Origin of the sequence: Bacteroides sp. 41_26, from assembly GCF_949740115.1 — a bacterium.
Classification (GTDB): domain Bacteria; phylum Bacteroidota; class Bacteroidia; order Bacteroidales; family Bacteroidaceae; genus Bacteroides; species Bacteroides nordii.
Genome location: NZ_CATJGZ010000093.1, coordinates 1 through 57,671, shown reverse-complemented (window position 1 = coordinate 57,671; position 57,671 = coordinate 1). Strand labels below are relative to the sequence as shown.

The window sequence follows — 57,671 nt, the reverse complement described above, 5'->3', positions numbered from 1 at the left end:
CGGATACACCCAATAAACCAGAATGGCCTTCTGCTACACTGTACCCAGGAGAGAAATACAACAGTCAGTGTATTTATAAATTCTTAGTCCATCAATAGGTATATCAAATATATAAAACGGTGTCTCAAATATAACTGCTCCCAAAAGTTTTTTGTCTTACTTTTGGGGGCAGTTATTATATATAGTGTATTACAGCTTAGAAGAAAAATAGAATTTGCAAAATAAAGCCCCCCATTTTCTCAAATTCCCGTTATTTTGTCTTAAAAGAGCAGAGAAAAGACCGTGTATAGATTTGTAACTTCCTATATTTGTAAGCATATTCATTATTTATATTGTTTCAAAAGAAATACATGGAAAACATGAAAAAGAAATTGCACTACCCCCTTGCGGGCATTCTTTTTGGTATCTGTAGCATGCTATCTTCCAACTTGCAAGCAACGGAAATTAACCCTGACAAACCGTACTGGCAAGATGTACAAGTAGTATCTGTGAACAAGGAATATCCTCGCTCATCATTTATGACTTATGACAATCGCGCGGATGCACTTACCGGTAAATTCGAAAACAGTCGCTACTACCAATTGCTCAATGGTACATGGAAGTTCTTTTTTGTAGATTCCTATAAAGATTTACCAGCCAACATCACCTCACCGGAAACAAGTACCACTTCGTGGAATGATATACAAGTGCCCGGTAACTGGGAAGTACAGGGACATGGTGTAGCTATCTATACCAATCACGGATATGAGTTCAAAGCACGTAACCCGCAACCTCCATTGTTACCGGAGGCCAACCCGGTGGGTGTTTATCGCCGGGATATCGAAATCCCTGCCGATTGGAACGGACGGGATATCTACCTGCACATAGCCGGAGCAAAATCCGGAGTCTATGTTTACATCAACGGAAAGGAAGTAGGATATAGCGAAGATTCCAAAAACCCGGCAGAGTTTCTAATCAACAACTACGTGCATCCGGGCAAGAATGTACTTACTCTGAAAATATTCCGCTGGAGTACCGGTTCTTATTTGGAATGTCAGGACTTTTGGCGTATCAGTGGTATCGAACGCGATGTATTCCTGTATTCGCAACCCAAAGCGGCGCTCAAAGACTTCCGTATAAAATCAACTCTGGACGATACATATAAGAACGGTATCTTTGCATTAAGTACTGATCTGCGTAACCATCGCCCGGAAGGTAGCAACCTATCGGTAATATACGAACTACTGGATGCTAACGGAAAAGTGATCGCAACGGAAGAAAAAACAGCCTATGTACCTGAAGGCGAATTCCGCACTGTAAACTTTACCCGGACACTGCCGGATATACGTACCTGGACATCAGAGCAACCTAATCTGTACAAATTATTAATGACCGTAAAAGAGAACGGAAAAGTAAATGAAATTATTCCTTTTAATGTAGGCTTCCGCCGAATAGAAATAAGGCAGAGCGAACAACTTGCCGGAAATGGCAAGCCTTATACTTTGCTATATATCAACGGGCAACCTCTGAAACTGAAAGGAGTCAATATTCATGAGCACAATCCCAAAACAGGACATTATGTAACGGAAGAATTGATGCGTCGTGACTTCGAACTGATGAAGCAGAATAATCTGAATACAGTCCGCCTTTGCCACTATCCTCAAAGCCGCCGTTTTTATGAACTCTGTGACGAATATGGAATTTATGTATATGACGAAGCAAATATTGAAAGCCACGGTATGTATTATGACCTGCGCAAAGGAGGATCATTAGGCAACAACCCCGAATGGCTAAAACCCCATATGGACCGGACTATCAACATGTTCGAACGTAACAAAAACTATCCTTCACTTACTTTCTGGTCATTGGGTAACGAGGCGGGAAACGGTTACAACTTCTATCAGACGTATCTGTGGGTGAAAAATGCAGATAAGGAGCTGATGAATCGCCCGGTCAATTATGAACGTGCACAGTGGGAATGGAACTCTGATATGTATGTTCCACAATATCCGGGAGCAGAATGGCTGGCTAAGATAGGCAAACAAGGAAGTGACCGTCCGGTAGTTCCCTCCGAATATTCCCACGCTATGGGTAACTCCAACGGAAATTTATGGGATCAATGGAAAGAAATATATAAATACCCTAACTTACAAGGGGGATACATCTGGGACTGGGTAGATCAGGGTATTTTAGAAACTGATAAGAACGGACGGGAATACTGGACATATGGTGGCGATTATGGTGTGAATGCCCCGAGTGACGGTAACTTCTTGTGCAACGGACTTGTTAACCCTGACCGTGCTCCCCATCCTACTATGGCAGAGGTAAAATATGTTCATCAAAATGTAGGTTTTGAACCAATCGATTTAAACAGTGGTAAAATTCTGGTAAAGAATCGTTTCTACTTCACTAACCTGAAAAAGTACATGATATCCTATACTATATCTGCGAACGGAAAGATTGTAAAAGGCGGTAAAGTATCATTAGACATTGAACCGCAAGCCTCCAAAGAGCTGAGTATTCCAGTTAGCGGTCTGAAAGCCAAACCGGGAACGGAATATTTCGTTAACTTCGTAGTAACCACTACCCAACCGGAACCTCTTATTCCCGCAGGACACGACATCGCCTACGAACAATTCCGCCTCCCTATCGAGCCTCTGCCCCGGGAAGCATTTGCCACAAATGGTCCGGCACTGAAAACAGAAACTGAAGGCGAAAATCTAATAGTAAGTTCTTCTAAAGTTAATTTCGTCTTTGATAAAGCAACCGGGCTTGTCACTTCATATAAGATAAATGGCACAGAATACTTTAAAGACGGGTTTGGAATTCAGCCTAACTTCTGGCGGGCTCCAAATGATAATGATTATGGCAATGGTGCTCCTAAACGCCTCCAGATATGGAAACAATCAAGTAAGAACTTCAAGGTAGCGGATGCAAGCATAGCTATGGATAACAAAGTCGCTGTACTAACAGCCAACTATCTATTGGCCGCCGGTAATCTTTATATAGTAACCTATAAAATCTATCCTTCAGGGGTTGTCAAAGTTAATGCACGTTTCACTTCTGCCGATATGCAAGTTGCAGAGTCAGAAGTATCCGAAGCTACCCGTACAGCTACTTTCACTCCCGGCAACGATGCTGCACGTAAGGCAGCAGCCAAGTTGAATGTTCCCCGTATCGGTGTTCGTTTCCGTCTTCCGGCCGAAATGAATGTAGTTGAGTATTTCGGACGTGGACCGGAAGAAAACTATATAGACCGGAACGCAGGTACTCTCATCGGGCTCTACAAAACTACAGCCGACAAGATGTACTATAATTATGTTCGCCCACAAGAGAACGGTCATCATACAGATACCCGCTGGCTGTCTCTTAGCAAAAAGGGAGGTAAAGGACTAACGATTGTAGCCGATAGCATTATCGGATTCAACGCTTTACGCAATTCTATTGAAGACTTTGACTCAGAAGAAGCCCTTCCTCATCCACGTCAATGGAATAACTTCTCTCCGGAAGAAATTGCCAATCACGATGAAGAAGCAGCCCGGAATGTATTAAGAAGAATGCATCATGTGAATGACATTACTCCACGTGATTTCGTAGAAGTATGCGTAGATATGAAACAACAAGGAGTAGCAGGATACAATAGTTGGGGAGCCCGTCCGGAGCCCGGCTATATAATTCCTGCCAATCAGGAATACAACTGGGGATTTACACTGATCCCTGATAAATAATTTGCCAATGTGCTAATATGCCAATGTGCCAATGCCTTTCGGCGATACAGCGCAGCACATTGTTATATTGGCAAATTAGCACATTGACAAATTAGCACATTGCCACATTATTAAATTGGCACATTGGCACATTATCAAATTGGCACATTATTAAAAATTCATCAACTTTAAAAATAAAAATCATGAAAAATCTATTCGACATCGTTTCGCACTTCGAAACCAAAGGCACTATCAGCGAAATAAAACCGCTGGGTGCCGGACTTATTAACGACACATACAAAGTGAGTACTGCTGAAGCTGACGCACCGGACTATGTACTCCAACGTATCAACCATGCCATCTTCCAGAATGTGGAGATGCTGCAAAACAATATAGCAGCTGTAACCAGTCATATCCGCCGAAAACTGCAAGAACAGGGAGAAACAGATATCGATCGTAAAGTCCTGACTTTTGTAAAAGCTGACGGAGGTAAAACATATTGGTATGATGGTGAAAACTACTGGCGCATCATGGTTTTCATCCCTCGGGCAAAAACCTATGAAACAGTTAATCCGGAATATTCTTATTACGCCGGAGTGGCTTTCGGTGATTTCCAGGCAAAGTTAGCCGATATTCCGGAAACATTGGGAGAGACAATTCCCGATTTTCACAATATGGAGTTCCGGTTGAAACAGCTTCGTGATGCCGTAGCTGCCAATGCAGCCGGCAGATTGACTGAGATTCAATATTATATCGACGAAATAGAAAAGCGTGCCGATGAAATGTGCAAAGCAGAACGCATGTACCGTGAAGGAACCCTTCCTAAACGTGTATGCCACTGTGATACCAAAGTAAACAACATGATGTTTGATGAAGACGGAAAAGTACTCTGCGTCATCGACCTGGATACAGTAATGCCGAGTTTTATCTTCTCCGATTATGGAGATTTTCTACGCACAGGAGCCAATACCGGTGATGAAGATGATAAAGACCTGAATCGCGTGAACTTCAACATGGAAATTTTCAAAGCATTTACCAAAGGGTATCTGGAAGGAGCACATTCATTCCTGACTCCGGTAGAGATAGAAAATTTACCTTATGCAGCCGCTTTGTTCCCCTATATGCAATGTGTACGTTTCCTTGCCGATTACATCAACGGAGATACTTACTACAAAATCAAATATCCCGAACATAATCTGGTACGCACCAAAGCCCAATTCAAGCTATTGCAAAGCGTAGAGGAACACACTCCGGAAATGGTAGCATTTATTCGCGAATGCTTAAAAAGTTGAAAGTTGAAAATGGAAAGTTGAAAGTTACTATGCAGTGCAACTTATTGTTCACTGTCAATTGTCAATTATCAACTGTCAATTGAAAAACCTCCTTCTTTCCAAATATAAACAATAGGACGGCGGATAAACGGTTTCAGTTTTTCCGCTGTTTCTTTTTCCATGTATTCAGGAGTGGCCAATGTGAAAGTAAGCGTATGATCCGTTGCCGACAAATCGGCTTTCATAAGCAACATATCAGCCTGCAAACGAGCCTCGCTGTATTCATAAGATGAAGCCGAATCAGGAGTATTCAGAAAATCATCCATTACTGGTAGTCCCGTAATAAAATCAGACAAAGGAAGCTCTTTCCAGTCGGTGGTGTAGAACTGAATGCTGCTATCACATGCCGGAGCACAAGCAGTAGACACCGTACAGATAACCTGTGTAGAATCGTTAACAGCCAACAGTTTCATTTGCCAGGTACTTTGCGGAGACATCTGAATACGAATATAATCTTTGTTCAGCTCAGTCATCTCTGACTCACCCCCGAAACGATTCTCTACCTTTGCTTTCATTTTACTCTCCAGAAAATCAATAAAATCAGCACGATTCACTGCCGTAAGCAGTGGAGAAAGAGAATCAGGCATACTGACAAATACTGCCTTAGCCTCCTGCTGCGCCCGAAGCGGAGCAAACAAAAACAAACCCAAGCCTAAAAGAATCATTCCTAAACTGACTTCTTTTTTACCAAAGCCCCATCTTCTATCTATCTTTTTCATCCGTCACCATCTATTAAATTTAATTTTAAACCATCGCCTATCGTACCTCCCCGTGCGGGAAGCACCTATTTCGTTCCCAAATATAGGAAGAACATTCCAATCAGCACCAGGATAAGGTCAATTGCTTTACTTTTTAAATTCTTTTCACGGAAGAACAATGCTCCGAAAAGGAAAGACACAACAACACTACCACGGCGAACCATAGAAACAATAGAAATCATGGAATCTTCATAACTCAGTGCATAGAAATATACAAAATCGGCAGCACATAGAAAAACAGAAATCAAGATGATCGTCCAGTCCCAGCGGAAAGGCGTGGTAGTTTTACGCTTCGGCCACCAAAGCAATGCCAGAATAGGACACATGATAAACACTTGATATACATTGTACCACGACTGTACTAACATCGGATTGAGATGTTTCATCAGGTATTTGTCATACAAACCACTAATGGCACCCATCACAGCAGCCAGAACAATAAAAAAGATCCACTTATCGTGTTTAAAGTCAATACCTTCTTTTTTCCCGGACCGGCTCAGCATAAAAAAAGAGATAACAGCCATTAGCACTCCAATCCATTGATAGAGGTTCAGACGTTCTCCGAATATCAGCATCGCTCCTACCAATACCATCACCGGACGGGTGGCGTTAATAGGTCCCACAATGGTCAATGGCAAGTGTTTCATTCCGAAATAACCGAATATCCACGAAGAAAGAACAATAAACGACTTTATTACAATATACTTGTGCACATCCCAGCCGGCAACAGGAACTTCGAACATTGTCCCACCCAATACACCAGGAGTATATACAGACAAGAGTATAAAAGGCAAAAAGATCAGACTCGAGAAAATCGTATTCAAAAACAACACCGGAAGTACAGCATTGTCTTTGAGAGACTGCTTCTTGAACACATCATAAAATCCCAGTAAAGCAGCTGAGAGGAAGGCAAGTAATAACCACATGAATTTATTTACAATTAAACGGTTTACAATTTACGATTGAGGCAGCTTTTCTCATAAGAGGAAAAGGTCCTGAGGATATTCTACGTCAACAAGAAAGAGTGCATTACCGGGAGCAGAAGTACCCGCTTTGCAACGGTCTTGCTGTTCGATGATCTGGCAGAAACCTTCAACAGTAAGTTTACCACGACCCACTTCAAGCAGAGTACCTACTATCGCGCGCACCATGTTACGCAAAAAACGATCTGCCCGGATAGTAAATACCCAGGTGGTATCATCTTCCTGTGTCCATTCTGCATGCATAATCCTGCAAAGGTTAGTTTTCACATCCGTATGAAGTTTACTGAAGCTTGTGAAATCCGAATAGTCAAACAAGGTTGCAGCCGCTTTATTCATCAGCTCAAAATCCAATGCACCATAGACGCGGCAACGATACTGCCGATTGAAAGGATATTTGGTGGTAGTGACGTAATACTTATAGGTACGTGCCGTTGCATCAAAACGTGCATGTGCATCGTTCTTCACCCTGCAAACTTTGAAAACCGAAATATCCGGAGGTAACAAACGATTCAGTTTATCGGCAACAATCAGGGTATCGAGTTCTTCTTCATTATCAAAATGCGCCACCATCAATGAGGCATGTACACCTGCATCGGTTCTCCCGGCTCCTATCACTTCTACTTCTCTTCTAAGAAAAGTAGACAATGCTTTCATCAGACACTCCTGCACACTGCTTCCATTGGGTTGAATCTGCCAACCGTGGTAGTTGGTTCCGTCGTAAGCCAAATAAATGAAATATCTTTGCACGCTCTTATCCGGTTATTGGTTTTCGCGTGCAAAGGTAATTATTTTAATCGAGAATCAGGAATTATCCGTTGAATTCGCATAAGTAGAGGGTGTCGAACCAAATGTATCCACAAAGTGCTTACGGAAGGTAGGTATGTCATTATACCCTACCATCTCGGCCACTTCCTGAACAGCATACACCTTCTGTTTCAGCAGTCCAGCCGCTTTTTTCATACGTACCCCTCTTATCAGTTCTATAATCGTAAAATCGGTACTCTGCTTTACTTTTCGATATAACGTAGGTTGGCTCATATTCATATCCGATGCCAGTCGCTTTACATTAAAATCTGCTTCACGAATATTCTCTTCGATAATTTTCACTAACGAAGCAATAAACGGATCTTCCATCTTCATCTCCTCTGCCCCTTCGTCAGTTTCATTATTATTACCATTTTCCGGCAACACCAGCAGTTTGGTATACATCTGCTTCAGGTTTACACGCCCATTTATCAAATTCCGAACTTTAGCTTTCAATATGCTCGGAGTAAAAGGTTTCAAAATATAATCATCCGCACCCAATTCAAGCCCTTTGACAATGTCTTCATCTTCCACCTTTGCCGTCAACATGATAAACGGAATATGACAAGTATCCAATCCTTCTTTCACCTCCTTACAACATTCAAATCCATCCTTTATGGGCATCATCACATCACAAAGAATCAGATCCGGCTGCTCTTTGATAGCCATGTCCACACCTTCCTGTCCATTGGTAGCCATCATTATATTATAATCCTTCCCGAAAAGAACTTTCAGATAGAGGCGGATATCTTTATGATCTTCTACAATCAACAGATTCTTTTTCGCCCGTGTGACAGCAGGGGTTTCAACAGGTATATGTACTACAGTCTCTTCCGGTCTGGGCACTTCCCGAGGTTTTTCAGTCTCAACTACAGGTTTTACAGTCTCCACTACTTCCTCCGGTTCATCCTCTTCCACAAACAAAATATTCGGATCATTTTCCAGTACCTCTTTTCCAATAGGGATGTTTACAACAACCTCCGTCCCCTTCCCTTCTTCACTATTCAAGCTTATTGATCCGTGGTGAAACAGGATAACTTGTTCCATCACATCGTATCCCAGTTCAATCCCTGCCAGATCTGTCTGAAGCTCTTCATCCACTGTCTGCCTGACCTCCTTCACCTGGCTTTTTCCATTATCCGAAACAGTAATTGTACAATAAGCCACCCCATCGTTCACCGTCTCCTGCATTGATAAATGTACCGAGCCCGATAATCGTACATGGTTGAATGCATTAGAAAGCAAATTATGCAACACAAACCGGATTCTATTACTGTCCACCCAGATTTCAAGTTCTTTTTTGGTCTTCTTATCATAATGGAAGTCAATCTGATTCATACGTACCAGTTCGCTCACTGTAAATACTACTTTATCTATAATCTTATCAGCAGTATTACGAGATACTTCCAACTTTTCCGCCAAAGGTCGTTGAGTATAAATTGCCAGTAACTGATTACATGCATCCAGCATCCCAAGAGAGTTTCTGTATGCCACACGTACCTTCGACAGAAGCCTGGCCGATAAGTCGTTTTCCTGCGACATTTCCTTCAATGGTGCAATAATCAGTGAAAGTGGCGTACGCAGTTCCTGCACAAACAGAGTGAGCAACTGATTACGCATCGTTTCTATTTCTTGTTTTTGCTCTTGTTTCATCTTTGCAAGATTTAGTGTTTCTTTCAGCTCCATCTCACGAGCTCTGTGTATTTCACGTTTTTTCCCTTTACGTTCCATAAAATAATACACGGTGAAGAGTATTCCGAAAAACAGAGCCATATATCCCAAGTAGGCCCAACCTGTTTTCCACCAATGCGTATTCACACGAATAGACATTTCAATCATTTCACCTTCACTGGCATCCGGATAGATCAGTTTCACTTGCAGTGTATAGTCTCCTACAGGTAGACGTCTGTACGAAATACCATTTTCCAAGGTTCCTATTTTCCACGCCTCATCCGGCAATAACCGATAAGCTATTTTCCGTTGCATCATGCCAAACTGCAAATCAGAAAAATAAAAAGTGAAATCATTATTATCTGCATCAAATACAAACTTCTGCTGTAAATTGGGCGAAGTAGTCAACAATACCTGCCCGTTCCTTTTCTCTCCTACTGACACAGACTCACCATTCACCCATAATTCCGATACGACCAACCGGCTTTTGTTCCGGGTACTCTTAGCCATCAACGGGTCAAAGTAAATCAGTTCTCCTGAATTCCCCCACAATAATCGGCCATCCCGAAGACGACATACTTTATCACAATCTCCAAACAAAGCATAGTTGTAAAATGTAGTCCGGTCATTTCTTATTGTCATAATACCCGAATTACTTCCCAACCAGGTATTTCCATTCTGATCATCAACCATACAGAAAATGTGCCCGCTACTCAAACCATTCATCAGAGTAAATGCACTTTCTACCTTATCCTTTTCACGCCCATCTATACGAAGTATTTTATCGGAGTAAGAAGCAAATATCTGATTGTAACTATTAACATAGATAAAATTGACTGGTGCCACATTCAATCCGGCATCCCGTTCATAGTTTCCAAACAAAGTGATATCGGTTCCCTGTACATCGATACGCTTCAATCCAAGATTCGTACCCACCCATATATTTCCTTCTTTATCTTCTGCGATGGCACGTACATCTTTCACTTTCACGCCTTTATCTTCCAACTGCATCAGTCGGCTGGTATTCTCTTTGTTATCAAAAAGAATCAGTCCCTCTGCTGTTGCAATCCACAAACGATTTCTGGAATCCAGACAGAACTGACGTATAGAAGCCGCAAAATCAGTTGTACCTACAGGAGCCAGCTTATAAGATCTCACCTCTTCAGTTACCGGATCAATATACAAAACTCCGGCATGCTCATCCCCCAGCCATAAACATCCGTTTCTATCTTTGTAAATCCTGTAGTTCTCGTTTTCTTTTATTCCTTTTGTCCATAACACAAAAGAAGTATTCTCTGAAAGAACAGTGGAGGAACTTCTCCATACCTGTCCCTTATTAGTAGCTATCCACACGCAGCCTTTCATATCTTCTTCGATAGCTGTGACCTCTGCATTAAACCGCTGTTCCAGCCGATTACATGCATCCTTGGTAAAATCAACTTTTAGTGCCCCACCCCCAAAGGTACCTACCCACAGCATCTTCTGCGAATCATCCCACAGTAAGCTCGTCACTTTTTTTACTATCTTAAAATTATATGGTCGCTCCACATAATCCATTTTGCAAGTAGCTTTACTCAAATCCGCAGAATCAAATTCCAGGCGAAACAACCCAGTCCAGGCAGCTATATAATAAGTATTTTCATCGAGGCAGATAACATCTGTCACATATGTATCCTGTAATGGCGAATGCCCTCCTGCATCATGTATGATATGAGATGTTTGCCGTTTGAAATCATAGCATTCAATGTTTGTCCGCGATGAGCATATCCACAGATAATCTCCATAACAATGAAGTGCTGTTATTTTACCATATCCCGTTTTAGGTATCTCTGTCTTTCCGGAAATAACATCATAAATCGCCACCTTTGTATTGTCCACACAGGCAAAAAGAGTCTCGCTGCCAATTCCACACAGTTCTGAAATACTTCCGGACATAACAGGCTCAGCGGACAGACTAACCGTAATACACTCCTCTCCCTCCTTTTCTGAACGAACTACTTTTCCTACATAGAGCCCATTACTGGTTCCTATACAAATAAAATCTTTATTTACTATATATAAAGAGGTGATACTTTTCGTATCAAGTGACGAATTAAAGTTTACAGGCAGATAAATTTCTTTATTCGTATCAAAGCAAACAATCCCTCGCAAAAGACGAAGATAAAGTAAGCCGTCAGTATCTTCCGAAATAGAATATACAGCATCCAACACCGGTTGTGAAAGAGAATCATAACGAGAAGTCAAAGGGTAATTCAGTAATCGAAAACCATCATAACGACTGAGACCCATATCTGTAGCAAACCAGACAAATCCTCTCTTTCCATTATGGATATCATAAATAGTATTGTTATTCAACCCATTATTCATCGTAACAGGAAGCATGTTACCATAAAATGAGAAAGAATAAGAAAAGTACGGAGCCCCAAAAAGGCAGAGTATTAGCAATGAAAGTTTAATCAAATGCTGTTTCATCTGTGCCAAAATAGTGATAACTACATTATTATTTATTCGTATCAAGACACAAATATATCTATAATTTACCAAATACGAAACAAATGATAAATAAACTTATATTTATTACCCCTATCAAAACATTCAATCAAAGACACAAGATCACATTATCATAATAAGATCCCCTGCAGACTGAAGTCTGCAAGGGATTAGTTTGTTCTTGTTTTCGGTGTTCCTCAGCTATTTATGCAAAATAGTCAATTGTTTGTTTTAGTGCTCCCCACCTTATTATTTTTTTATCGTACAATAAATAATTACTTACTATATTTTAATAGTTGAAAACTATATGTTCCTTCTTCTGTCAGAAAGTTGTAATTGCCTTTGAATACTACCGGCACTTTCACCAACACATTACCTTCATCTTTTACTTTGAAATACAGGTAGCTTTCTGATTCAAATCCATAAGTATTACCATCACCACCCTTCACCGGAGAAAGTGACAAACCTTGTGCACGCCAATCGAATAAATTGGAAGAGAAAGAGTAATCAGTACCCCAGTAATATACCTTATTATTATCAAAGCTGAATTTTAGCTCAACGCTCAGTGCAAATCCTTCATTCACGCTGCTACGAGTAGAAGCCTGATAGTTGCCGGACATGATCACTTTTTCATAACCATTCTCTGAGGTACGTATACAATTGTGTTGAGTATTACTGTTCTGACGCAAAGCCTCAAGAACATTACGCATATCTTCTGTTGAAACTGATGGAATATTATCAGCACCTGTAATACTATATGTAACGTTTTCTACGCCATAAGCACTCCTTACTGATTCAAAAAGAGAAGTTTGTTCTACTATATCATTGTCTGCACTTGTGCAGGAAGTAAAACCAAATACTAATGCAATTACGATAAAAGAATAAATAGTCTTCATAATGGGTCCTCCATTTTTTTTATTACCAATGCTTGTTTGTTATCACCAAAGTTTGTTTTGTTTGTATTCCTCGTGGGGACCTTCATTTGTTTGTTTCTGATGCAAACATAAAGACTTTATTTGATTAAAAAAACTTTTCTGAAGAAAAAATGAATGATTTACCCATCTTTTTTGAATGATATACACCCCATGCAAGCACTTGAACAGAATATACAACTTATTAAACACCCACTACCTCTGAATTAAACACAAACGATAACAAAAACACCACCTATAAAAATATGAATTATATACCTATTAATAAGATTAAAACACACGCTATACAAAATCATCCCTCCGAAATGATATATCAATTGCAAGAATCACCTCCGAACAAAGATGAATATGCCAATTAATGGATAAAAGGAATCGGGCTACCTTTGCACTAAAACAAAACAAAACCTACCACGCATAATGGAAAATAAAAGAAAACTGTTTTTATTCGTTTATTTGTTCGCTTCCACCTTATTATATGGGCAGGTAGTGGGTATAAAAACAAATGTGTTAATGGACATCACCAAAACCATCAATCTCGGAGCCGAAATCGGCTTGAGTAAAAAATCTACCCTGGACCTGTATGCCAACTACAACCCCTGGGAAGCCAGTAACAACAAAATGTTCAAGATGCTTGCATTCCAACCGGAATACCGTTATTGGTTCTGCGACCGTTTTAACGGGCATTTTATCGGTATACACGCACACGGAGGCATTTATCAGGTAGCCGGTATTGATATGCCCTGGGGAATCTGGAAGGGTCTGAAAGATCACCGTTACAAAGGACATTTTTATGGAGCCGGTATTTCTTATGGCTACCAATGGATCATGAGTAAACACTGGAATATCGAAGCCAACATCGGTGTGGGTTATGCCCGTGTCAAATATGAGCAGTTCTCCTGTGTAGAGTGTGGCGGTAAACTTGGTGAAGGCTACAAGAATTATTTCGGCCCAACCAAAGCTTCGCTCAGCTTAATCTATTTATTTTAAACAAACGCTGCAAACGATATGAAAAAAATAATATACCTCTTATTATTAGTAATATTGCCGGGGTTGAGTACCCAGGCACAAACTGTGTACAAAGATCAGGTACGTGTTGAGAATCAATCCATCACCCGGAGTGACGACAATCGCCTTACGATTGCTATGGATATCATCATGCAGACAAACATGAAGATTTCATCCAACCGTTCTGCCACCCTCACCCCGATACTGGAAGCCAACGGTCACACAAAGACACTTTCTCCGATTGTAATTTACGGACGCCGTCGTGCGCTTGTCAACGAACGTGGTAATACAGTCCCTAAAGACGCTTTCGTTATTCTACGTCGTAAACGCAAAACAGAGCAACGGGTCAGTTACCTCGTACAGCTTCCCTACGAAGCTTGGATGCAAAAGGCCAATCTTGTAATGGATGCCGATCTTTGCGGTTGCCGCAATATCGTTGAAGCCAATACACTCGATCCGATTGCCACATTAAATATTGAACGCATCAAATTGCAACCGGCCATCGCGTACATCACACCCAAAGCCGAAGAGGTTAAACACCGTGCTGTGGAAGGTAGTGCTTTCCTCGACTTCCCGGTCAACAAAACAATAATCTATCCGGAATACCGTCGCAATCAGGCAGAACTGGCCAAGATACGCGCCACTATTGATACCATTCGCAACGATAAGAACATCTCCATCACAGGGATTCGCCTCGAAGGATATGCCTCCCCCGAAGGTAGCTACGCCAACAATGATCGTCTGGCAAAAGGCCGTACCGCCGCTCTGCTGAATTATGTCCGCAATTACTATGATTTCCCGGAAGGGCTACTCACCATGGCTTCTACTCCTGAAGACTGGACAGGATTCCGCAAATTTATAACAAACTCTGTATTGCCACAAAAAGAAGAGATTCTACAGATGATTGATTTGGACGAAAAAGACATGGATGCCAAAGAGAAACGTATCGCCCGTCTTGTAGGCCCCGAAACATACCGCTTTTTGCTAAACGAATGCTATCCGGCTCTACGCCACTCAGACTATACAGTGGCATACACCGTACGCGGATTCAATCTTGATGAAGCAAAAGAGATTATCAATACCCATCCGCAACAGCTGAGTCTACAAGAGATATTCAATGTAGCACAAACCTACGAACAGGGTAGCGAAGAGTTCAACCATGCCTTCCAGGTAGCAGTACTTATGTTCCCGAATGACCCGACAGCTAATCTGAACGCAGCAGCTATGGAGATTCAGCGTGGTGGTGATCTTACTATCGCCAAAAAATATCTCACTAAAGCCGATGCTAACGAAGGAGCTACTCAAAACAATTTAGGCGTAATAGCGCTGATAGAGGGTGATCTTGATACAGCACAACAATATTTCACTCGTGCCAAAGAAGCAGGAGTATCAGAGGCAGAAGCCAATTTACAGGAAGTAGCCAAACAACGCAACTTCCCGGTAGAATAAAGAATACTTTTCTCTCTTAATTTCTTATATTTTAATACACGTCGGATGAATACCTCCCCCAAGGTATTTATCCGACGTTTTTTTATCCCTATTCTTTCTTAACAGGATAAACAGGATTAACATTATTAACTCATATCTTTAACATTACATTTCAAGTATGCAAGATTGCACACTTTTGCATTACAAAAATGTACATCTTTGCATAGCAAGAATGTACATTCTTGTCACACAAGAGTGTACAATCTTGCATATATGAAAACAAGGATTCATTAATCACTGTTTATCAACAGTTTACAGATCAACCATCAACAGTATCCGATCCACCATCTTGATTCCCCTGTTATTTATAATTGTTCTTTTGACAAGGATCTATTTATCGGATCAGTACATTAGTACTATTTTACCACAGAGTAATACTAAGTTTCACAGAGTACTATTTATTATCTGATTTCTGATGACAACACCACTTTGTAAAACATTATAACTTTTTACATCTTTGCTCTACGAGCTTCGTCCCGTTTCTCGTAGAAGATCACCCCGATCGTCGTAGAGAAACAGCCGATTTCTCGTAGAGAAAAAACGAGTCTACATATAACACTGATAATCAACAATTTGAAAAACAACTTATTTGTAATATTTTTTCACATTTCACATATCAGCTTTTTCCTTCTTAAATTGTTTCTCTATTTCAAAACAGCAAAAAAACATTCATGAAATTGATCCAACATAGATCCGCTATCAGATATCCAACAAAGATATAATCTAATCCCGCGATATATAAAATCTTCCCCCCACATACCATGTTAAATTCATCATCAAGTTCTCATTGAATCCAAACAAAAAAAACAGATATAATTCAGCAAAAAAGAATCTGTTTTAGATGAAAAACATGAGTGAGAAATGCGTGAAAACGCCCCTGTGTCATGAGAATTAAGTCGTATTTCATTCATTTTTGACTGAAATACATACCATAAGAACCCTACTTTACATTTTGCAGAAAACATCGCACATTTTTGAAAAAAACACCAATGAGCGGACTCATGACTTCCCTCTATCTTTGCAATGTCGAAAGACAAAAAGGATATGCCTCTCCTTAAAATATAAAAGCACGAAACTTCTCTTCCTTATACATAGAAGCTTCTGCAAAACAAAAAAGAGCATAGTTAAAGAACAAAACAATAGTAAACAATAAAACAAACAAAAAACATTTCAAAGAAAAAAGAAACTTTTATTCGGAAGCTCTCTCCTTATTAGATAAGACACTTCCAAATCTACAGAACTCCACACATGAACAGAACCCACATTATTATATTAAGTAATAATGTCACTCTCTCTCAAAAAAGTAAGGACCGCACTCCTCGAAAGTGCACAATCAAAAACAAGAATCAAAAAAGTATTAATATTTAATTTTATAGATTATGAAACTAAGAAGTTTATTTTTAGCAGGATTAGCAGTAATGGCTATGGCATCTTGCAGCAATGAAGATGATGCAATCGTTAATGGTGGCGAGAACGCAACAAAAGATGCAATATTCAATTTCGGTATTGCATTTCCTACAAGCTCTAACACAAGAGCAGAGGCTGGTGGTAGCAATGCAGGAACTCCCCTTGAATCTAATGTCAATGATATTACATTAGTATTGACTTATGCAGATGGAGTAACACCACAATTCGTTAAGACTTATAATGTAACGGATTTTAAAAAAGAAGACAATAAATACACACTAACGAACCATGAATTAGTTGCTCCCGGTATGGTAAATGTAAAGGTATATGTTAATAGCAATGGAGTAACTGCTAATGTACTTGAATCTAAGAGTGCATTCGACTTAGGAGACTATGCTTCTACAGCCAACAAAGGAAACTTCTTCATGTCTGGCGAACAAAAAAGCCTCGATATAATAGCCAAGAGTGACAATAATGAAGCAAGTGTATCTGTAGATCGTGTTGCAGCTAAATTAACAGAAGCTACTACACAAGATGATTACACTTTTACTGCTACAGCATCCAGCATAACAAACGCTCAAACATTGTTAGTAAAACTAACAGATTACACTTTTGCTAATTTAAATAAAAAATCTAATGCCTTAGCATTAACAACCACATACTTCGACGCCAACGATTTCTGGAATCCGTTTATCACTGACGGAAATGAAGATTTATGGAGTACATTCGGACAAGACACCAAGAAAATGAATGGTGATGACAAAAATACATATTGCTTCGAAAACAACAACTCTAAAGTTTCTACTAAAATTTATTATAAAGCTATCGTTTCTGTAGATGAAGTAACAACAGAAGGAACCAACTTCTATGTTTATAAAAACATACTATACAAAAATTACACAGAATTGAATAAAGTATTCAATGGTAGCTTAGAGCCTGCATTTGGTTTAACAGATAGCAGTATTAACTCTGATTTCATGACCAAAGTTGGTGTAACCAAATATACTAAAGGCGTTTGCTACTACGCAGCTGATATCAAAACAGCCGTTACCGATGCCAACATTCTTCGCAACAACTCTTATATACTGAAAGTTATCTCTATCAAAGATTTAGGTCTTCCTGAAATTGACACACCAACTCCTGGAGATCCTACATTATTAAGCTTAGATGTAACAGTTAAAGATTGGACAGTTAATCTAAACGACATCGAACTCTAATTGCATCACACATAAACAAACTCCAAGCGGGGGAACAGAGGGTCCTTCCTCCCCCCGCTTCTCTTTTTCTCTCAGGGTTTAACACCCAACAAAGATCCCAAACAAGACAATAAGCTCATAGCAAAAAAATAAAGAAAGCATGAAACGAATACTCACTACCATACAAAAAGAAGCAAACAAAATACTGCTACTAACAGTATTGGCTGGTGCAATGGCATCCTGTGATTCTATCCTGGACTTCGAAGAAGGCGATTGCAGCATCGAATACCGCGTAAAGTTTGTGTATGACAGAAACATGGCTTTTGAAGATGCTTTCGCAAAAGAAGTAAAAACCGTAACACTATATGCCTTCGACGATGAAGGAAAATTCGTCTATCAGAAAACAGAAGAAGGTGAAGACAGATTAGGAACCGGAGAATACACGATGTCTGTAGACATCGAGCCGGGCGACTATCACCTCGTAACCTGGGCCGGACTGGATGACCAGTCTTTCGCCGTCCCTTTGATGACTGCCAACTCCAGAATTGAAGACCTCACCGCATTGACTTTACGTAACAAAGAATCTCAAACTCGTGCTGACGGCGAAGAAGGAAAATACATCGTAAAAGATCCGCTCTCACCCCTCTGGCACGGAGAAGTTACCAAGCAATCATTCACTCGCAGCGGCAGACAGAATATCGTTACCGTTCCTTTGACAAAAAACACCAATACCATACGTGTTGTAATTGCACAAGTCAATCAAAATCCCGATAAACCTATCACCCGTGCCAACGCTATCAGTAAAGAGCGGTTTTCATATACCCTCTATGATGACAATGGCTGGATGAACTACGATAATACACTGCTGAAAGACAACCTGCTTACCTATCTCCCCTATGTCACAGAAGATACAAGCATTAGCACACGTGCTTTCAGTGCAGATGGTACTACAGAAAGTGAATATCCTGCGGCGGTAGCCGAGATAAGCGTTGGACGCCTGCTCAGCACCCAGAAACCGGAACTGAGAATTGTAGATCAGCAAACAAACAAGAATTTACTTGCCAATGGTTCACTGATCGGATATCTGAGCCTACTGCAACCAAGCCAACTCAATATGCCTCTCGAAGAATATCTGGATCGCGAAGATAATTTCGGAATGATTTTCTTCGTCGACGAGAACATGACACTGATCAGTACCAAAATTCAGATCAATGACTGGATCGTGAACATAAACGACTTCGAACTCTAAAAAGAACAAAGCAATGAGATATTCAAAACTAACATATTGTCTGTTGGCATTCCTCTGCCTGGCTACTACATCCTGTATACAGAATGAGCTGATAGAAGAATACCCTATAGAACAAGAGAATCCGGTTCAGGTTCATCTCACGTTGAATATGCCACAGGCTACTTCAACTGACATTCAAGCCGGTACAGCAGGCGAACAGTATATAAATGATGTACATGTATATGTTTTCAGTCAAAATGGTTCTTTTATAGAAAAAGCCAGCAAAGTATATATTAGCGGAACGGATGGAAATGCTACCCGTACCATCATTGGAGTACTGGAAAGTGATTACCAAGATCAGACTAACATAGAAATAATAGTACTTACTAATTTGACAGCAAGAAATATAACGGCTCCGACTTCGGTAGTAAACAAAAATACCTTATACGACCAATTAAGATATACATATACCCCTGGTCAGGATTGGATATTTCCGACACAGAGCAATAAAAAGTATATCCCGATGTGGGGTACTTGTTCCCTCGCTGCCATTCGGGAAAAGGATATCAATCAAGCAAGCTTATCACTCATACGAGCCATCGCAAAAGTAGACGTAACACTGAATGGTGGAACTGGGTTTGATCACTTTAAATTAAACACAGTCAAAGTATGTAGCTATAATACACAAGGATACTGTATCCCTGTTAATGACGAAACAATGGCTATTCCTTCCATACCTGAAAATGTTTTAACGAAGAAGAATATAACATTTACAGCAACCACCGGTGAGCAAAAAGCTGGCATACAAAATAAAATCTACCTCCCCGAGTATAAGAATAAAGGTGTAAGCGACAACCAAGTTTCCTATCTTGAGATAACAGGTGAACTGACTACATCACTCTCGGAAACAATACAGAAAACCTACAGAATAGATTTTAAGGTAAACGGCAAAGGAGATACCTTTGATATACTTCGAAACAATTGGTATAAATTCAATATCACAAGTATAAGCCAGGATGTTGATGTAGAGACTCAATGTAGCTACGAAGTAGAAAGATGGGACTATATTAATGTAGATGTACCACCATTTAATTAATTAAAGGAGAATTTACGCATGAAAAAGCAAAACAATATATTTGCATACGCAAAACAGACATTCAGCCTTATACTGGCAATTCTTTTCTGTATAGCCTGTACAGACGAAACCTATCAAGACGAAAAACAGGTAGAAGAAGGGATACCTGTAGAAGTTGATTTCAATTTCCAGACATCCAATATTGATAAGGTCAATACACGTTTAAGTGATGCCGGCGAATTTCAGGTAAATGATTTATACCTGCTTATCTTTGATTCGAATGGAAATATTAAGAACCGTTACTATTATGATGGAGATGCATTGACACATACCAACGGTAACCAAAAAAATCCAACTAATGGTACAATAACCGGAATAAAAACCACCAGTGGAAAAAGTTATATTTATGGCATAGCCAATGTGGGCGACAATGAATTGGACAGAAAAGGCGAATTGAAAAGTAAATTGGATAGAGTTAATTCTGTTAGTGATTTAAAAGATTTAACGACAACTCTGAATAATGATGGTAACATAGCTCGTTCTTCTGCATCTTTACTGATGAGCGGTAAGTTCCAGGCAACAGGTGCAAGTACTTCAGATAAAGAAGAAGGTACTTGCAACATACCCACCACCAATAAGGCACTAAGTGGAACATTACTTTTGCGTCGTTCCGATTCCCACATTACGTTTAATATTAATTTGGGAGAAAAAATAGAAAGTTTTGAACTTAAAAGCTGGCAGGTATTCAATGTGCCTATAAGTTCATACCTAATAGATCAAAGCAAGCAATATGTAGCTTCAGAATATAAAGATAGTGAATTACAAGCAACTTATAATAATGAAGGTAAACTTTATGCTTTTAACTTCTACATGCAGGAGAACCTGAAAGAGGCTATTATGGAAGCAAGAGATCATACTACTCTCACTGCCTACAAAGACAGGGAAAAAGAATATAAGAATCCGGATGGTACTAACACCGGAGAATATAAGTTCGTAGAAAATAATGCCACGTATGTAGAGATTAAAGCGAGGATGAATATTGAAACAGAGTCTGAAGATGGAATAAGAACAGCCGATGTAAGATATATTATCCACTTAGGGGGAGGTGCTAATGAATTCACAAACTTCAAAAGCGAACGCAACAAGAAATACATCTACAACGTCACAATTAATGATGTAGAAAGCATCATCGTAGAAGTAGAAGATGGTGAAGATGATCCAGATGCCCGTCCCGGAGTTGAAGGTGATGTGGTAGATGCTACCACCAGCGTATATACGTTGGATGCACATTACAATTGTTTCAATATAGGATTCACTTATGAGGATGTTGTAGAAAACCTGTCCTTCATCATTCAGTCGCCTTTCGCAGCGGATGCTGTATACAGTGTAAAAGGAAAAATCGGAGCTTTGGATAATACTCCGCAAGAAAATGGCGATTATAAATGGATACAACTTCAGAGAACGACGGGAGAAAAAGTTTTGTCTCAATATAACTCTGAAGAGAAGAATCGTCCTTTTAACTTGTATCAATTGGTAGATGATATGAAAGATCGAGGTAAACCAAACGATGGAAAGACGTATTATTACACAATTTTCATTAACGAGTACTATTATACAGAAGCACCGGCAAAAGCTAACTGGCCTGATAAAAATCATTTATGGAGATATTTTGTGAATCAGGATGATCGTAAATTAATGTTGTTTTTGTCCCCTAAAAATAGCGCTGATAAAGAAAGTAGCTATTCTAAAGCTTCACATATGTTCAGGCAAAGATCTATCCAGACGTATTACAGTACCGAAGTACTAAATAACAATGGAAATGCTTTAGGAATGGAACATGTGAATGAAACGGGAGCACCCGATTGGGGGAATGGTAACAGCAGTGATCGTGGAAACGGATTTTTGAATACTAACAAATACTTCTTTACAACAACAAGTTCTAAAAACAGGACCTGGGAGTACTTTGTGAACTATTCCATATCTGATGACTACAAATATACCTATAAAATGAAAGATGTTGCTGCAATAGCCGAGTGTCTGTCAAGAAACAGAGATGAAAACGGAGATGGCAGAATTGATCTGGACGAATTGAAATGGTATTTGCCAGCAACAGATCAATTAGCATCCATGTTTCTGGGAGCCAAAAGTTTACCATCACCACTATTTGATGACAGATCTGTTAGCAGTGTGACGTATGATGATGGAAATAATCACTATATCACAAGTAATAAACAAAAGATATGGGCGGAAGAAGGATGTTCATTTGGAGGAATAAGCAGCTATGGTTCAAAAAACTACCCTAAATTATTAAGATGTGTCCGCAATTTAGGATTATCCAATGAAGATGCAAAAAGTAAAGTAGTATCTCCGGCCTATACATACAATTCCCAAAATAAGGTTTTCATTATGGACCAATTGACCAGTCAAAACAAAAGAACTGGTAAAACAACGGGGGAATTAGATTTCCATGATAATTTCGATGACATCAACAGACCTTATAAAGCTTTCCAAATGGCAAGTACTTTTATTGGAGGGCGAAATACTGATTGGTACACATTATTTGATATAGGAGTAAATCATTTAAGTAAATGCAAAGATCTCACAGAAGGTGGCCATAAATGGAGAGCTCCTAATCAACGTGAATTTATGATTATGTTTCTTCAGAATGCAAGTAATGTAATAAATAACAATAATAGAGGATTTACGCGTACCCATTGGAAATATGACGAAAGCAGACATTTTGGACTTAATGGACTTCTTTTATTCTTAGATAATGATGGAAATTATGATAGAACCATACGTTGCGTACGTGATGTGGATGTAAATGCAAACGGAAGTGTTATCAACGATTAATCAAAAATACAATATTATGGAAATGCTTGATATTCTAACACGTGAATCGGAAAACACACAGCAAGTGTATGTGTACGAAGAAAATGGTCACTGGTACGCCTATGAGCGTTCGGCCCAACTCGTCAAGAGGATACTTAAAGGACTTGTAAAGATCAGGCAATTCATCAATAGCACATATGATATTATTCTCGACCGGGTAGAAGTTGATCTAACGACACTTATCGAAAAATGTCCTGTTACTCTATGTTCTGACTCGGAAATAGTGATTGAATGTCCTGAAATATAAGATTATAAAAGAGAGATAACATCCCTTTTTAACAAGAATATATTGTTTGTTTTGTTTGTGTTCCTCACTCCACTTACCAATACCGTCTGAGAAGATAGTGGTAAGTGGGTGGGGATTTTTTTATTTCTGCAACAGAGGGATAATCAAACAAACAGAATTATTTTCCAGACTCACTTCATAACATCCACCAAAATGTTCTGCCAATAGCCGGTTCACCTCATTGGCAATGCTTATTTCCTGTAGCTGCTGCCCGGAGGAAAGTATAGAACCTGTGACACATGTCCGCATATAACTTCCATCTTTTATAGTTTCAATAATCAAAGAAAGTTTACCGGGAGATGTCAGAACTGCATTATTGAAAATCTCCTGCAGACGCACAACATCTATATAAACCGGAAAGGCAACACCCTGAGGAAGTGAAACAGTCAAACGTTCCCGGATACTATCAGGCAGAGTGTCGAGCCAGCTACGGATAACCATTAAAAGATCAACATTTTCTTCTCTGTATTTCATCATCCCGGCCTCAAGTCTCGAGAGATCAAGGATATTGTTAATCAGCTCCATCAATTTAGTAGAAGTCTTATCTATAAATTCGGAAACTCTCTTCCTTTCCTCCATGTCTATTACATTATCAGTAGCCAATGCCATAGAGCCATCCACCACTTCGTTCAACGGACGGCTGATAGCCGTGCTGATAGTGGATAGAAAAAGTTCTTTGGCAACATTGGCTTGCTCTGTTTCTTCTGTCATCCGCCGCATCTCCCTTTCTGATTTATGGAGATGCTTTCTGATGCAATAAGTATGAATAATAAAAATAATGAGGATGATAAAAACAACACCTGTCAAAATAAGGAATACCAGTTGAGTAGTATGCTCAATTTTCTCTTTTTCAAGTAAGAGTAAATCAGCATTATAATCTTTCTTTAATTGCTCTGTCTGTTTATTGAGTGTAGCTATATTGATAGAATCACGGATCATAAAAGCCTGTTTATAAATAACCAAAGCCTCATCTATACGATTTAGCTGGTTAAGCATCAATGCTTTTCTGAAATTCATAGTACTATACATACTTGGAGAAGATTTCTTAAAAATCTCCCGCAATGGTTCTAACTCTGCCAGAGCCTTTTCCAGTTGTCCGGATGCCTGAAAATAATCATAGCGAGCCTGAGAATAGTAGTAATCAAAGGTTCCATAACCAACCATATTATATTTCTCGGCCAAATGCAAATATTTTTCCGCCTGTGATAAGTCTACTTTTGTGTAATAAGATAAATAGGAGATATAAGTCATCATCAACCAACCTCTCAGCCTCGCTTCAGCACCTGGTTCTTTACGAATAATCTGATTCAGATAATTATCTTGTATTTTAATCCATTTAATCCAATTAGGAAAATCATTCAACTCTTCATATGTAGCAATAAGAGATCTGTTTATTTCAATAACATATCCTTCATTAATTTTCAAAGCTGCTTTATATGCTTTCTTTAAGACATCAGCGGCTTCTTCAATTCTATATGTTATACGATAAATATTGGCCATGCATTGATAAGCAAGGGTGATGCCAATAGGATTATTCAGTTTTTTTGCCTCCTGCAACATCTTGTTTGCTTCTTTTTCTTCCAACTCATACTCTGATGTAACCATTAACATATCAACTACACAACGCTTCCCTTCAAACAGTTCTGTATACAGTTTTGCTTTTCGGGCAATCGGCTCCATCATCTTCATCCAACGATTGACCCCTTCCGGATTATAATTATTGTAATCCATAAACATAAATGCAAGATAAGCCCTACAAATATACCGGTCATTTTTCATAGCTTTTGCTTCCTCCAAAAGCCTTTGGATATAATACAATTCAACCAAAGGACTGCTGACTGTCCGTGTTAATTTATTCAGAATTTCAAGACGGGTGGTATCATTAGCCTGAGTTTTACTCAACTGGTGAAGTAATATCATTTTCTCTTTTTCGGAACCGCTTTCAGCATATGACTTTATACAAAAGCCAGCAAACAGCAAGACTAAAAAAATAGTAATCATTGTTTTCATATTAGAATACTTATTGGCGTTCATTATTGAGAGGATGAGTAAAAACAAAGCGGGTACCATCGGTATACGAAGAATCAATCCAGATTTTTCCTCCTATATTTTCAATAATCAACTGACAAATAGAAAGTCCCAACCCAGCACCCTGTACACCTTCGTGCAATTTTTCGAAACGTTCAAATATATGTGGTTGTTTTTCCAATGGAATACCACACCCTGTATCTTCAATAGTAAATATGGCTTCCCGACGTTCTTCATCTTTATCAAGCTTCAACACGATCCGACCTTCCTGCGTAAATTTAGTAGCATTAATAAGAAGGTTAATAAGTACTTGTTGTAAACGTCCGGAATCTGTATAAACATCCAAACTATCCAAAGAAGTCTCGAAACTAATGGCAGCTGAAGTACGCTTCACTTTTTCCACTGTATCAATCACATTTGCACACAGAACCAATACGTCGCAATGTTCAAACGTAAAACGAATATTATCTTCCTTTAATGCTGATAAGTCCGCCACATCATGGAATAACTTCAATAACAATTCGGAATTTTGTTTAATCAGATCACCACATTGTTGGCGGGTTTCATTATCTAATATACTCTCAGAAGCAAGCAAATTAGCAAACCCTACAATAGCGTTCAGAGGGGTACGCAGTTCGTGACTCATATTCGAAAGAAAAAGATTCTTGGATTGAATAGAATATGCTGTCTCCTGCCGGGTTTTCTCTAACTTCTCCCGTGACAGTTCCAGTCGTTTGTTCTTTTTAAGGGATATGTAAACAAGTAAAACAGCAACTATTAAAATAACAAATGAAAATAAAAGAATCCAGGTCAGCATCTTATTATGCATGGCTGCATTTTCTAATTCCATCTGGTCAACCCAATAGGCAACATGCAAAGAATCTATTTGCTGTGAATAATATACCATATTCAATGAATCAGACAAATTGAATGCTCTATCATACATATTACAGGCCTCTTTTCTTGCTCCTAATTTCTCCAACAGAACAGCCTTGTCAATAAGTACATATTTATATTCATTCATATTCCCGTTTTTCAACACCACTGTTACAATAGAATCACAGTATGTGAGAGCCTCTGCATACTCTCCTGATAATTCATAAAAACGAGAAGCAATATTATAATACCACCGATCAAAAGCTACGTCAGCCAACCTCAACTCTTCTACTTGCTTCAAGCTCAAACGGGATTGTTCCAGATTTTTTATGCCAAGATTATAAAAAGCCTGATAACATTTAAGATAAAATATATAATCACCCTTATTTTGCAAATCAACTTTGTCGAGCAATTTGCCGGCCTCAATCAGATAATGCTGTAACTCCTCCATTTTTTCCAAAAGAGTACAGACGTGCATCTGCTGTATTAATAAACGGATTTTTAAATCATCATCATTCAAATCCTGCAACTTTTCTTCAGCCTCCAAGAAAGCTGTATAAGCCTGTTTACTTTCATTGGAATGCATAAAAGTAATGCCCATAGCTTGTATGGCTAATGCTTTTCCCAAATCGGAATTTAAATCACGGGCCAACTTATACATCTGCTGAGCCTTACTCACAGCCAAACCAACTGTTCCTCTTAAACAATTGGCATTGACTTCTATCAATTGAACACGGAACATATTGTCGTAATCTCCGGCATCACGAGTTCGTTTTTCTACTTTTGTACAAAGTTCAATAATACATTCATCCGGAACAGAACTACTATAATTCAGATTTTTACTGGCAAGAGCATAAAGGTGATACAATTCTGCATCATTGGAAACGGGAGTTGCATTCAACAAACAAGTGATAATACTCCCTAATAAGAACGCTAATAAAGATTCCTTCTTCATAAAATAGTACGTGCCTTTATTTTGTTTGCGGTACAATGGAACAAAGATAAATAAAAAAAAATATCATTTTCATTTTTGATTACTATAATTCAGATCAATTTATTTATCTTTGAGGCAACGATACATAATACATTAAATATATTGAACGCCATGAGTAGTAATATTTTTCTAATCATCGCACTTGTCACGACAGGTATTTTCGCCATTCAGTTTATCTTATCCATCTTTTTCGGTGATTTTGATGCTGACGCAGATATTGACACAGACATAGGCAGTGTAGTCTCTTTTAAAGGATTGACCCATTTTGGTATCGGATTCGGATGGTATATGTATCTGCAAAAAAGTACGGATGCTACGGCATATATTATTGGTATACTCGTCGGATTGCTATTCGTATTTGCTGTGTGGTATCTCTATAAAAAAGCCTATCAGTTACAGCAAGACAATCACTCAGAAAAAACGGAACAGCTTGTAGGGCGGGAATGTACTATCTACTTCAGCCGGGGTGAAGGAAAGTATACAGTACAGGTGAACCGTGATGGTGCTATGAGAGAGGTAGATGTTATATCTGAATCAACAAAAAACTACCAAACAGGAGATAAAGTTGTCATTGCTTCTTATAAAGAAGGAACACTTTATATTAGTTGACAATGGACAGTTGACAGTGGACAATGGACAGTGGACAATGAAAATCTCAATAACTCAGAAACTCAAATAACTTAAAAACTCAAATAACATGACTCAGGAAATGATGATTATGGCTGCTATTCTGGTGGCAGTTATCCTACTTACGTTTATCGGAATCCTTTCCCGCTACCGTAAATGTAAAAGTGACGAAGTACTCGTAGTTTACGGAAAAACGGGTAAAGACAAAAGATCGGCAAAACTCTATCATGGTGGTGCTGCCTTCGTATGGCCTATCTTGCAAGGATATGAATTCCTGTCAATGAAGCCAATGCAGATAGACTGCAAACTAACAGGAGCACTATCAGCACAAAATATCCGTGTAGATGTACCAACCACTATTACTGTAGCTATCAGTACTGATCACGAAGTAATGCAGAATGCAGCAGAGCGTATGCTGGGCCTTACAATGGATGATAAACAGAACTTGATTACAGATGTGGTATACGGACAGATGCGTCTGGTTATTGCCGACATGACAATTGAAGAACTGAACTCTGACCGTGACAAATTCTTGTCAAAAGTAAAAGATAACATTGATACTGAACTGCGTAAATTCGGTTTATATCTGATGAATATCAATATCAGTGATATTCGTGATGCAGCCAACTACATTGTCAATCTGGGTAAAGAAGCTGAAAGTAAGGCATTGAACGAAGCACAAGCAAACATCGAAGAGCAGGAAAAACTGGGTGCTATCAAAATTGCAACTCAGATAAAAGAACGCGAAACAAAAGTTGCCGAAACCCGTAAAGACCAGGACATCGCCATTGCCGAAACAAAGAAACTACAGGAAATTTCAGTTGCTAATGCAGACAAAGACCGTATCTCACAAGTAGCAATAGCCAATGCCGAAAAAGAGGCACAGGTGGCAAAAGCGGAAGCAGATAAGAACATACGTATCGAACAGGCAAATACGGAAAAGGAAAGTCGCGTGGCAGAATTAAATTCTGACATGGAAATTAAACAGGCAGAAGCTGCCAAAAAAGCAGCTATCGGGCGAAATGAAGCGCAAAAAGAAGTTGCCAAATCAGACGCAGAACTGGCTGTAACACAAGCTAATGCTGATAGAGAAGCTGGAGAAGCTGCTGCAAGATCAGAAGCTGCCGTGCAAACAGCCCGTGAGACTGCACAGAAAGAAGTGGAAGAAGCCAAAGCTAAAAAGGTGGAATCATCATTGAAAGCTGAAAAAATAGTACCGGCAGAAGTAGCCCGACAAGAAGCTATCCTGCAAGCAGAAGCTGTGGCAGAAAAAATAACCCGCGAAGCAGAGGCTCGCGCTAAAGCTACATTAGCACAAGCAGAAGCAGAAGCAAAAGCCATTCAGATGAAGCTGGAGGCAGAAGCGGAAGGTAAAAAACGTTCGTTGCTGGCAGAAGCAGAAGGTTTCGAAGCCATGGTGCGTGCAGCAGAATCTAACCCGGCTATCGCCATCCAATATAAGATGGTAGACCAGTGGAAAGAAATTGCCGGTGAACAGGTAAAAGCATTTGAACATATGAATCTGGGAAATATCACAGTATTCGACGGAGGAAACGGTAGTACAGGCAATTTCCTTAGTTCGCTGGTGAAAACGGTAGCACCAAGTCTGGGAGTTCTCGATAAACTACCGATTGGAGAAACTATGAAGGGAATTATAAACCCGGATAGCAAAGAAGAAGAAAAGAAAAAGTAATGTGCCAATATAATTAATGTGCCAATGTGCCAATTGGCTGCGCAATGTATGTACAGCTGAATTGGCTATTGGCACATTATTAAATTAGAAATAGAATTTATCATGCGTTTTCATCATTATCCAGTCTATTTATTCTTATTTATAACTCTCATAAGTCTTGCCGGATGCAAGGAAAAAGACAAATCGCTCAAACTAAACGAGCCACGAAATATAAAAGGGGGCATCAGTTATAAACGTTCATTTGGCGATCTGAACGATATTCACCTTAAAGCAGCACAAAGTTTAGGAATTCGCCCGTTAACTTCACGAGAAGAAGCTGAACGAATGAAGGAAAAGCTGGTACATATCAAAAGCAATGACTGCTATACCGTTGATTCACTTACACATTCCATTCCTTTCCTGGTACCACGCGCCAGTGACTTACTTAACACGATAGGAAGCAATTTTCTTGATTCACTCACTGCAAAAGGATTAAACCCAAATCAAATAGTCATTACTTCTGTCCTCCGCACAGAAGATGATGTAAAACGTTTGAGACGCAGAAATATCAACGCATCAAAAAACTCGGCCCATTTCTATGGAACAACATTCGATGTGAGCTGGAAACGCTTCAAAAAAATCGAAGACGAAGACGGACGACCTTTACAGGATGTCAGTGCAGACACATTGAAACTTGTATTGTCGGAAGTTTTGCGCGACCTGAGAAAAAAAGATAAATGCTATATAAAATATGAGCTGAAGCAAGGTTGCTTCCATATCACAACAAGATAATGAGCAAGGCTCACCACAGAGTACACAGAGTTCTATTTATCTGATGAAATGCAGATTAATGCGAATTGACGCAGATTAAAAAAGGTGTTATTCTATCTCTAAAGTCTCTACCTTTGCGAAAATTTGCGTTCATCTGTGTTTTAATCAAATATCGCCTGCCGAACCTCCCCGTGTGGGAAGCACTCGTAACCATACGTTGTAAATTTATTCTGCCAGAACATCTAAAGTATCCAAACCTTTTCACTAAATTTGCGGATATTTTTCTTTAATACAGCTCAATGATAGAAAAACTGATTGTTCTTGAGGATATTGATCCGGTTATTTTTTACGGTGTAAACAACGCCAACATACAGTTAATTAAAGCTTTATATCCAAAGCTACGCATTGTTGCCCGCGGCAATGTTATTAAAGTTCTGGGCGACGAGGAAGAAATGTGTGCCTTCGAAGAAAATATCATCAAACTTGAGAAATATTGTGCCGAATATAACTCATTGAAAGAAGAAGTTATTATCGACATTATCAAAGGAAACGCTCCGCAGGCTGAACAGACGGGAAATGTGATTGTATTCAGTGTAACCGGAAAACCTATTATCCCCCGCAGTGAAAACCAACTGAAATTAGTACAAGGGTTTGCTAAAAACGACATGGTGTTTGCCATCGGTCCCGCTGGGTCGGGAAAAACTTACACAGCGATAGCGCTCGCCGTTCGTGCACTTAAAAATAAAGAAATCAAAAAAATAATCCTCAGCCGCCCTGCCGTAGAAGCCGGTGAAAAATTAGGTTTTCTTCCCGGTGATATGAAGGAGAAGATAGATCCGTATTTGCAACCTCTTTATGATGCCTTGCAAGATATGATTCCTGCCGCAAAGCTAAAAGAATATATGGAACTTAATATCATCCAGATCGCTCCGCTCGCCTTCATGCGCGGACGTACACTGAATGATGCCGTCGTGATTCTGGACGAAGCGCAAAATACGACTACTCAACAGATAAAAATGTTTCTTACCCGTATGGGCATGAACACCAAGATGATTGTGACCGGAGATATGACACAGATCGACCTCCCCACTTCACAAACATCGGGTTTAGTACAGGCACTCCGTATATTGAAAGGGGTTAAAGGGATCAGTTTTGTCGAACTAAACAAAAAAGATATCGTACGCCATAAATTAGTAGAGCGTATTGTAGATGCCTATGAAAGGTTTGACAAAGAAAAAAAGGCGGCAAGAGAAGAACTAAGAGCCACAAGCGAGAATGCAGAGGTAACCGGTAACAAGCCCAAAGCTAAAAAAAATAAGCCCGAGCCCGATACCAAAATCCTCTCGTAAATTAGTCTGACTCCAGTCGTAAATAGTGAATCGTCAACATACCTATAGTTATAATAAAATGATGGTCATGACCGTAGGGAATAAATTGTAAATTAGATAAGATGAAAGCATTAACTAAAACTGAATTCAACTTTCCGGGACAGAAAAGCGTGTATCACGGAAAAGTACGTGATGTTTATAACATCAACGGTGAAAAACTTGTGATGGTAGCTACCGACCGTATTTCGGCCTTTGATGTAGTGCTGCCTGAAGGTATTCCTTACAAAGGGCAAATGCTGAACCAGATTGCTGCCAAATTCCTTGATGCAACAACTGACATCTGCCCGAACTGGAAACTTGCTACTCCTGACCCAATGGTTACGGTAGGTGTACTTTGCGAAGGTTTTCCTGTTGAAATGATTGTACGTGGTTATCTTTGTGGTAGTGCATGGCGTACTTACAAAAGTGGTGTACGCGAAATCTGTGGAGTAAAACTTCCGGATGGAATGCGCGAAAATGAAAAATTCCCGGAACCAATCGTAACTCCTACTACCAAAGCAGAAATGGGATTGCATGACGAGGATATCTCCAAAGAAGAAATCCTGAAACAAGGTCTGGCTACCCCTGAAGAATACGAAATCCTTGAAAAATATACACTGGCACTCTTCAAACGCGGAACAGAAATCGCAGCTGAACGTGGGTTAATACTCGTTGATACGAAGTATGAATTTGGTAAACACAATGGTACTATCTACCTGATGGATGAGATCCACACTCCCGATTCAAGCCGTTATTTCTACTCAGAAGGTTACCAGGAGCGTTTTGAAAAAGGTGAAGCACAAAAACAACTCTCTAAAGAATTCGTACGCGAATGGTTAATGGAGAACGGATTCCAGGGTAAAGACGGACAAAAAGTACCTGAAATGACACCGGAAATCGTACAAAGCATTAGTGACCGCTATATCGAACTTTTCGAAAACATCACCGGAGAAAAATTTGTTAAGGAAGATACGAGCAATATAACAGAACGTATATTTAAGAATGTTTCTACGTTCTTAAAATAGTTGAAAATCGAAAGTTGAAAGTTGAAAATTAGCTGCGCTATTATACTGCATAGCAACTTCCAATTCTCAACTTTCAACTTTCAATTTTTAACTTTCAATTTTCAATTAAATATGAATTACCCCCAGGAACAAATCAAGCCTTACGCCACAGATGGCAAAAAAAGTGAACAGGTAGAACAAATGTTCGACAACATCGCTCCTGCGTATGACATGCTTAATCATACCCTCTCACTGGGCATCGACAAAAGCTGGCGACGTAAAGCGATCAACTGGTTACGTCCTTTCCACCCGCAGCGTATCATGGATGTAGCTACCGGTACTGGTGACTTTGCTATCCTCTCCTGCCGTATGCTCCAGCCCAGGCAGCTTATCGGAACGGATATCTCTGAAGGTATGATGAATGTGGGGCGTGAAAAGGTAAAAAAGGAAGGTCTCGCAGATAAAATATCTTTTGCCCGTGAAGACTGTACCTCCCTCTCGTTCGCTGATAACAGTTTTGACGCTATCACTGTAGCCTTTGGCATTCGTAATTTTGAGGATCTGGATAAAGGACTTTCCGAAATGTGCCGTGTACTCACTCCCGGAGGACACTTGGTGATACTGGAGTTAACAACCCCTGACCGTTTCCCAATGAAACAACTATTTGCTATTTACTCCAAAATTGTCATCCCTGTTTTAGGCAAATTATTTTCTAAAGACAACAGTGCTTACCACTACCTGCCACAAACCATCAAAGTTTTCCCGCAAGGCGAAATCATGACGGACATTATATCGAAAGCAGGATTTAGTCAGGTACAGTTTCGGCGACTGACATTCGGCATCTGTACACTTTATACAGCAACCAAATAATATACCAATGCGCTACTACAAATAACAAAAAAAGATGTGGCACACAGTAATTGACACATTGGCATATTAAATAATTATTAATTCTATGCAAAAGTACGGTTTAATTGGTTATCCGTTGAAACATTCGTTCTCTATCGGATATTTCAACGAAAAGTTCCGCTCAGAAGGGGTTGATGCTGAGTATGTGAATTTCGAAATCCCCAGTATTAATGACTTCATGGAAGTCATTGAAGAAAACCCTAATCTATCAGGATTAAACGTAACAATTCCCTACAAAGAACAAGTGATTCCGTTTCTGGATTCTTTGGATCCGGACACTGCCAAAATCGGTGCAGTAAACGTTATCAAAATAATCCGCCAGCCCAAAGGTAAAGTTAAGTTGGTTGGCTATAACTCCGATATTATTGGTTTTACACAGTCTATACAACCGTTATTACTTCCTTCACACAAGAAAGCTTTGCTTCTGGGTACAGGTGGTGCATCCAAAGCTGTATTTCACGGACTAAAAAATCTGGGTATTGAAAGTGTATTCGTTTCGCGTACACACAAACCGGGTATGTTGACTTATGAAGAGCTAACCCCTGAAGTTATGGCCGAATATACAGTTATCGTTAACTGTACTCCTGTAGGCATGTATCCCAAAGTTGATTTTTGTCCCAACATTCCTTACGAATATCTCACACCAAACCATTTACTCTACGATTTGTTATATAATCCAAACGTTACGCTTTTCATGAAAAAAGGAGAAGAGCGGGGCGCTATTACAAAAAACGGATTAGAAATGCTCCTTCTGCAAGCATTTGCAGCCTGGGAGATATGGCATAAGTAATTATTATATGAGGAAGGAAACAAAAAAGAACTGGATAATAGGTGCAATTATTTTTTTGCTGGTGCTTACTGGTTGTACTGTCGGTGGAAGTTATTATATGCTTAACTTCTCATTAACCCCCAATGCAAAGATACGCGCCAAAGATGCCGATTCATACGAGTACATGTACTCTAACTACCCCTTCCTGCGCCCCTGGGTGGACAGTCTTAACAAGGTAAATGCCCTGAGAGATACATTCATCCTAAATCCCGAAGGGATACGGTTACATGCATATTATATTGCAGCTCCCAAACCAACAAAGAAAACAGCTGTTATTGTACATGGCTATACCGATAATGCCATACGTATGTTTATGATTGGTTATCTGTATAATCATGACCTGCAATTTAACACTCTTCTGCCGGACTTACAACATCAGGGCGAGAGCAGTGGTCCTGCCATACAGATGGGCTGGAAAGACCGGCTCGATGTAATGCAATGGATGCACGTAGCTAATCATATTTATGGCGATAGTACACAAATGGTAGTTCATGGCATTTCAATGGGTGGTGCCACCACTATGATGGTGGCCGGAGAAGAACAACCGGAGTTCGTACGATGCTTTGTCGAGGATTGTGGCTATACCAGCGTATGGGATGAATTTTCACACGAATTGAAATCATCATTCCACCTGCCCAAATTCCCTTTGATGTACACTACAAGCTGGCTTTGCGCACAAAAATACGGATGGAACTTTAAAGAAGCATCTTCACTGAAACAAGTAGAAAAAGCAGAACTTCCCATGTTCTTTATACACGGTGATAAAGATACTTATGTACCCACATGGATGGTTTATCCTCTTTATGAAGCAAAAGCGGATCCAAAAGAGCTTTGGATCGTCCCGGGAGCTACACATGCTGTCTCTTATAAAGAGAACAAAACAGAATACACGAACCGGGTAAAAAACTTCGTTGACAAATATATCGAATAAAAGAGAATAGTAGCTATATTTGTGGCAATAATAAAGACCATTATGAAGCAAATACTCACTTTTATACTTCTTACGCTGTTCTATCTGCCCTTGCAAGCACAAGAAAAGATATACACAGTAGACAACATCCCCAAAGTACATTTACAGAATAAATTTCAATATGTATGCAATCCTGCCGGTATCTTGTCACAAGCCGCATGTGACAGTATTGATCGTATGCTTTACAATCTGGAAGAAACGACAGGTATAGAGACGGTAGTTGCCGTAGTACCTTCCATCGGTTCGGAAGATTGTTTTGAGTTCGCTCACCAACTACTCAATAAATGGGGAGTCGGGAAAAAAGGAAAGAATAACGGATTGGTTATTCTCTTAGTGACCGACCAACGTTGCATACAATTCTATACTGGTTATGGGCTGGAAGGCGATTTGCCGGATGCAATCTGCAAACGAATACAAACGAAATCAATGATTCCTTATCTGAAAGTAGAGAACTGGAACGAAGGGATGGTGAATGGTGTACGCGCTGTGTGCCAACGCCTTGATGGTTCAATGGAAAATGAGAATACCTCCGACGAAAATGAGATTTCCGGACTGGCAATCCTATTGGCAATCATAGGTTTCATCGGAGTAGCATCCGTCATCAGTATACTGGCCATAAGAGCAAGTACCCGTTGTCCTCAGTGCGGGAAACATAAATTACAACGTACAGGCAGTACACTGATATCCAGACGCAATGGAGTAAAAGTAGAAGATGTAATATATACCTGCCGTAACTGCGGGTACACAGTGGTACGCCGTCAGCAGTCATACGACAATGACTATCACGGAGGAGGCAGAGGTGGCGGAGGTCCGTTCATCGGCGGTTTCGGAGGCGGTAGCTTCAGTGGCGGTGGAGGCGGTTTCAGTGGAGGCAGCTTCGGTGGTGGAATGGGTGGCGGCGGCGGAGCCGGCTCACGTTTTTAATACTTTGTGTTCCCCTATAGAGAGCAAGAGATAGAAATAAAAAATGAAAATACAATAATAACAAAGAAAAAAATGAAGAAATCAATTATCATTATCATTGCAGTAGTGGCAGTTATCGTTATATGGGCTGTCAGTATGTACAACGGATTGGTTACAATGGACGAGAACGTAAATAGCCAGTGGGCAAATGTAGAAACACAGTATCAACGCCGTGCCGACCTCATCCCCAACCTGGTAAACACTGTAAAAGGATACGCTTCGCACGAGAAAGAAACACTTGAAGGTGTAGTAGAAGCACGTAGTAAAGCTACTCAGATGCAGGTCAATGCAAGTGATCTTACTCCCGAAAAATTAGCAGCATATCAGAAAGCACAGGGAGCAGTAACTTCAGCATTAGGCAAATTACTTGCTATTACAGAAAACTATCCTGATTTGAAAGCCAATCAAAACTTTCTTGAACTTCAAGCCCAACTGGAAGGCACTGAAAATCGCATCAATGTAGCACGTACTAATTTCAACAATGCAGCACAGGCATATAATACAGCTATCCGCCGTTTCCCAAAAAGCTTGTTTGCAGGTATGTTTGGTTTCGATAAACATGTTTATTTTGAAGCAGCCGAAGGTACTGAAGCAGCTCCGGAAGTGAAATTTTGAATTAAAAAGAGTTAGTTGCTGAAAGAACGGGAAGCTATAGAGTAGCTTTATTAAGTCAGACAGCAATTCGATTAAAACGCAGATTAACGCCAATTATCGCAGATTGAAAGTTTATCTTTTTGCGAGAATCAGCGTTAATCTGCGTTTTATTGTAATCTCTTATTTCTACCTGCTAACACCCCAAAAACGACCTGTTAAATATGACTTGTGTTCCGGTTAACTGATTAACTGGTCAACTTGTTAACTTATTAACTTGTCCGTACAAAAAAAAAGCCGTACTTTTGCCGCCGTATACAAAATCCTATAACTCATGAGTAATCAACGATACATGATGCGGGGCGTTAGCGCATCAAAAGAAGATGTGCACAATGCCATCAAAAACATTGACAAAGGTATCTTTCCTCAGGCATTCTGTAAAATTATTCCTGATATCCTGGGAGGAGACCCGGAGTATTGTAACATTATGCATGCCGACGGTGCCGGAACGAAATCTTCTCTGGCTTATATGTACTGGAAAGAGACAGGTGATCTCTCCGTATGGAAAGGCATTGCACAGGACGCACTGATTATGAATATCGACGACCTACTTTGTGTAGGAGCTGTTGATAATATTCTCGTATCATCTACCATCGGACGTAATAAACTTCTCATTCCCGGAGAAGTTATTTCTGCAATCATCAACGGTACAGATGAGTTACTTGCCGAGCTCCGTGAAATGGGGGTAGGTGTATATGCAACAGGTGGTGAAACCGCCGATGTGGGTGATCTTGTACGTACTATCATTGTAGACAGTACTGTCACCTGCCGCATGAAACGTTCCGATGTTATTGATAATGCCAATATCCGTCCGGGTGATGTAATTGTAGGCCTCGCCTCTTACGGACAGGCTACTTACGAAAAAGAATATAACGGGGGTATGGGTAGCAATGGATTGACCAGTGCCCGCCATGATGTGTTCTCCAAATACCTGGCAGAAAAATATCCTGAGAGTTATGATGCAGGTGTTCCCGAAGAGCTTGTTTATTCAGGTGGACTGAAGCTGACAGACGAAGTGGCAGGTTCTCCTGTTAATGCCGGAAAGTTAGTTCTTTCTCCCACCCGCACATATGCTCCGGTTGTGAAAAAGTTGTTGGATGCTTTACGTCCCGATATCCATGGTATGGTACATTGTTCGGGTGGTGCACAAACCAAAGTGCTGCACTTTGTTGATCAGGTACGTGTAATAAAAGACAATCTATTCCCTGTTCCTCCCCTGTTTAAGACTATCCAGGAACAAAGCGGAACAGACTGGGCAGAGATGTATAAAGTATTCAATATGGGTCATCGCCTTGAAGTATATATCTCTTCCGAACATGCCGCAGAGGTGATTGCCATCAGCGAATCGTTCGGTATCCCGGCACAGATTGTAGGACGTATTGAAGAGAGTGATAAAAAAGAACTGATAATAAAGAGTGAATTCGGAGAATTCAGATATTAAATAATGTGCCAATTAAGTAATGTGCCAATTAATAATGGTATTCAATGTATCCATCCGCAGTATATCGTTATAACGCAGCCAATTGGCATATTAGCACATTATTGAATTAGCACATTATTCCCTATTCTTATGATAGATAACAATAACATATTAGAGAAACTAGACGGCCTCGTAGCCCGTTTTGAGGAAGTATCTACCCTCATCACCGACCCGGCAGTGATTGCCGATCAGAAGCGTTATGTAAAACTAACCAAAGAATATAAAGAACTTGACGACCTGATGAAGGCCCGCAAGGAATATATACAGACCCTGGCCAATATCGACGAAGCCAAAGATATACTTTCTAATGAATCGGATGCTGAAATGCGTGAAATGGCTAAAGAAGAGCTGGATAAGAGTCAGGAGCGTCTGCCCGAATTGGAGGAGGAAATCAAACTATTGCTTGTACCTGCCGATCCGCAAGACAGTAAGAATGCCATTCTTGAGATTCGTGGCGGTACGGGTGGTGATGAAGCTGCAATTTTCGCAGGTGATCTTTTCCGTATGTATGCCAAGTTCTGTGAAACTAAGGGTTGGAAATTAGAAGTATCCAGTGCCAATGAAGGAGCTGCAGGTGGATATAAAGAAATTATTTGTAGCATTACGGGAGATAATGTATACGGAACTATGAAATACGAGTCCGGTGTACATCGGGTACAACGTGTACCTGCTACCGAAACACAAGGACGTGTACATACCTCTGCTGCTTCTGTAGCTGTACTTCCCGAAGCCGAAGAGTTTGATGTTGTTATCAACGAAGGAGAAATTAAATGGGACACTTTCCGTTCCGGTGGTGCCGGTGGTCAGAACGTAAATAAGGTTGAATCCGGTGTTCGCTTGCGTTATATCTGGAAAAATCCAAATACAGGCGTGGCCGAAGAGATACTTATTGAATGTACTGAAACCCGTGACCAACCCAAAAACAAAGAACGTGCCCTTGCCCGTCTGCGCACATTTATCTATGATAAAGAGCACCAAAAGTATGTTGACGACATTGCCTCCAAACGTAAGACAATGGTTTCTACAGGTGACCGTTCTGCCAAAATCCGTACTTACAACTATCCGCAAGGCCGCATTACCGATCACCGTATCAACTATACCATCTATAATCTGGCTGCTTTCATGGACGGAGATATCCAGGAGTGCATCGATAAATTGACGGTAGCAGAGAATACAGAACGACTTAAAGAAAGCGAACTTTAGCAAATAGTGAGTAGCGATTAGTGAGTAGTGATAAGTGGCTGCGCTATTACACTGCATAGCACTAATCACTACTCACTAATCATTAACCCTTAATCCCCATTTCAAAATGAACAAATTAGAATTATTTGAGAACATTAAACATAAGAAATCATTCCTCTGCGTTGGTCTCGACACAGATATCAAGAAAATACCTGAACATCTTCTCAAAGAAGAAGATCCTATCTTCGCTTTTAATAAAGCAATAATTGACGCAACTGCCGACCTGTGTATTGCTTACAAACCCAATTTAGCTTTCTATGAGAGCATGGGTGTAAAAGGTTGGATTGCCTTTGAGAAAACAGTAAAATACATCAAAGAAAATTATCCGGACCAATTCATCATTGCAGATGCAAAACGTGGTGATATCGGTAATACATCTGCTATGTATGCCCGTACATTTTTTGAAGAACTGAACATAGACTCTGTCACAGTAGCCCCATATATGGGTGAAGATAGCGTAACACCATTTCTCACTTACGAAGGCAAATGGGTAATCCTTCTCGCTCTTACCAGTAACAAGGGTTCACATGACTTTCAGCTGACAGAAGATCCCAATGGTGAGCGTCTCTTCGAAAAAGTGCTGCGTAAATCACAAGAATGGGCCAATGACGAACAAATGATGTATGTAGTAGGTGCTACTCAAGGACGTGCTTTTGAAGACATTCGCAAAATCGTTCCCAACCACTTCCTGCTTGTACCAGGCGTAGGAGCACAAGGCGGTTCACTCGAAGAAGTATGTAAATATGGTATGAACAGTAGCTGCGGGCTAATCGTAAATTCTTCTCGTGGTATTATCTATGTAGATAAAACAGAAAAATTTGCAGAAGCCGCAAGAAAAGCAGCACAGGAAGTACAAATGCAAATGGAAAAAGAGCTGAAAAGAGTGATCACTCCCTTATGACTTACGAAAGAAAGATAATAAACGATCCTGTATTTGGATTTATCAACATACCGAAGGGGCTTCTGTACGATATCGTACGGCATCCCCTTTTACAACGTTTAACCCGTATTAAACAGGTAGGTTTGTCGTCCGTGGTATATCCCGGAGCACAGCATACTCGCTTCCAACATTCATTAGGTGCTTTCCATCTGATGAGCGAAGCTATCATGCAGCTTGCTTCTAAAGGAAACTTTATCTTTGACAGTGAAGCGGAAGCTGTACAAGCAGCTATCCTGTTACACGATATCGGTCATGGTCCTTTCTCACATGTACTCGAAGACACCATCGTGAAGGATGTGTCTCACGAAGAGATTTCCCTCATGCTTATGGAACGCATGAACAAGGAAATGAACGGACAACTCAGCCTTGCCATCCAGATATTCAAAGACGAATATCCCAAACGTTTCCTTCACCAACTTGTCAGTGGACAACTCGATATGGACCGTCTGGACTATCTGCGTCGTGACAGTTTCTATACCGGCGTCACAGAAGGGAATATCGGTTCAGCCCGTATCATCAAGATGCTTGATGTGGCCGATGACCACCTCGTTGTTGAATCCAAAGGCATCTACTCGATCGAAAACTTTCTTACAGCCCGTCGTTTGATGTACTGGCAAGTATATCTGCATAAAACCTCAGTTGCCTATGAGCGGATGCTTATCAGTACCTTATTGCGTGCTAAGGAACTTGCCAGCCAGGGAGTAGAGTTATTCGCCTCACCAGCGTTTCATTTCTTTTTGTACAACAATATCAGTCCCGATACATTTCGTAATGATCCTGAATGTCTGGAGAATTTTATCCAGTTGGACGACAATGACATCTGGACCTCTCTTAAAGTATGGAGTAATCATCCGGATAAAGTGCTCTCCACACTTAGCCTTGGAATGATCAACCGCAATATTTTCAAAGTTGAAATTTCTCCTGACCCCATTAGCGAAGAACGAAAAAAAGAATTAACTTTGCAAATAAGCCAGCAACTAGACATCTCACTTTCCGAAGCGAACTATTTTGTTTCTACCCCCAGCATCGAAAAGAATATGTACGAACCGGCAGATGACAGTATTGATATCATTTATAAGGACGGCACTATCAAAAATATAGCCGAAGCATCGGATATGTTGAATATCTCATTGCTCTCCAAAAAGGTAAAGAAATACTATATCTGCTACCATCGTTTGCATAAGTAGGTATAAAATATTCATTAAAGAGTAAGGAAATATAAAAAAAAAGTCCGTTATTTGTGCTCTGATAGAGATATACGTGCAAATGTAGCCTCTATTTGATATATTAAAAACGGAAAAAAATCATATAATAATAGAGTAAAGACATGGAGTTCTCGGCTAAGCAAATTGCAGCATTTATCCAAGGTGAAATTATAGGAGATGAAAACGCAACCGTACATACGTTCGCTAAAATAGAAGAAGGAATACCCGGAGCGATTTCATTTCTGTCCAATCCGAAATATACATCTTATATATATGAGACACAATCCAGTATTGTACTGGTGAACAAAGATTTTGAACCGGAACATGATATAAAGACCACACTAATCAAAGTGGATAACGCCTATGAAAGTCTTGCTAAATTGCTCAATCTCTATGAAATGAGTAAACCAAAGAAGCATGGTATTGATTCACTGGCATTTGTTTCTCCAAGTGCCCATATCGGCGAAAATGTATATATCGGAGCATTTGCCTACATTGGCGAGAATGCCATTATCGGAGACAATACCTTAATCTATCCACATACTTATATAGGTGATGGTGTGAAAATAGGCACCAATTGTACCCTTTATTCGAATGTAAATGTATACCATGATTGCCATATCGGTAACGAATGTGTTCTGCATTCCGGTGCGGTTATTGGTGCAGATGGTTTCGGTTTCGCCCCCACCCCGCAAGGGTATGAAAAAATCCCTCAGATCGGAATTGTAATCCTTGAAGACAAAGTAGATATAGGTGCCAATACCTGTGTAGATCGCGCCACAATGGGAGCTACCGTAATACATAGCGGTGTTAAGCTGGACAATCTGATACAAGTAGCTCATAATGACGAAATAGGTTCTCACACTGTAATGGCAGCTCAAGTGGGCATTGCCGGATCCACAAAGATAGGAGAATGGTGTATGTTTGGCGGACAAGTAGGTATCGCAGGACACATCAAGATAGGTGACAAAGTGAACCTTGGCGCACAATCGGGTGTACCGGGAGATATCAAAGCCGGTAGCCTGCTGATAGGTACTCCTCCTGTAGAACCAAAGCAGTACTTCAAGTCATTCATCATACAAAAAAAATTGCCAGAACTGCAGAAAGAAGTAAATAGTCTGCGTAAAGAGCTTGACGAACTAAAACAACAACTATTAAATAAGTAACCAATGCTGAAACAAAAAACTCTGAAAGATAGCTTTTCACTGAGAGGAAAAGGTCTTCACACTGGTCTTGACCTGACTGTAACGTTTAATCCTGCCCCCGATAATCACGGGTATAAAATACAACGTATTGATTTAGAAGGACATCCCACCATCGACGCTGTAGCAGACAACGTAACAGAAACAACCCGCGGTACTGTATTGTCTAAGAATGGAGTAAAAGTAAGCACCGTTGAACATGGAATGGCAGCACTCTACGCCTTAGGCATCGACAACTGCCTCATTCAGGTAAATGGTCCGGAGTTCCCTATTCTGGACGGTAGTGCACAATATTACGTACAAGAAATTGAAAGAGTCGGAACAGAAGAACAAAGTGCTGTAAAAGACTTTTATATCATTAAATCAAAAATTGAATTCCGTGATGAAGAAACCGGCTCATCCATTATTGTATTGCCAGACGAAAACTTCAGTCTGAATGTACTGGTTTCTTATGATTCCACTATCATTCCTAATCAGTTTGCTACACTGGAAGACATGGCCAAGTTCAAAGACGAAGTAGCTGCCAGCCGTACTTTCGTATTTGTTCGCGAAATCGAACCGCTTCTCTCGGCCGGACTAATTAAAGGTGGTGACCTGGACAATGCTATCGTTATTTACGAACGTAAGATGTCACAGGAAAACTATGATAAACTGGCAGACGTAATGGGAGTTCCCCACATGGATGCCGAACAACTGGGATACATTAATCACAAACCATTGGTATGGGCTAATGAATGTGCCCGTCACAAACTCTTGGATGTTATTGGTGATCTTGCCCTCATCGGCAAACCTATTAAAGGCCGTATCATAGCTACCCGTCCGGGACATACCATCAACAATAAGTTCGCCCGCCAGATGCGCAAAGAAATTCGCTTGCACGAAATACAGGCTCCCATATACAATTGTGACGAAGAACCGATCATGGACGTAAATCGTATCCGCGAACTACTTCCTCATCGTTATCCGTTCCAGTTAGTAGATAAGGTTATCGAGATCGGCGCTAACTATATCGTAGGTATCAAGAACGTCACTTCCAACGAACCATTTTTTCAAGGCCACTTCCCCGAAGAACCTGTAATGCCGGGTGTTCTTCAGATAGAAGCAATGGCGCAAATTGGCGGTCTTCTTGTGCTCAACTCTGTAGACGAACCGAACCGTTACTCTACCTATTTCATGAAAATAGATGGCGTGAAATTCCGTCAGAAAGTAGTACCCGGTGATACCCTTATCTTCCGTGTAGAATTACTTGCTCCTATTCGTCGTGGTATCTCTACAATGAAGGGGTACGCATTTGTGGGTGAAAAAGTAGTATGCGAAGCGGAATTTATGGCTCAAATAGTAAAAAACAAATAATTACTGAATTGAAACCAGGAGTTGAAATACTATTTGTTTCAACTCTCAACTTTCAACTCTCAACTCTCAACTAATTATGATAAGTCCCTTAGCGTATATTCATCCCGAGGCTAAGATCGGGGAAAACGTAGAGATTGGTCCTTTTGTTTACATTGACAAAAATGTGGTCATTGGTAATAACAATACCGTTATGCCCAATGCCAACATTCTATACGGTTCTCGAATCGGTAACGGAAATACCATTTTTCCGGGTGCTGTGATTGGTGCTATCCCACAGGATCTCAAGTTTCGTGGTGAAGAAACCACAGCCGAAATTGGTGATAACAATATCATTCGTGAGAATGTAACAGTCAATCGCGGTACTGCAGCCAAAGGTAAAACAATAGTAGGTAATAATAACCTGCTAATGGAAGGAGTACATGTAGCACATGATGCTATTATTGGCAATGGCTGCATCATCGGCAACTCTACGAAAATGGCAGGAGAAATCATTATTGATGACAACGCAATTATCAGTGGTGCCGTGTTGATGCATCAATTTTGCCGTGTAGGCGGATATGTAATGATACAAGGAGGAAGCCGTTTCAGTAAAGATATCCCTCCTTACATTATTGCCGGACGTGAACCAATTACTTATAGTGGCATTAATATCATCGGCCTGCGCCGTCGTGGTTTTAGCAACGAAGTAATAGAAAACATTCACAATGCCTACCGCATCATTTACCAAAGCGGACTGAATATCACAGACGCATTGGCAAAAATAGAGACAGATGTTCCAATGAGCCCGGAAATTGAATACATCGTAGGCTTTATTCGTAATTCAGAACGTGGAATTATAAAATAAGTTATAAGGTTATGATATTATAAAATGATGGAGTTATAGAACCATTATATACATTATATTCACTATAATAATTATAGCACTATAACTTTATAACATCATAACCCGATAACATTAAAACTCTATAACTTTATAACATTATGATATACAGATTTACAATCATATCTGATGAAGTAGATAATTTTATCAGAGAAATACAGATTGATCCGGAAGCAACATTTTATGACTTCCATGAAGCAATACTAAAATCAACAGGTTACACCAATGACCAGATGACCTCATTCTTCCTTTGTGACGACGATTGGGAGAAAGAAAAAGAAATCACTTTGGAGGAGATGGACGACAATCCTGAGATGGATAGCTGGGTAATGAAAGATACTACTCTGAGCGAGCTAATTGAAGATGAGAAGCAAAAATTGCTGTATGTATTTGACTACATGACAGAACGTTGTTTCTTTATCGAACTATCAGAAATCATTACCGGTAAAGATATGCAAGGTGCCAAATGTACTAAAAAGTCCGGAGAAGCTCCTAAACAAATTATGGACTTTGAGGAAATGACTGCCAGTACTGGTTCACTCGATCTGGACGAAAACTTTTATGGCGATCAGGATTTTGATCTGGAAGACTTTGATGCCGATGGTTTTGACATGGGTGGCGGTGCAGCAGATGCAGGAACATTTGAAGAAGAAAAACTTTAATCAATTGACAATTGATAGTTGACAATTGACAGTTAGCAGCTGTACACTGCATAGTAACTGTCAATTGTCAACTATCAACTTTCAACTAAAATAATGACTGCTCTTATAGTCCTCATAGGCCCTACCGGCGTTGGAAAAACAGAACTTAGTCTCCGGTTGGCGGAACACTTCCACACGTGTATTGTTTCTGCTGACTCAAGACAACTCTATGCCGATTTAAAGATAGGTACAGCAGCTCCTACCTCAGATCAACTCAATCGTGTACCTCATTATCTGGTAGGCACTTTAAAACTGACTGATTATTACAGTGCCGCCCGTTATGAAGAAGAAGCATTAGCCACACTCGACAATCTATTCCGCCAATATGATACTGTCATCCTTACCGGAGGCTCTATGATGTACATAGACGCTATCTGTAAAGGTATTGACGACATCCCCACTGTAGATACAGAAACCCGCGAACTGATGTTACAGAGGTATGAAACAGAAGGGCTCGAAAAGCTCTGTGCTGAACTAAAACTATTAGACCCCGAATATTACAGGATAGTAGACCTAAAGAATCCTAAACGCGTGATTCATGCGCTCGAGATCTGTTACATGACAGGGAAAACCTATACATCTTTTCGTACGCAACAAAAAAAACAACGTCCTTTTCGCATTATCAAGATAGGACTAACCCGTGACCGTGCCGAACTTTACGACCGTATCAACCGCAGGGTAGATATCATGATAGAAGAAGGATTGCTTGAAGAAGCCCGAAGCGTATATCCCTACCGTACTCTCAACTCACTCAACACCGTGGGATACAAAGAAATGTTCAATTATCTAGATGGTACCTGGGAACTACCTTTTGCCATCGAAAAGATAAAACAAAATTCGCGTATCTACTCACGCAAACAAATGACATGGTTCAAGCGGGACGAAGAGATACAATGGTTTCACCCTGAACAGGAAACTGAAATACTGGATTATATCAACACAAAAATACAATAAGAAACAAGTATTCAAAAAGATTCTTAGATTCCTTTTTAACACAGACTTAAATACATTTATTATGAAGAGATTAATACTTCTTTGTCTCAGTATCCTCTTGCTTTTCACCGTTCATGCACAAAATAAAGAACAGCAACAGTATGATTCCATCATGACTATCATGAAAGACAAATCTATTCCTCTGTTAGAACGATATTACATGACCGGAGATATAGAGTACCTTTCGCGTGAGCATCAGATTGAAATAATGAAACAGCTAATTCCGGAAGCAAAAAATCTGGAAGATAAAGCTGTTGTAACGCGTTTATATTCCATTATCTCTCTCTTCAGAACCCAGTTGAGTCATATGGAAATCGCTAAAAATTATCTGGACAGTGCATTTATTTATGACGGAAAATTCGCCAACAATAATATCTCCGGCATGATGTATTTTGTTGCAGGTAATTATTATATGGCACAAACAGATTTTGTAGAAGCTCAAAAGAATTATTATAAGGCTGCTGAATATTTTAATAAGAATGAGCAAAAGCCAAGTATCCTGACAGATGTATATTATGATTTGTCTACAATCTACATCCTGTGGAGAGATGAAAAAGGATTAGCCGAATTGATGAAAGATATGGAGCACTCTCCTGTTGATTTCCCCTTTCAGCATATTTTAAAACTAACTGTACAATCACAGTATTATTATGCGCATTACATAAACACGGAAAACACAGCTTATTTAGATTCTGCTGCTATCTACAACAATCTGGCATTCGATATTTACAACACAACAGATAATCCGTACGATGTAGGATACCAAATTGCCGATAATTATCTCTCGCAAGCACTTATTTATTGTTTGCAAGGGAAAATAGCAGAAGCACAAAAATGTTTAGCCACAGGACAAAAGCTTATAAATCCAAAGTTATTAGATTCAGACGCCCGGATCCTTTTTATTTCGGGGACTATCTCTTTCTATCTAAAAGATTATCCAAAGGCAGAAAAGAACTTATTGGCAGGATTACAAAAATTAGAGACGCTGAGTGAAGAGAAGAAAATTAATTATGATGAATCCATCAGTTCTTCCTATCAAATATTAGCTCAAATATATGAGGAACAGAAACTTTATGATAAAGCACTGGCAGCAGAGCGTAAATCCATTGATTATGCCACTCGTTTAAACGATAAAAATAATCGCAAAGAAATAAACACACTGCGTGTGAAGTATAATTTGGATCAAGCTGAACGTAGTGTGAAACAGCTTTCAGTACTCAATGAACAAAGAAAACGTGTCAACCTGCTTGCAATAGGAATGATAATACTGGCATTAATCACTATTATCCTGTTAGTGATTCGTCATCGTTCACGTCAAAAGATGAATGCTCATTTATTGCAAATTGCAGAACTAAAACAACAGGAAGCAGATTTAATGATCGAACTCCAAAAATCCAAACTGGAAGAAAAAGAAAACGAGTTTCAAACCATTCTCAATGAATCCAAACAACGTCATGTACAATCTTATCTTGAAGGTCTGGAGGCAGAACGGGAACGACTGGCAACCGAACTTCACGATGATGTATGTAACAATCTTATGGCGCTTGAAATACAAATACGGGCACAGTATAAAGAGCAAGAGGGTGCAACACCAACGATAGTAGAGACGCTGACAGAAATTCGCAATCGGGTCCGTACAGTTTCACATGAACTGATGCCTCCCACATTCCAATATGCAACACTGGACGAAATGCTGGAAGATTTCATAACTCACCTCAATCTGCCTGAAAAAACAAAAGCTGAGTACCGATCAACTCCGGGCACGGATTGGAACAATATCCCTTCAGAGATTGGTTTTGAATTCTACAGAATAACCCAGGAAGCTATTAACAATGCAATAAAATACGCTTCGGCCCACAAAATATCAGTAGAACTGAAACTTGAAGATCATCAACTCTCTATTACAATAGAAGATGACGGTAAAGGATTCGATACTGAAAAGAAAACAAAAGGAATCGGGTTGCATACCATAGCACAGCGTATCCAATCTATCAAGGGTACGTTTGAATTGACATCTCACACAGGCGTCGGTACGAAGATAGTAGCAAAAATCTCGCTTGCATAGATACAATACAGTTTTTCTCCATCTCAAATTTATCAGTCTGTGACTTAAATTCATAAGTCACAGACTGATAAATGAAAAAAAATCAGTAGCTTTGCTATCTCAATACGTTTAATCAAAAACCTGCAAATATGAAAAAAGGTCTGAAAATTACAGCAATAACATTAGGAGTACTCCTGCTGCTGATGCTTATTCTTCCTTTTGCTTTCCGCGGTAAGATAGAAAGCATAGTAAAAACAGAAGGAAATAAAATGCTTAATGCACAGTTTGATTTCCGTAGTCTGGATATTAGTCTGTTTCGTAATTTCCCCAAGGCATCAGTTACTCTTAATGATTTCTGGTTGCGCGGTGTTGGTGAATTTGAAAAAGACACTCTCGTACAAGCGGGTGAAGTAACAGCCGCTATCAACCTTTTCTCTCTTTTCGGAGATAGCGGTTATGACATTTCTAAAGTACAGATAACAGACACCCGGCTACACGCCATTGTACTTGCAGATGGCCGGCCCAATTGGGACGTAATGAAGCCCGATAGTACAGTTACCGATACCGCAGAAGAGCCAAGCAGTTCTCCGTTTAAGATACAACTTCAACAGTTTGTCATCAAAAATATGAATCTCATATACGATGACCGTCAGGCAAATATGTATGCAGATATCCATAATCTGAATGCACTTTGCTCCGGAGACCTGGGAAGCGATCGTACAACCTTACAATTGGAAGCAGAAACGGAAGCGCTTACCTATAAGATGAACGGCATCCCCTTCCTTTCTAATGCCAATATTTATGCGAAAATGGATGTAGATGCCGATCTTGCCAACAATAAATATACATTGAAAGAGAATGAATTCCGGTTGAATGCCATCAAAGCAGGTATCGATGGTTGGGTAGCCCTGAAAGATCCTGCCATAGATATGGACCTCAAACTGAACACCAACGAAGTAGGGTTCAAAGAAATTCTATCTCTGATCCCTGCTATTTATGCCAAAGATTTTGAAGGCTTAAAGACAGAGGGTATTGCCACACTTTCTGCCGACATAAAAGGTACGATGGTAGGTGACAGCATTGTACCCCAGTTCAAGGTAGCAATGACAGTGAAAGACGCCATGTTCCGTTATCCTTCTCTCCCGGCAGGTGTAGATCAGATTAACATCAATGCAGAAATTAAAAATCCGGGAGGAGCTATTGACCTCACCACAGTGAGTATTCGCCCGTTTAGTTTCCGACTTGCCGGAAACTCATTCAGTGTGACAGCCGAGATAAAAACACCGATCAGTGATCCGGACTTTCATGCTGAAGCAAAAGGAGTACTCAATCTGGGCATGATCAAACAGGTATACCCATTGGAGGATATGGAACTAAACGGTACTATCAATGCAGACATGCAGCTCGCCGGAAAAATGTCGTACATCGAAAAAGAACAGTATGAACGTGTACAGGCTTCCGGAACAATCGGACTCACCTCAATGAAACTGAAAATGAAGGATATGCCGGATATAGATATCCACAAGTCACTCTTTACTTTCACTCCCAAGTACCTGCAACTAAGCGAAACAACTGTCAATATCGGTAAGAACGATCTGACTGCTGATAGCCGTTTTGAAAACTATCTGGGTTACGCACTGAAAGGAACAACATTGAAAGGGACGCTCAATATCCGCTCCAATCATCTTAACCTGAATGATTTCATGACAGCCACAGCAGATACCGTTACACAGGTGACAACTGCTCCGGCAGATAGTATAAGTGGTATCATTGAAGTGCCCCGTAATATTGATTTCCAAATGGATGCCAATCTGAAAGAGGTACTGTTTGATAAGATGGCTTTCACTAATATGAACGGAAAGTTGGTCGTTAAAGACGGGAAAGTGGATATGAAGAATCTTTCTATGAACACGATGGGTGGCAATGTGGTTATGAACGGCTATTACTCTACGGCTGATGTTAAAAAGCCGGAGATGAATGCAGGATTCAAACTCAATGGATTGAGCTTTGCCCAGACATACAAAGAGCTTGATATGGTGCAACAACTCGCACCTATCTTCGAAAATCTAAAAGGAAACTTCTCCGGTAGTATGAAGGTACAAACCATCCTGGATGCCGCTATGAGTCCTGTACTCGAAACAATGCAGGGTAACGGAAGCCTTTCTACCAAAGACCTCAGTCTGAGCGGAGTAAAGGTGATTGACCAAATAGCCGAAGCCGTGAATAAACCGGATTTGAAGGAGATGAAGGTTAAAGATATGACGTTGGATTTCACCATCAAAGACGGACGAGTGGCAACACAGCCATTTGACATCAAACTGGGCGACTATGTAATGAACCTCTCCGGAAGTACAGGATTGGATCAGACAATAGACTATTCTGGTAAAATCAAACTGCCCGCTTCTGCAGGTGACCTTGCCAAGTTAACAACACTCGACCTGAAAATCGGAGGATCGTTTACTTCACCCAAAGTGTCTATTGACACTAAGAGTATGGCAAACCAGGCGGTAGAAGCCGTAGCTGATAAAGCAATCAGTGAGTTAGGAAAGAAATTGGGTCTGGACTCTGCCGCCACAAATAATAAAGAGGACCTGAAAGAGGCAGTAAAAGAAAAAGCTGCTGAAAAAGCACTGGACTTTTTAAAGAAAAAACTAAAATAGTGGTTAGTGATAAGTGATTAGTGATTAGTGCCATGCGGTGTAGTGACATAACTCACTAATCACCATTGATTCTTCCACTATTCACTTATCACTAATCACTTATCACTAATCACTAACCACTACTTATCATGCTTCTGAAACTTTACGAAAAGAATAATAATCCACAGGACCTGCAACAGGTGGTGGATATTTTGAATGATGGCGGCCTCATCATCTATCCTACCGATACGATGTATGCTATTGGTTGTCATGGATTGAAAGAGCGTGCCATTGAACGTATTTGCCGTATCAAAGAGATTGATCCACGTAAGAATAATCTTTCTATTATCTGTTATGATCTGAGTAGCATCAGTGAATACGCGAAAGTTGATAATAATACGTTCAAACTGATGAAACGTAATTTGCCCGGACCATTCACCTTTATTCTGAACGGAACAAACCGGCTTCCCAAGATCTTTCGAAACAGGAAAGAAGTAGGTATTCGTATGCCGGATAACAATATCATTCGTGAGATAGCCCGCTTGCTTGATGCACCGATTATGACAACGACTCTACCGCACGAAGCACATGAAGACCTGGAATATGCAACAGATCCGGAACTGATAGATGAAAAGTTCGGAGAGATAGTAGACCTCGTGATTGACGGAGGAATAGGAGGAATAGAACCGTCAACAGTAGTTAGTTGTACAGAAGGAAGTCCAGAAATAATCCGGCAGGCCAAAGGAATACTGGAAGAGAATTAAAGCTGGAATACTAAAAATTAAAGCTGCGCAGTGGATAAATAATTCCTACTGCGCAGCTTTTAATTTTTAACTTCTAAATCTTATTTAATCAAAGATTTTGCATCCAGATGATCGGCTTCGATATCTTTAAAGTAGCGATATGTTCCTACTTTCAGTTCTTCTGTAGCAGCATCGTCACAAACGATGATACCTTTCTCATGCATCTGTAATGCACTGATTGTCCACATCTGAGTGATAGCTCCCTCTACTGCGTGATACAACGCACGAGCTTTGTTATGACCATTCACGATAATCATTACTTCTTTTGCAGACAATACAGTCCCTACACCTACCGTCAAAGCAGTCTTAGGCACTTTATTGATATCGTTGTCAAAGAAGCGTGAATTAGCAATGATTGTATCTGTAGTCAACGTTTTCTGACGGGTACGTGAAGTCAGTGATGATCCCGGCTCATTGAATGCAATATGTCCATCCGGTCCGATACCACCCATAAAAAGATCTATACCACCATATGACTTTATTTTCTCTTCATAACGGGCACATTCAGCATCCAGGTCAGCAGCGTTTCCATTAAGGATATTCGTGTTTTCCGGTTTGATATCAATATGACTGAAGAAATTATTCCACATGAAAGAGTAGTAACTTTCCGGATGTTCTTTCGGCAATCCTACATATTCGTCCATATTGAAAGTGACTACATTCTCAAAAGAAACAATACCTTTCTTATTCAAATCAATAAGTCCTTTGTACATACCCAGAGGAGAAGAACCTGTAGGACATCCCAATACGAATGGTTTCTCTGCTGTAGGATTGGCTGCCTTAATTTTAGCGGCAACATAATGTGCTGCCCATGAAGAAACGGACTGATAGTCCGGCTGAATAATTAATCTCATAAGTTTATATTTTTAATCGGTTAGTAATAATGTTATAGGGTTATGGAGTTACAGGATTGCAGGGTGGTAAATAGACAGAAGGGTTAAATTGCTAATTTATAACTCTACAACTCCATAACCTTATAGCCTTACAACTTTATAACTCTATAATTCCTCCCTTAGTTCTTCTTTAAACGTTCCGCCATTGCCCGTGCCAGATTTTCACACTGCGCGTAGGTAATGTCTCTCATTGCCTGTTTCATCTCTACCGGATCTCCCACTACTTCAAACTTGCTCTTTTCAGCAAATTCAGCCATACGCTTCACGGCAGCACCTGCCCAGGTAAAAGAACCAAACAGACCAAGATAACGCCCTTTCAGCTCGCGTATCAATATCTTCGAAAGTAAAGACTCTATTTCCGGGAATATCTGGTTACTATACGTCGGTGAACCAATGATTAATCCTTTATATTTAAAGATATCTGCCAGAATATAAGACGCATTGGTCTTGCTTACGTTATGCATCACGATATTTTTAATACCTTGTGCCGATAGTTCCGCAGCAATAGCTTCGGCCATTTGCTCGGTATTGCCGTACATACTTCCATAAGCAATGACCACACCCTCATCGGCATCATAACGACTCAGCTTATCATAAACACCTATTACCTTCGGAATGTTATCAGTCCACACCGGACCATGAGTAGAGCAAATTACAGAGATAGGCAGTCCGCCCAGTTTTTGCAAAGCCTTTTGTACGGGGTTACCATATTTTCCCACTATATTAGAATAGTAACGCACCATTTCATCCCAATAATGATCCGTATTAATACGGGTATCAAGGAAGCCACCGTCCAAGGTACCAAAGCAACCAAATCCATCTCCGGAGAAAAGAATACCATCTGTTTCGTCAAAAGTCATCATTGTCTCCGGCCAATGCACCATTGGAGTGAGATAAAAACGAAGTTTGTGTTTTCCAAGCGCAAGGAAGTCACCATCTTTCACCAGATATTGTTCACCTGTTACCCCATAGAAGCCCTCAATCATGCCGAAGGTTTGCTTATTGCCTACAATTACGATATCAGGATAATGTTGTTTGATCAGCCGGATGGAGCCCGAATGGTCCGGTTCCATATGATTTATAATTAAGTAGTTAATAGGACGGTCACCAATTACTTGCTTTATTTTATGAAGAAAAACCTCAAAATAGCAGATATCTACTGTATCGACCAAAGCTACCATTTCATCATCAATCAGATAAGAGTTATATGAAACTCCGTATGGCAGCGGCCACATCCCCTCAAAGAGATGTTTGTTACGGTCGTTTACTCCTACATAGTGGACGTTTCCTTTAATTCTTGTTTTCTGTTCCATCTTAAAATTAATGTTTAATGATTAACGATTAATGATTAATGTTTAATGATCAATGTTTAATGATCAATGGGCTGTACTATTATGTACATGGCATTGATCATCAAACATTAATCATTATTTATCGATCATTATTCATTCTGTCCTGCAAAGATACTTTTTTTTTCGTAACTCCGTATCTCTTGCCTTGATATGCCCCCCTTTCTTTCATTCTTTTTTGAACTCGGGCTGTAAATTCATAATTTTTTAATCCCCAGTCGGGAGCTATTAGTAATTCACGGGGAGATTGTGAGACGAAGCGCTCTATGACAAGATCGGGACGCAGATGTTCTACATAATCTATTACAAGATCTATATATTCGTTCACATCATTAAAAAGGTGGAAATCAGAAGGGTTTTGTTCATATTCGTGAGCCATACGCGTACCACGGATCAACTGTAGCTGATGCATTTTCAAAGTGGTAAGCGGTAATTCCGAAAGCACGCCGGCTTGCGCCACAATAGCATCATGAGACTCTCCCGGGAGTCCTAAAATCACATGCCCGCCAGTAAGAATACCACAACTGGCTGTACGTTGCACCGCCTCCACAGTAGTGGCATAAGTATGCCCCCGGTTGATGCGCTTCAGCGTTTCATCATAAGTAGTTTCAATGCCGTACTCCACAAGAAGAAAAGTCTGGCGGTTGAGTGTTTCAAGATAACGAAGAAGATCCTCCGGCATACAATCCGGACGAGTGCCGATGACAAGTCCTACCACCCCGTCAACACTCAGTGCCTCTTCATATTTCCGCTTTAAACTTTCGAGTCCGGCATAAGTGTTGGTGTATGCTTGGAAATAGGCAAGGTATTTCATCGAAGGATATTTATGGGCAAAGAACTGTTTCCCCTCTTCTAACTGTACGGAAACCGTTTTTTCGGTCCGGCAGTATTCCGGATTAAACGTTTGATTGTTGCAATACGTGCAACCTCCCTGCCCCTTGGTTCCATCCCGATTGGGGCAGGTAAAACCGGCATTCAGGGATATTTTCTGTACTTTATAAGGGAAATAACGCCTCAGAAACTGCGGAAATTCGTTGTATAAAGGTTGCTCAGTCATATGCTTCGTTGCTTAGAGAGAACAAACATAAGAAAATCCAGGGAATACTACAAGTCTAATCGTGTTTTCAGCAGCTTATAACCGGAAAGGCTCACCCGGAGTTTATCTCCGTTCTTTAGCAGCAATCTGTAAGTCTCTTTCCCGAAAAGTTCTACACGTAGTATTTGCGTCACGTTTACGATGGTAGATCGATGTACCCGTACGAATTGGGTTGCAGGCAGATGTTTTTCAAGATACTTCATTGTCAGCTCCTTTACGAACTGCCCTTCAGGAGTAAATAATGTGACATAATCTCCACACGCCTGAACATAAATTAAGTCATTCGTTGCAACCAGATGAATACGCGCTCCATCCTTTACTGTGATGCGATCCAGATACTCTTCCACTGATTGAGAAGAAGTGTCCGCAGCTTCTTCTTCATTTTGCCGGTCTTCAACTTCCGCTATTTCCTCGGCAGGAAGACGAAGTGCCTGCAAGGAGTAATATTTGTACCACATCATTACATTCGTCCAGCACAATGCACCAACCAGTGCCCGGAACGGCAGAGTATCGGCAAAAGGCAAATAAGAACTTCCGGCCATCGTCTCGATCCATCCCTGCAAAGCAAATCCGCCAGCCAGCCAAAAGAGTATCGCCAATACGGATACTATTATTTCTGTTTGCACCAATGATACAAAACCGATAACAAACCATGATAAATAAGCCAAGCCACAAAACAGTCCTACTGAAACCGCTCCGTCCACAAGTGCAGACAATAAGCCAACACCGGCATAAGCTGTCAACAGCCATGCCTGTACCCCTATTGCAACTAATACCATCAATAAAACAGGTATCCATCGTCGGGAAGATTCCATTATAGGATGTGCTTGCATCTTCGTTTATCAGCCTTTAATTTCTACTCCTCCGAAAGAGACATTTCCCATTACTACAAGGCGGCGGCTTTGGTCTATATTTACTCCCGGAATACGTTTATCTTCGCAACCTCCCAGAAAAGCATTGGCTTGTAAATCAACCCGCCAGTCGAGAGGCACATAAATTTCTATCCCACCAAAATTACATTCTACTTCAATGTAGGTTTCCCCTTCGGATATATTCGTACGCCGCAAGTCGAGCACAGTCCCACCAAAAGTGTTACGGATCGTTGCCCCCTTGAATACCTCATCAAGCACTACCTGCTTTACGCCTCCGAATACATTGTCCGAGCGCACAAAACCATCGGCCGAACTGGTCTGCTTATTACCAAAAGTCTGTTCACCCCGCGTTTTCCACTCTTTATGACGATTGGGACGATAAAAGAAGAAGATGCCCAAACATACCAATACAACAGGCCAAAGCACTGCACTCGCATTGACGGGCATCCAGGGCAACCACCCCAGACGGGGCATAATGAAACAAAGACCAACCACAAACAAGATCAATCCGGTGAACATCTGACGGCGAAGAATCGAATAGGCACCCAACACAATCAAAAGCATCGGCCAGGATACAACGATACGAAATAAATCATTGGGAATAAATCCCAGATTACGACCCAACAGCATAATTCCGGAGACTATAAAAATGCTGGCCACCAATTGCCTGCCCGTCAATCCCGAAGGAGATGTAGATTTCTTTTCCATAATTCTATTTTCTATTTTAATTCGATGATACGTTTCGAGCTTTACTATTTGATGTTGCAAAGATAAACTGTTCAGGGACTTTCGGGAACACTTTACCGTTTATTTCCGTCCCAAAATCGATGAATACAGGAGTATATCCGGCGAAACTGGGAAATAAAGAAAGAAATCTGCTCCTCGTTCAGCCAATCTGTTAGGGGAGAATGACAAGATTCACTCGTTCCGGCATACATTCAGCGACGTTCGTTGGTTAGGTCACCGGTGAAGATTCCCTCTCTCACCGCAGGGCCGACGCATTAAAATGCGCTGTCCTGTAAAAGTGTTGACAGGTATTTTTCATCCCATCCTGCTTTCAGCCTTTTGAGATTCATGCTTCCTTTT

The 57,671-nt window shown here is 40.2% G+C and carries 44 protein-coding genes (1 of these 44 running past the window's edge); 32 read left to right on the top strand and 12 right to left on the bottom strand.

The window, feature by feature from the left end; translation table 11 throughout:
• From QX565_RS14595 to QX565_RS14585, 3 genes are all read left to right on the top strand, one after another.
• A protein-coding gene (locus QX565_RS14595; protein WP_289293262.1) for an aldose epimerase family protein crosses the window boundary here: on the top strand, positions 1–98 show its 3' portion. It extends 1,033 nt beyond the left edge of the window; 98 of the gene's 1,131 nt are visible here — the last part of the coding sequence; the start codon falls outside the window, past its left edge; it ends in the stop codon at positions 96–98.
• Positions 99–413: 315 nt separating this feature from the next.
• Positions 414–3,707 (top strand): glycoside hydrolase family 2 TIM barrel-domain containing protein, encoded by a 3,294-nt coding sequence (locus tag QX565_RS14590; protein ID WP_414429681.1) that lies wholly within the window; start codon positions 414–416, stop codon positions 3,705–3,707.
• 182 nt (positions 3,708–3,889) lie between these two features.
• Positions 3,890–4,978: a phosphotransferase enzyme family protein gene (locus QX565_RS14585; protein ID WP_289293240.1), complete on the top strand. Its 1,089-nt coding sequence runs from the start codon at positions 3,890–3,892 to the stop codon at positions 4,976–4,978.
• A gap of 68 nt (positions 4,979–5,046) precedes the next feature.
• Here the strand turns inward: QX565_RS14585 and QX565_RS14580 are convergent, their stop codons facing one another.
• The 5 genes from QX565_RS14580 to QX565_RS14560 form a co-directional block, all read right to left on the bottom strand.
• Positions 5,047–5,682: a DUF3256 family protein gene (locus QX565_RS14580; protein ID WP_221649345.1), complete on the bottom strand. Its 636-nt coding sequence runs from the start codon at positions 5,680–5,682 to the stop codon at positions 5,047–5,049.
• 119 nt (positions 5,683–5,801) lie between these two features.
• Positions 5,802–6,701 (bottom strand): DMT family transporter, encoded by a 900-nt coding sequence (locus QX565_RS14575; RefSeq protein WP_221649315.1) that lies wholly within the window; start codon positions 6,699–6,701, stop codon positions 5,802–5,804.
• 51 nt (positions 6,702–6,752) lie between these two features.
• Positions 6,753–7,505 carry a tRNA pseudouridine(38-40) synthase TruA gene (truA, locus tag QX565_RS14570; protein WP_221649314.1) on the bottom strand — a complete coding sequence of 251 codons (753 nt, stop codon included), beginning with the start codon at positions 7,503–7,505 and terminating at the stop codon, positions 6,753–6,755.
• Positions 7,506–7,559: 54 nt separating this feature from the next.
• Positions 7,560–11,705 (bottom strand): two-component regulator propeller domain-containing protein, encoded by a 4,146-nt coding sequence (locus QX565_RS14565; RefSeq protein ID WP_289293260.1) that lies wholly within the window; start codon positions 11,703–11,705, stop codon positions 7,560–7,562.
• Between the two features lie 293 nt (positions 11,706–11,998).
• Positions 11,999–12,619 (bottom strand): DUF5033 domain-containing protein, encoded by a 621-nt coding sequence (locus QX565_RS14560; RefSeq protein WP_221649313.1) that lies wholly within the window; start codon positions 12,617–12,619, stop codon positions 11,999–12,001.
• A gap of 453 nt (positions 12,620–13,072) precedes the next feature.
• On the opposite strand from QX565_RS14560, the gene QX565_RS14555 reads away from it, so the two are divergent.
• From QX565_RS14555 to QX565_RS14525, 7 genes are all read left to right on the top strand, one after another.
• A complete protein-coding gene (locus QX565_RS14555; RefSeq protein ID WP_289293238.1) occupies positions 13,073–13,642 on the top strand; it encodes a DUF3575 domain-containing protein in 570 nt (189 codons plus the stop codon).
• An 18-nt stretch (positions 13,643–13,660) separates the two neighbouring features.
• Complete coding sequence (locus QX565_RS14550) at positions 13,661–15,109, top strand: DUF3868 domain-containing protein (RefSeq protein ID WP_289293237.1); 1,449 nt, start codon at positions 13,661–13,663, stop codon at positions 15,107–15,109.
• A gap of 1,418 nt (positions 15,110–16,527) precedes the next feature.
• On the top strand, positions 16,528–17,772 hold the full coding sequence (locus tag QX565_RS14545; protein WP_289293235.1) for an Mfa1 family fimbria major subunit: 1,245 nt from the start codon (positions 16,528–16,530) through the stop codon (positions 17,770–17,772).
• A gap of 139 nt (positions 17,773–17,911) precedes the next feature.
• A complete protein-coding gene (locus tag QX565_RS14540) occupies positions 17,912–19,000 on the top strand; it encodes a FimB/Mfa2 family fimbrial subunit (RefSeq protein ID WP_289293233.1) in 1,089 nt (362 codons plus the stop codon).
• A gap of 13 nt (positions 19,001–19,013) precedes the next feature.
• Positions 19,014–20,075 carry a FimB/Mfa2 family fimbrial subunit gene (locus QX565_RS14535; protein WP_289293231.1) on the top strand — a complete coding sequence of 354 codons (1,062 nt, stop codon included), beginning with the start codon at positions 19,014–19,016 and terminating at the stop codon, positions 20,073–20,075.
• A gap of 18 nt (positions 20,076–20,093) precedes the next feature.
• Positions 20,094–22,907: a fimbrial protein gene (locus tag QX565_RS14530; RefSeq protein WP_289293230.1), complete on the top strand. Its 2,814-nt coding sequence runs from the start codon at positions 20,094–20,096 to the stop codon at positions 22,905–22,907.
• A gap of 16 nt (positions 22,908–22,923) precedes the next feature.
• Positions 22,924–23,193 (top strand): hypothetical protein, encoded by a 270-nt coding sequence (locus tag QX565_RS14525; protein WP_221649307.1) that lies wholly within the window; start codon positions 22,924–22,926, stop codon positions 23,191–23,193.
• Between the two features lie 120 nt (positions 23,194–23,313).
• On the opposite strand, the gene QX565_RS14520 is transcribed toward QX565_RS14525, so the two are convergent.
• A complete protein-coding gene (locus QX565_RS14520) occupies positions 23,314–25,242 on the bottom strand; it encodes a sensor histidine kinase (RefSeq protein WP_289293229.1) in 1,929 nt (642 codons plus the stop codon).
• Positions 25,243–25,252: 10 nt separating this feature from the next.
• On the bottom strand, positions 25,253–27,091 hold the full coding sequence (locus QX565_RS14515) for a sensor histidine kinase (protein WP_221649305.1): 1,839 nt from the start codon (positions 27,089–27,091) through the stop codon (positions 25,253–25,255).
• Positions 27,092–27,241: 150 nt separating this feature from the next.
• On the opposite strand from QX565_RS14515, the gene QX565_RS14510 reads away from it, so the two are divergent.
• From QX565_RS14510 to QX565_RS14405, 22 genes are all read left to right on the top strand, one after another.
• Positions 27,242–27,739, top strand: a complete 498-nt coding sequence (locus tag QX565_RS14510; RefSeq protein ID WP_221649304.1) for a hypothetical protein — start codon at positions 27,242–27,244, stop codon at positions 27,737–27,739.
• Positions 27,740–27,827: 88 nt separating this feature from the next.
• The gene (locus QX565_RS14505; protein ID WP_221649303.1) at positions 27,828–29,450 is read left to right on the top strand and encodes a flotillin family protein; all 1,623 of its coding nucleotides are present in this window, start codon (positions 27,828–27,830) and stop codon (positions 29,448–29,450) included.
• 102 nt (positions 29,451–29,552) lie between these two features.
• Positions 29,553–30,221 (top strand): DUF5715 family protein, encoded by a 669-nt coding sequence (locus tag QX565_RS14500; RefSeq protein WP_289293228.1) that lies wholly within the window; start codon positions 29,553–29,555, stop codon positions 30,219–30,221.
• Between the two features lie 278 nt (positions 30,222–30,499).
• Positions 30,500–31,549: a PhoH family protein gene (locus tag QX565_RS14495; protein WP_221649301.1), complete on the top strand. Its 1,050-nt coding sequence runs from the start codon at positions 30,500–30,502 to the stop codon at positions 31,547–31,549.
• Positions 31,550–31,650: 101 nt separating this feature from the next.
• Positions 31,651–32,592, top strand: coding sequence for a phosphoribosylaminoimidazolesuccinocarboxamide synthase (locus tag QX565_RS14490; protein WP_025866533.1), 942 nt, complete (start codon positions 31,651–31,653; stop codon positions 32,590–32,592).
• A 111-nt stretch (positions 32,593–32,703) separates the two neighbouring features.
• Positions 32,704–33,441 carry a bifunctional demethylmenaquinone methyltransferase/2-methoxy-6-polyprenyl-1,4-benzoquinol methylase UbiE gene (gene ubiE / locus QX565_RS14485; protein ID WP_221649300.1) on the top strand — a complete coding sequence of 246 codons (738 nt, stop codon included), beginning with the start codon at positions 32,704–32,706 and terminating at the stop codon, positions 33,439–33,441.
• A gap of 85 nt (positions 33,442–33,526) precedes the next feature.
• A complete protein-coding gene (locus tag QX565_RS14480; RefSeq protein ID WP_002559399.1) occupies positions 33,527–34,270 on the top strand; it encodes a shikimate dehydrogenase family protein in 744 nt (247 codons plus the stop codon).
• Positions 34,271–34,277: 7 nt separating this feature from the next.
• Entirely contained in the window at positions 34,278–35,240 is a 963-nt protein-coding gene (locus QX565_RS14475; RefSeq protein WP_289293227.1) for an alpha/beta hydrolase, read from the top strand.
• Positions 35,241–35,282: 42 nt separating this feature from the next.
• Positions 35,283–36,203 (top strand): TPM domain-containing protein, encoded by a 921-nt coding sequence (locus tag QX565_RS14470; protein WP_289293226.1) that lies wholly within the window; start codon positions 35,283–35,285, stop codon positions 36,201–36,203.
• Between the two features lie 72 nt (positions 36,204–36,275).
• Positions 36,276–36,857, top strand: coding sequence for a LemA family protein (locus tag QX565_RS14465; RefSeq protein ID WP_221649297.1), 582 nt, complete (start codon positions 36,276–36,278; stop codon positions 36,855–36,857).
• Positions 36,858–37,167: 310 nt separating this feature from the next.
• Positions 37,168–38,334: an AIR synthase related protein gene (locus QX565_RS14460; protein WP_221649296.1), complete on the top strand. Its 1,167-nt coding sequence runs from the start codon at positions 37,168–37,170 to the stop codon at positions 38,332–38,334.
• A gap of 129 nt (positions 38,335–38,463) precedes the next feature.
• Positions 38,464–39,576, top strand: coding sequence for a peptide chain release factor 1 (prfA, locus tag QX565_RS14455; RefSeq protein WP_221649295.1), 1,113 nt, complete (start codon positions 38,464–38,466; stop codon positions 39,574–39,576).
• Between the two features lie 106 nt (positions 39,577–39,682).
• The gene (pyrF, locus tag QX565_RS14450) at positions 39,683–40,516 is read left to right on the top strand and encodes an orotidine-5'-phosphate decarboxylase (protein WP_289293224.1); all 834 of its coding nucleotides are present in this window, start codon (positions 39,683–39,685) and stop codon (positions 40,514–40,516) included.
• A complete protein-coding gene (locus QX565_RS14445) occupies positions 40,513–41,742 on the top strand; it encodes an HD domain-containing protein (RefSeq protein WP_221649293.1) in 1,230 nt (409 codons plus the stop codon). The genes pyrF and QX565_RS14445 overlap by 4 nt, the downstream gene beginning before the upstream one ends.
• Before the next feature lie 140 nt (positions 41,743–41,882).
• The gene (gene lpxD / locus QX565_RS14440; RefSeq protein ID WP_221649292.1) at positions 41,883–42,926 is read left to right on the top strand and encodes a UDP-3-O-(3-hydroxymyristoyl)glucosamine N-acyltransferase; all 1,044 of its coding nucleotides are present in this window, start codon (positions 41,883–41,885) and stop codon (positions 42,924–42,926) included.
• Positions 42,927–42,929: 3 nt separating this feature from the next.
• Complete coding sequence (locus QX565_RS14435) at positions 42,930–44,315, top strand: bifunctional UDP-3-O-[3-hydroxymyristoyl] N-acetylglucosamine deacetylase/3-hydroxyacyl-ACP dehydratase (RefSeq protein ID WP_221649291.1); 1,386 nt, start codon at positions 42,930–42,932, stop codon at positions 44,313–44,315.
• Between the two features lie 76 nt (positions 44,316–44,391).
• On the top strand, positions 44,392–45,159 hold the full coding sequence (gene lpxA, locus QX565_RS14430) for an acyl-ACP--UDP-N-acetylglucosamine O-acyltransferase (protein WP_221649290.1): 768 nt from the start codon (positions 44,392–44,394) through the stop codon (positions 45,157–45,159).
• Positions 45,160–45,296: 137 nt separating this feature from the next.
• Positions 45,297–45,857, top strand: a complete 561-nt coding sequence (locus QX565_RS14425) for an IS1096 element passenger TnpR family protein (RefSeq protein ID WP_221649289.1) — start codon at positions 45,297–45,299, stop codon at positions 45,855–45,857.
• A gap of 93 nt (positions 45,858–45,950) precedes the next feature.
• On the top strand, positions 45,951–46,850 hold the full coding sequence (gene miaA, locus QX565_RS14420; RefSeq protein ID WP_221649288.1) for a tRNA (adenosine(37)-N6)-dimethylallyltransferase MiaA: 900 nt from the start codon (positions 45,951–45,953) through the stop codon (positions 46,848–46,850).
• Positions 46,851–46,911: 61 nt separating this feature from the next.
• Positions 46,912–48,954 (top strand): sensor histidine kinase, encoded by a 2,043-nt coding sequence (locus tag QX565_RS14415; protein ID WP_289293222.1) that lies wholly within the window; start codon positions 46,912–46,914, stop codon positions 48,952–48,954.
• 128 nt (positions 48,955–49,082) lie between these two features.
• On the top strand, positions 49,083–51,593 hold the full coding sequence (locus tag QX565_RS14410; protein WP_289293221.1) for an AsmA family protein: 2,511 nt from the start codon (positions 49,083–49,085) through the stop codon (positions 51,591–51,593).
• A gap of 128 nt (positions 51,594–51,721) precedes the next feature.
• Positions 51,722–52,336, top strand: coding sequence for an L-threonylcarbamoyladenylate synthase (locus QX565_RS14405; RefSeq protein WP_196039631.1), 615 nt, complete (start codon positions 51,722–51,724; stop codon positions 52,334–52,336).
• 80 nt (positions 52,337–52,416) lie between these two features.
• On the opposite strand, the gene nagB is transcribed toward QX565_RS14405, so the two are convergent.
• The 5 genes from nagB to QX565_RS14380 form a co-directional block, all read right to left on the bottom strand.
• Complete coding sequence (gene nagB / locus QX565_RS14400) at positions 52,417–53,229, bottom strand: glucosamine-6-phosphate deaminase (protein WP_195349152.1); 813 nt, start codon at positions 53,227–53,229, stop codon at positions 52,417–52,419.
• Positions 53,230–53,387: 158 nt separating this feature from the next.
• Positions 53,388–54,581 carry an FprA family A-type flavoprotein gene (locus tag QX565_RS14395; RefSeq protein ID WP_221649285.1) on the bottom strand — a complete coding sequence of 398 codons (1,194 nt, stop codon included), beginning with the start codon at positions 54,579–54,581 and terminating at the stop codon, positions 53,388–53,390.
• Between the two features lie 118 nt (positions 54,582–54,699).
• A complete protein-coding gene (mnmL, locus tag QX565_RS14390) occupies positions 54,700–55,674 on the bottom strand; it encodes a tRNA modification radical SAM protein MnmL/YtqA (protein WP_289293218.1) in 975 nt (324 codons plus the stop codon).
• Positions 55,675–55,721: 47 nt separating this feature from the next.
• On the bottom strand, positions 55,722–56,546 hold the full coding sequence (locus QX565_RS14385; protein WP_289293217.1) for a LytTR family DNA-binding domain-containing protein: 825 nt from the start codon (positions 56,544–56,546) through the stop codon (positions 55,722–55,724).
• Positions 56,547–56,555: 9 nt separating this feature from the next.
• Positions 56,556–57,293, bottom strand: coding sequence for a LiaF transmembrane domain-containing protein (locus QX565_RS14380; protein ID WP_289293216.1), 738 nt, complete (start codon positions 57,291–57,293; stop codon positions 56,556–56,558).
• Positions 57,294–57,671: the final 378 nt, after the last annotated feature.

What these genes read in the sequence shown, in the direction of transcription:
- QX565_RS14505 (WP_221649303.1), top strand. Translation starts at nt 27,828, where the DNA reads ATGACTCAGGAAATGATGATTATGGCTGCTATTCTGGTGGCAGTTATC.
- QX565_RS14410 (WP_289293221.1), top strand. Translation starts at nt 49,083, where the DNA reads ATGAAAAAAGGTCTGAAAATTACAGCAATAACATTAGGAGTACTCCTG.
- QX565_RS14380 (WP_289293216.1), bottom strand. Translation starts at nt 57,293, where the DNA reads ATGGAAAAGAAATCTACATCTCCTTCGGGATTGACGGGCAGGCAATTG.
- lpxA (WP_221649290.1), top strand. Translation starts at nt 44,392, where the DNA reads ATGATAAGTCCCTTAGCGTATATTCATCCCGAGGCTAAGATCGGGGAA.
- nagB (WP_195349152.1), bottom strand. Translation starts at nt 53,229, where the DNA reads ATGAGATTAATTATTCAGCCGGACTATCAGTCCGTTTCTTCATGGGCA.
- QX565_RS14475 (WP_289293227.1), top strand. Translation starts at nt 34,278, where the DNA reads ATGAGGAAGGAAACAAAAAAGAACTGGATAATAGGTGCAATTATTTTT.
- QX565_RS14470 (WP_289293226.1), top strand. Translation starts at nt 35,283, where the DNA reads ATGAAGCAAATACTCACTTTTATACTTCTTACGCTGTTCTATCTGCCC.
- ubiE (WP_221649300.1), top strand. Translation starts at nt 32,704, where the DNA reads ATGAATTACCCCCAGGAACAAATCAAGCCTTACGCCACAGATGGCAAA.
- QX565_RS14445 (WP_221649293.1), top strand. Translation starts at nt 40,513, where the DNA reads ATGACTTACGAAAGAAAGATAATAAACGATCCTGTATTTGGATTTATC.
- QX565_RS14465 (WP_221649297.1), top strand. Translation starts at nt 36,276, where the DNA reads ATGAAGAAATCAATTATCATTATCATTGCAGTAGTGGCAGTTATCGTT.
- QX565_RS14530 (WP_289293230.1), top strand. Translation starts at nt 20,094, where the DNA reads ATGAAAAAGCAAAACAATATATTTGCATACGCAAAACAGACATTCAGC.
- QX565_RS14525 (WP_221649307.1), top strand. Translation starts at nt 22,924, where the DNA reads ATGGAAATGCTTGATATTCTAACACGTGAATCGGAAAACACACAGCAA.
- QX565_RS14580 (WP_221649345.1), bottom strand. Translation starts at nt 5,682, where the DNA reads ATGATTCTTTTAGGCTTGGGTTTGTTTTTGTTTGCTCCGCTTCGGGCG.
- pyrF (WP_289293224.1), top strand. Translation starts at nt 39,683, where the DNA reads ATGAACAAATTAGAATTATTTGAGAACATTAAACATAAGAAATCATTC.
- QX565_RS14480 (WP_002559399.1), top strand. Translation starts at nt 33,527, where the DNA reads ATGCAAAAGTACGGTTTAATTGGTTATCCGTTGAAACATTCGTTCTCT.
- miaA (WP_221649288.1), top strand. Translation starts at nt 45,951, where the DNA reads ATGACTGCTCTTATAGTCCTCATAGGCCCTACCGGCGTTGGAAAAACA.
- QX565_RS14515 (WP_221649305.1), bottom strand. Translation starts at nt 27,091, where the DNA reads ATGAAGAAGGAATCTTTATTAGCGTTCTTATTAGGGAGTATTATCACT.
- QX565_RS14395 (WP_221649285.1), bottom strand. Translation starts at nt 54,581, where the DNA reads ATGGAACAGAAAACAAGAATTAAAGGAAACGTCCACTATGTAGGAGTA.
- QX565_RS14560 (WP_221649313.1), bottom strand. Translation starts at nt 12,619, where the DNA reads ATGAAGACTATTTATTCTTTTATCGTAATTGCATTAGTATTTGGTTTT.
- QX565_RS14585 (WP_289293240.1), top strand. Translation starts at nt 3,890, where the DNA reads ATGAAAAATCTATTCGACATCGTTTCGCACTTCGAAACCAAAGGCACT.
- QX565_RS14385 (WP_289293217.1), bottom strand. Translation starts at nt 56,546, where the DNA reads ATGCAAGCACATCCTATAATGGAATCTTCCCGACGATGGATACCTGTT.
- QX565_RS14535 (WP_289293231.1), top strand. Translation starts at nt 19,014, where the DNA reads ATGAGATATTCAAAACTAACATATTGTCTGTTGGCATTCCTCTGCCTG.
- QX565_RS14555 (WP_289293238.1), top strand. Translation starts at nt 13,073, where the DNA reads ATGGAAAATAAAAGAAAACTGTTTTTATTCGTTTATTTGTTCGCTTCC.
- QX565_RS14460 (WP_221649296.1), top strand. Translation starts at nt 37,168, where the DNA reads ATGAGTAATCAACGATACATGATGCGGGGCGTTAGCGCATCAAAAGAA.
- QX565_RS14495 (WP_221649301.1), top strand. Translation starts at nt 30,500, where the DNA reads ATGATAGAAAAACTGATTGTTCTTGAGGATATTGATCCGGTTATTTTT.
- QX565_RS14590 (WP_414429681.1), top strand. Translation starts at nt 414, where the DNA reads ATGCTATCTTCCAACTTGCAAGCAACGGAAATTAACCCTGACAAACCG.
- prfA (WP_221649295.1), top strand. Translation starts at nt 38,464, where the DNA reads ATGATAGATAACAATAACATATTAGAGAAACTAGACGGCCTCGTAGCC.
- lpxD (WP_221649292.1), top strand. Translation starts at nt 41,883, where the DNA reads ATGGAGTTCTCGGCTAAGCAAATTGCAGCATTTATCCAAGGTGAAATT.
- QX565_RS14565 (WP_289293260.1), bottom strand. Translation starts at nt 11,705, where the DNA reads ATGAAACAGCATTTGATTAAACTTTCATTGCTAATACTCTGCCTTTTT.
- QX565_RS14540 (WP_289293233.1), top strand. Translation starts at nt 17,912, where the DNA reads ATGAAACGAATACTCACTACCATACAAAAAGAAGCAAACAAAATACTG.
- QX565_RS14490 (WP_025866533.1), top strand. Translation starts at nt 31,651, where the DNA reads ATGAAAGCATTAACTAAAACTGAATTCAACTTTCCGGGACAGAAAAGC.
- QX565_RS14545 (WP_289293235.1), top strand. Translation starts at nt 16,528, where the DNA reads ATGAAACTAAGAAGTTTATTTTTAGCAGGATTAGCAGTAATGGCTATG.
- QX565_RS14405 (WP_196039631.1), top strand. Translation starts at nt 51,722, where the DNA reads ATGCTTCTGAAACTTTACGAAAAGAATAATAATCCACAGGACCTGCAA.
- QX565_RS14520 (WP_289293229.1), bottom strand. Translation starts at nt 25,242, where the DNA reads ATGAAAACAATGATTACTATTTTTTTAGTCTTGCTGTTTGCTGGCTTT.
- QX565_RS14510 (WP_221649304.1), top strand. Translation starts at nt 27,242, where the DNA reads ATGAGTAGTAATATTTTTCTAATCATCGCACTTGTCACGACAGGTATT.
- mnmL (WP_289293218.1), bottom strand. Translation starts at nt 55,674, where the DNA reads ATGACTGAGCAACCTTTATACAACGAATTTCCGCAGTTTCTGAGGCGT.
- QX565_RS14500 (WP_289293228.1), top strand. Translation starts at nt 29,553, where the DNA reads ATGCGTTTTCATCATTATCCAGTCTATTTATTCTTATTTATAACTCTC.
- QX565_RS14415 (WP_289293222.1), top strand. Translation starts at nt 46,912, where the DNA reads ATGAAGAGATTAATACTTCTTTGTCTCAGTATCCTCTTGCTTTTCACC.
- QX565_RS14435 (WP_221649291.1), top strand. Translation starts at nt 42,930, where the DNA reads ATGCTGAAACAAAAAACTCTGAAAGATAGCTTTTCACTGAGAGGAAAA.
- QX565_RS14575 (WP_221649315.1), bottom strand. Translation starts at nt 6,701, where the DNA reads ATGTGGTTATTACTTGCCTTCCTCTCAGCTGCTTTACTGGGATTTTAT.
- QX565_RS14425 (WP_221649289.1), top strand. Translation starts at nt 45,297, where the DNA reads ATGATATACAGATTTACAATCATATCTGATGAAGTAGATAATTTTATC.
- QX565_RS14550 (WP_289293237.1), top strand. Translation starts at nt 13,661, where the DNA reads ATGAAAAAAATAATATACCTCTTATTATTAGTAATATTGCCGGGGTTG.